The sequence below is a fragment of the Parvularculales bacterium genome, assembly GCA_036881865.1.
Classification (GTDB): Bacteria; Pseudomonadota; Alphaproteobacteria; order JAPOUT01; family JBAJNM01; genus JBAJNM01.
Map to the genome: position 1 here is coordinate 1 of JBAJNM010000012.1, position 46,146 is coordinate 46,146.

41 protein-coding genes are annotated in these 46,146 nt (G+C 52.4%); 24 read left to right on the plus strand and 17 right to left on the minus strand.

All coding sequences use genetic code 11. The annotated features are described in order from the left end of the window. The coding region (locus tag V6Z81_04370; protein ID MEG9861722.1) for a S8 family serine peptidase at positions 1-2,293 on the minus strand (2,293 nt) is incomplete at its 3' end. A 162-nt stretch (positions 2,294-2,455) separates the two neighbouring features. Further along, positions 2,456-3,499, minus strand: a complete 1,044-nt coding sequence (locus V6Z81_04375) for a YCF48-related protein (protein ID MEG9861723.1) — start codon at positions 3,497-3,499, stop codon at positions 2,456-2,458. Between the two features lie 417 nt (positions 3,500-3,916). On the opposite strand from V6Z81_04375, the gene V6Z81_04380 reads away from it, so the two are divergent. The 11 genes from V6Z81_04380 (at position 3,917) to V6Z81_04430 (ending at position 13,036) form a co-directional block, all read left to right on the plus strand. Then, positions 3,917-4,510, plus strand: a complete 594-nt coding sequence (locus V6Z81_04380) for a hypothetical protein (GenBank protein MEG9861724.1) — start codon at positions 3,917-3,919, stop codon at positions 4,508-4,510. Positions 4,511-4,695: 185 nt separating this feature from the next. After that, entirely contained in the window at positions 4,696-5,916 is a 1,221-nt protein-coding gene (locus V6Z81_04385; protein ID MEG9861725.1) for an acyl-CoA dehydrogenase family protein, read from the plus strand. 334 nt (positions 5,917-6,250) lie between these two features. Further along, a complete protein-coding gene (locus tag V6Z81_04390; GenBank protein ID MEG9861726.1) occupies positions 6,251-6,520 on the plus strand; it encodes a hypothetical protein in 270 nt (89 codons plus the stop codon). A gap of 321 nt (positions 6,521-6,841) precedes the next feature. Then, a complete protein-coding gene (locus V6Z81_04395) occupies positions 6,842-7,234 on the plus strand; it encodes a hypothetical protein (protein MEG9861727.1) in 393 nt (130 codons plus the stop codon). 215 nt (positions 7,235-7,449) lie between these two features. Then, entirely contained in the window at positions 7,450-7,713 is a 264-nt protein-coding gene (locus tag V6Z81_04400; protein ID MEG9861728.1) for a hypothetical protein, read from the plus strand. A 183-nt stretch (positions 7,714-7,896) separates the two neighbouring features. Next, positions 7,897-9,573, plus strand: a complete 1,677-nt coding sequence (lnt, locus tag V6Z81_04405; protein ID MEG9861729.1) for an apolipoprotein N-acyltransferase — start codon at positions 7,897-7,899, stop codon at positions 9,571-9,573. A 519-nt stretch (positions 9,574-10,092) separates the two neighbouring features. Next, positions 10,093-10,353 (plus strand): hypothetical protein, encoded by a 261-nt coding sequence (locus V6Z81_04410; protein MEG9861730.1) that lies wholly within the window; start codon positions 10,093-10,095, stop codon positions 10,351-10,353. Further along, positions 10,334-10,888 (plus strand): GNAT family N-acetyltransferase, encoded by a 555-nt coding sequence (locus V6Z81_04415; GenBank protein MEG9861731.1) that lies wholly within the window; start codon positions 10,334-10,336, stop codon positions 10,886-10,888. The genes V6Z81_04410 and V6Z81_04415 overlap by 20 nt, the downstream gene beginning before the upstream one ends. Before the next feature lie 117 nt (positions 10,889-11,005). Further along, complete coding sequence (locus V6Z81_04420; protein ID MEG9861732.1) at positions 11,006-12,130, plus strand: acyl-CoA dehydrogenase family protein; 1,125 nt, start codon at positions 11,006-11,008, stop codon at positions 12,128-12,130. 217 nt (positions 12,131-12,347) lie between these two features. Next, the gene (locus V6Z81_04425; protein MEG9861733.1) at positions 12,348-12,614 is read left to right on the plus strand and encodes a hypothetical protein; all 267 of its coding nucleotides are present in this window, start codon (positions 12,348-12,350) and stop codon (positions 12,612-12,614) included. Then, the gene (locus V6Z81_04430) at positions 12,590-13,036 is read left to right on the plus strand and encodes a hypothetical protein (GenBank protein MEG9861734.1); all 447 of its coding nucleotides are present in this window, start codon (positions 12,590-12,592) and stop codon (positions 13,034-13,036) included. The genes V6Z81_04425 and V6Z81_04430 overlap by 25 nt, the downstream gene beginning before the upstream one ends. A 42-nt stretch (positions 13,037-13,078) precedes the next feature. Here the strand turns inward: V6Z81_04430 and V6Z81_04435 are convergent, their stop codons facing one another. Beyond that, positions 13,079-14,041 carry an alpha/beta hydrolase gene (locus tag V6Z81_04435; protein MEG9861735.1) on the minus strand — a complete coding sequence of 321 codons (963 nt, stop codon included), beginning with the start codon at positions 14,039-14,041 and terminating at the stop codon, positions 13,079-13,081. Positions 14,042-14,134: 93 nt separating this feature from the next. Between V6Z81_04435 and V6Z81_04440 the strand changes: the two genes are divergently transcribed. Beyond that, on the plus strand, positions 14,135-15,220 hold the full coding sequence (locus V6Z81_04440) for an SMP-30/gluconolactonase/LRE family protein (protein ID MEG9861736.1): 1,086 nt from the start codon (positions 14,135-14,137) through the stop codon (positions 15,218-15,220). Positions 15,221-15,265: 45 nt separating this feature from the next. Here V6Z81_04440 and V6Z81_04445 read toward each other — a convergent pair whose 3' ends face one another. From V6Z81_04445 to V6Z81_04470, 6 genes are all read right to left on the minus strand, one after another. After that, positions 15,266-16,747 carry an NAD(P)/FAD-dependent oxidoreductase gene (locus tag V6Z81_04445; protein ID MEG9861737.1) on the minus strand — a complete coding sequence of 494 codons (1,482 nt, stop codon included), beginning with the start codon at positions 16,745-16,747 and terminating at the stop codon, positions 15,266-15,268. 474 nt (positions 16,748-17,221) lie between these two features. Continuing rightward, positions 17,222-17,563: a hypothetical protein gene (locus tag V6Z81_04450; GenBank protein MEG9861738.1), complete on the minus strand. Its 342-nt coding sequence runs from the start codon at positions 17,561-17,563 to the stop codon at positions 17,222-17,224. A 488-nt stretch (positions 17,564-18,051) separates the two neighbouring features. Next, on the minus strand, positions 18,052-20,037 hold the full coding sequence (locus V6Z81_04455) for a glycoside hydrolase family 3 N-terminal domain-containing protein (GenBank protein MEG9861739.1): 1,986 nt from the start codon (positions 20,035-20,037) through the stop codon (positions 18,052-18,054). 105 nt (positions 20,038-20,142) lie between these two features. After that, positions 20,143-21,225, minus strand: coding sequence for a serine hydrolase (locus tag V6Z81_04460; protein MEG9861740.1), 1,083 nt, complete (start codon positions 21,223-21,225; stop codon positions 20,143-20,145). Between the two features lie 59 nt (positions 21,226-21,284). Next, the gene (locus tag V6Z81_04465) at positions 21,285-21,683 is read right to left on the minus strand and encodes an ester cyclase (protein MEG9861741.1); all 399 of its coding nucleotides are present in this window, start codon (positions 21,681-21,683) and stop codon (positions 21,285-21,287) included. Between the two features lie 68 nt (positions 21,684-21,751). Beyond that, positions 21,752-25,093 (minus strand): TM0106 family RecB-like putative nuclease, encoded by a 3,342-nt coding sequence (locus V6Z81_04470; protein ID MEG9861742.1) that lies wholly within the window; start codon positions 25,091-25,093, stop codon positions 21,752-21,754. A 162-nt stretch (positions 25,094-25,255) separates the two neighbouring features. On the opposite strand from V6Z81_04470, the gene trxA reads away from it, so the two are divergent. From trxA to V6Z81_04485, 3 genes are read left to right on the plus strand one after another with little or no spacing between them, the layout of a single operon-like run. Next, complete coding sequence (gene trxA / locus V6Z81_04475; GenBank protein ID MEG9861743.1) at positions 25,256-26,191, plus strand: thioredoxin; 936 nt, start codon at positions 25,256-25,258, stop codon at positions 26,189-26,191. 16 nt (positions 26,192-26,207) lie between these two features. Continuing rightward, complete coding sequence (locus tag V6Z81_04480) at positions 26,208-26,900, plus strand: LON peptidase substrate-binding domain-containing protein (GenBank protein ID MEG9861744.1); 693 nt, start codon at positions 26,208-26,210, stop codon at positions 26,898-26,900. Between the two features lie 33 nt (positions 26,901-26,933). After that, a complete protein-coding gene (locus V6Z81_04485) occupies positions 26,934-27,173 on the plus strand; it encodes a Trm112 family protein (protein ID MEG9861745.1) in 240 nt (79 codons plus the stop codon). On the opposite strand, the gene V6Z81_04490 is transcribed toward V6Z81_04485, so the two are convergent. Continuing rightward, entirely contained in the window at positions 27,150-28,367 is a 1,218-nt protein-coding gene (locus V6Z81_04490; protein MEG9861746.1) for an FAD-dependent monooxygenase, read from the minus strand. The two genes, V6Z81_04485 and V6Z81_04490, sit on opposite strands and share 24 nt — an antisense overlap. 19 nt (positions 28,368-28,386) lie before the next feature. Beyond that, positions 28,387-30,576, minus strand: a complete 2,190-nt coding sequence (locus V6Z81_04495) for a PQQ-dependent dehydrogenase, methanol/ethanol family (protein ID MEG9861747.1) — start codon at positions 30,574-30,576, stop codon at positions 28,387-28,389. Positions 30,577-30,786: 210 nt separating this feature from the next. Here V6Z81_04495 and V6Z81_04500 point away from each other — a divergent pair, with 210 nt between their 5' ends. The 6 genes from V6Z81_04500 (at position 30,787) to xth (ending at position 38,307) form a co-directional block, all read left to right on the plus strand. Next, positions 30,787-31,125 carry a P-II family nitrogen regulator gene (locus V6Z81_04500; protein MEG9861748.1) on the plus strand — a complete coding sequence of 113 codons (339 nt, stop codon included), beginning with the start codon at positions 30,787-30,789 and terminating at the stop codon, positions 31,123-31,125. A 146-nt stretch (positions 31,126-31,271) separates the two neighbouring features. Then, positions 31,272-32,504, plus strand: a complete 1,233-nt coding sequence (locus V6Z81_04505) for an ammonium transporter (GenBank protein MEG9861749.1) — start codon at positions 31,272-31,274, stop codon at positions 32,502-32,504. Further along, positions 32,504-33,706, plus strand: a complete 1,203-nt coding sequence (locus V6Z81_04510) for an aminotransferase class I/II-fold pyridoxal phosphate-dependent enzyme (protein ID MEG9861750.1) — start codon at positions 32,504-32,506, stop codon at positions 33,704-33,706. Before V6Z81_04505 ends, V6Z81_04510 begins: the two co-directional genes overlap by 1 nt. A gap of 101 nt (positions 33,707-33,807) precedes the next feature. Next, a complete protein-coding gene (locus tag V6Z81_04515; GenBank protein ID MEG9861751.1) occupies positions 33,808-36,246 on the plus strand; it encodes a DNA translocase FtsK 4TM domain-containing protein in 2,439 nt (812 codons plus the stop codon). A 124-nt stretch (positions 36,247-36,370) separates the two neighbouring features. Then, positions 36,371-36,988 (plus strand): outer membrane lipoprotein carrier protein LolA, encoded by a 618-nt coding sequence (locus V6Z81_04520; GenBank protein ID MEG9861752.1) that lies wholly within the window; start codon positions 36,371-36,373, stop codon positions 36,986-36,988. A 251-nt stretch (positions 36,989-37,239) separates the two neighbouring features. Beyond that, positions 37,240-38,307: an exodeoxyribonuclease III gene (gene xth / locus V6Z81_04525; GenBank protein ID MEG9861753.1), complete on the plus strand. Its 1,068-nt coding sequence runs from the start codon at positions 37,240-37,242 to the stop codon at positions 38,305-38,307. A gap of 11 nt (positions 38,308-38,318) precedes the next feature. On the opposite strand, the gene V6Z81_04530 is transcribed toward xth, so the two are convergent. Together V6Z81_04530 and V6Z81_04535 are read right to left on the minus strand one after the other, a co-directional pair. Beyond that, positions 38,319-39,014: a response regulator transcription factor gene (locus tag V6Z81_04530; GenBank protein ID MEG9861754.1), complete on the minus strand. Its 696-nt coding sequence runs from the start codon at positions 39,012-39,014 to the stop codon at positions 38,319-38,321. A gap of 84 nt (positions 39,015-39,098) precedes the next feature. Next, positions 39,099-40,865, minus strand: a complete 1,767-nt coding sequence (locus V6Z81_04535) for a sulfotransferase (protein ID MEG9861755.1) — start codon at positions 40,863-40,865, stop codon at positions 39,099-39,101. A gap of 69 nt (positions 40,866-40,934) precedes the next feature. On the opposite strand from V6Z81_04535, the gene V6Z81_04540 reads away from it, so the two are divergent. Next, a complete protein-coding gene (locus tag V6Z81_04540; protein MEG9861756.1) occupies positions 40,935-41,483 on the plus strand; it encodes a L,D-transpeptidase family protein in 549 nt (182 codons plus the stop codon). Here V6Z81_04540 and V6Z81_04545 read toward each other — a convergent pair. Further along, on the minus strand, positions 41,452-42,138 hold the full coding sequence (locus tag V6Z81_04545) for a YggS family pyridoxal phosphate-dependent enzyme (GenBank protein MEG9861757.1): 687 nt from the start codon (positions 42,136-42,138) through the stop codon (positions 41,452-41,454). The two genes, V6Z81_04540 and V6Z81_04545, sit on opposite strands and share 32 nt — an antisense overlap. Before the next feature lie 73 nt (positions 42,139-42,211). Between V6Z81_04545 and V6Z81_04550 the strand changes: the two genes are divergently transcribed. Beyond that, on the plus strand, positions 42,212-42,853 hold the full coding sequence (locus V6Z81_04550) for a thiamine phosphate synthase (GenBank protein ID MEG9861758.1): 642 nt from the start codon (positions 42,212-42,214) through the stop codon (positions 42,851-42,853). On the opposite strand, the gene V6Z81_04555 is transcribed toward V6Z81_04550, so the two are convergent. Both V6Z81_04555 and V6Z81_04560 read right to left on the minus strand, forming a co-directional pair. Beyond that, a complete protein-coding gene (locus V6Z81_04555) occupies positions 42,780-43,634 on the minus strand; it encodes a sulfotransferase domain-containing protein (protein MEG9861759.1) in 855 nt (284 codons plus the stop codon). The two genes, V6Z81_04550 and V6Z81_04555, sit on opposite strands and share 74 nt — an antisense overlap. A 75-nt stretch (positions 43,635-43,709) precedes the next feature. Then, the gene (locus V6Z81_04560) at positions 43,710-45,029 is read right to left on the minus strand and encodes a transcription antitermination factor NusB (GenBank protein ID MEG9861760.1); all 1,320 of its coding nucleotides are present in this window, start codon (positions 45,027-45,029) and stop codon (positions 43,710-43,712) included. A 70-nt stretch (positions 45,030-45,099) separates the two neighbouring features. Here V6Z81_04560 and V6Z81_04565 point away from each other — a divergent pair, with 70 nt between their 5' ends. After that, positions 45,100-45,285: a succinate dehydrogenase assembly factor 4 gene (locus V6Z81_04565; GenBank protein ID MEG9861761.1), complete on the plus strand. Its 186-nt coding sequence runs from the start codon at positions 45,100-45,102 to the stop codon at positions 45,283-45,285. Between the two features lie 9 nt (positions 45,286-45,294). On the opposite strand, the gene V6Z81_04570 is transcribed toward V6Z81_04565, so the two are convergent. Further along, positions 45,295-46,146 (minus strand): AMP-binding protein (locus V6Z81_04570; GenBank protein MEG9861762.1); only part of this gene is annotated, 852 nt, incomplete at its 5' end.

Here is a 46,146-nt window from a genome sequence, read left to right on the forward strand (position 1 = left end):
CTCCCGTCATACTCTCCCCCTCGTCAAGAGGCAGGATGGCGGCCATGCCGTGTTGGCCGATATGATGCACGGTGCCATCTTCCGAGTGCGCCGTCTCGAGGCTGAATGCCGCAAGACGGTCGTGCCGTCCTTCAAGGCTCAGAGCGCGCGGGGTTGTAACAAGACCCGGCAAAGATAACAGGAAGGGCGTATGATAGTCGTCAAAGCCCGTCATGGAGCGTCCCACAAGAGCCAGCGAGAGCGCATCACCATAGGCGGCGCCGGCGGTAAGATGACTTCCTGCCAGAGGCAGCGAAACGCCCCTCACGCTGTTGCCGAGGGCGGCCTGCATTTGCCCCAGAGGCCGCAAGGCGGCTTGCATATTCAGCAATCCCGCCCCGTAGATTGCGGCGTCGCTGAAGTCGGTGCCTCCGTTTCCTGAGTAGTCGGTGTTGTCGGCGCTGTCCACCAGTCGTATGAGCACTTCCTCAAGACTGAGTGTCGGAAAGTGTTCAATCAGAACCGCAAGGGCACCGGAGACATGAGCCGCCGCAAAATCTACACCTGCTAAATCTAGTGAAAATCTCTCAGTGTCCAACCCCGCCACAACAATTTTTATACCGATTCCAGCTCGTTTAGAACTACCCGGTGCTGCGAGGCAATAGTGCCGTCCGGCATAGCCGGGGTCGTCTCTGTTTTCGATCCAGCCGTTAGGCAGAGTGCCGCAACGGTTGGCGGAATCCATAATTTCCGCCGTTGAAGGATCTATGGGAGCATGACGCCTGTAGCGGGAGATGGTAAGATCGGACCCCGCCGTTACGGCGGTGGCCGCCAGCCAGCGTCCCCGTAATTCATCAATGTGATAGGGCAGGCCGGCCAGAACGGCGGGGTGTGAGGAGTCATCTACGGTGCCCGGGGTCGCGTGGGCCGGGTTGCCCTGATCGTCTCTCTCTTCTCCCGCCGACCATACATAGAGCGCTTTCTCCCCGGCGCGCAGTTCACCGTCAGCAATAGGTGTATCCGCTGCGGTTATAACGTCAGCGAATGCGGTACGCACCTCATCCTCAGTGTAGAGATCAATCGCGCCCACGACATACGTGAAAGTATGTTGTATCACCTGAGAGTTATGGGCCAGAAACTCGATATCCTTTACCAATGGCGAATCCGCATCAAGATCAAGAGTAGTCAGGTCGGTTGGAGCGTAATCTGCATTTTGAGGAGTTGATGTGTAAGGTCTGGGGCTGTTTGTATAATCTACGGCTAACCCGAGTATCTGCGCATCCGGCGCGATACCGACTACGGTATTGGATGTTCGTGTAGCGCCCATATTCCCCTTGGTCTGGTATTGTGCCGCTATTACGCCGGCAATGGCGGTGCCATAAAACGTATTGCCCAAGAGACTGAGGAAATAAAGTTCCGGAATTCTCCAGACTTTCAGATACTCCCCCGGATTATCCGGATCAGCCTGCCGGATGTGTGTTTTGTCACTTTGGCAGTTTTGCATAAAATTGGCAATCCGGGCCGTATTCGATGTTCCCCAATTCGTACGACACAAATATTTTTCTATAAGATCTTTATGCGATTGACCGGCGGTCATTTCAATGTAGGCATCGGGGTCTGTGGGGAGCGATGTGTCAGCCGGATCGACGGGATAAGCCAGTATGCTGCGGTCGTGGAATCTGGCTTTGGTCAGATCAAAATGGGTATGATCAAAGCCCCCGGCGGCAATACCGACAGTCACGCCGGCTCCCGTTGCGTCCAGAGCCAGCGCATGTTCGGCTCTGATGGTGCGCAGGCCGAGTTGCTGTCCATACTCCCAGTATTGGTCATTATCAATATCATAATCTGGGGGAGTCGAAGTGGAACCCGGGGGCGGTATGCGATACGAGACACCGGTTGAAATGTTCTCTGCCTCCGTGGTTGTTTCCGGCTCATGTGTTCCGAAGTCATTGGCCTCGACACCGGGTGCAGATTTGTTTCTGATATGCGTAGCGTCCACGGGTACCGGGGCGTTGGCAGGGACATAATAGCTGTCGCCATCGGCCTCAGTGACCTCACAGCCATTCGGGGATGTACAGGTTTGGGGTGGTGGTATTGAAACGTTGAAGACCGAGCCGCCACCGCCGCCGCAGGCCGCAAGAGAAGTCAGAGCAACAAAAAGCGCAAGCGGCGAGACCGCCGGACGCAGCTTCCTGAAATTTACGGCCCTGCCCCTGACAAGAGGCCACCCCCCCCCGCTTTTTGGCAGAAAACTGCCTTTATTTTCATAATCCTCATGCCGTATTTCCTTCTCAAAAACAACAGACCGCAGCAACAGACCGGAAAATCCGGCGTGCAGTTATAGTGTTATCCCCGAAGATCGGGACGTATTTATTATATGCATGTACCCCCGGCGACACACTGCGCGACAGGTGTGGATAATATCAGTCTACGCTAACCTGTCAATTCGGGTACCGGAAGTCGGAGCCCGGCTCGCCTAAGGTGCTCCTGCGGCTCTACCTCCGGTTGCGCCATCAGGAAAAGACGCCGATTCGGGGACAACGCCCGGCTCTCCGAACAGGACAATATTGCCGTCAGCTCCTTCCAGCACGGCGGAATAGCCCAGACGGTCCGGTCGGATATAGGTCCGGAAACTATGGCCCCCGTCCTCGGAATAGGCGACGGCGCCACTCAGACCCGTCATGACGATCGTGCCGTTTGAAAGTTGTGTGGCACTCGCAAAAGACAGGGGAGCGCCGGTCGGGATATGTTTCCAGCTTCTGCCGTTATCATCGGTGCGGTAGGCATTGCCTCTCATGCCATGAACCAGAACCCCGCCGTCGGGCAAACCCATCCCGCCCCAGAATGACCCCTCGTAGGGTGTCTGGATCGTCTGAAACGTAGCACCGCCGTCGGAAGACTTGTATACCGTGCCAAATTCGGCGGCCACATAAATAGACCCGTCGCGGGCGCCAAACGCACCATTGAGATGAAGATCGTCATAAGGGTCTCCCGTCAGCGAACGTTCGGTCCACGTCCGGCCGCCGTCTTTCGTCTCCAGCACCAGACTAAACGCCCCCATGGCGAGCCCGTTGTTTTCATCCTCAAAATAAAGGGTCAGAACAGGCGCGTCCGATGACGGACTGTTATGGAGCAATGTCCACGTATCACCGCCGTCAACGGTCTTGAGGATCGTCGTGTCATGGCCCGCCGCATAGCCTGTCTGCCCGCCCGGAAACGTCACACTGGTCAACGTCACCTGTGTCGGAACACTGGAAGCCTGTGTCCATGTTTTGCCGTTGTCATCGGAATAAACCACATGGCCATGCTCGCCGACCGCCACAAGCCGGTCACCGGAACGGGCCGCATCAAGAAGCAACGTTCTGGTGGCCAGATCCGATTGCAGCGCATGGCCCGTCGGCTGCGGTTGTGCCAGCGCTTGCGAAATCAGGACGGACGGGCCCGTCATCACAAGGCCCGTTGCCACAAGACCCACCACCACAAGACTCAACGTCAAATACAGGTTCTTCACACTCACCATGACACCACTCTCCACTCTCTTTTAGATTAAGGGTTCAGCATACGCCTCTTTATTATCCGCGCCAAGGCTGTTTTTTATCCGCACCGGAGCTGTTATAGTAAAATCAGATGCCTATATATAATAGTGAGCATGGCATAAGCTTCTTTTGTAGAATTCCGGCGGAGATATCATCCTCAAGCCGGACCAATCTGTGATGTTGGGAGGGTTAGGCACTCTGAGAGGGGAAAGCCCGCAACCAAACCATATCCATCAGCTCTCATGAAACCTAAATGTGGGGGTGAAAATCAGAAATATCACAAAATATAAAAATGCAGAATTTCCTGGTTTTAGGGGGTATTATCGCCTTCTCAGGCTTCGCCAAATCATGTTATGATTCGCTTTGGTTTAAAAGCCTGCCCAACCTGAAAAGAGTATAAATTGTCTAATTCAAGTTCAAACACAACAATCGATTCAAATTCAAATGCAACAATAGATTTTCTAATTGGAGCAGGATTAGAAGGTTTAGTAGAAGCAATTGTAATTATTGGTATTGGTTTGTTAGCGTTGGTGTTTTTCAAATGGCCTGTGGTGTGGTCTGATTTAAAGAAAATTATAAAAGAATGGGATCAGGTCTCTAAAGATGTCCATACCATTAAGGTTTTTTTACAAACCAAATATCCAGAGGTAGCACTTTTTCAATCAAAAAGTCCGTTAGCCTTAACGGAAAGCGGACAAAATATAGCTAGTACTATAGGTGCTGACACTATTGCTGATGCTTATATGGAACAAGTGGCTATTTCAAGAGAAATGAACCCCTATGAAATACAAGTAACTTGCTTTGATTTTGCTGAAAAATCCTTAATATCAAAATTAGATGCAAAAACAAAAACAAAAATAGAAACAGAAGCATTTGAGCGTGGACTGGAAGTTGAAAACATTCTTAAGATAATTGCTATTGTTATAAGAGATAAGTTTCTTTCCCAACGTGGCTATGTCCCTACACAGATAGACGAACACGACCCCCATAAATAAGGGCTTTTTTATGTTAGGGCCAACTGGTGGCTTATCAATATTGAGCCTCTTTTCTTTCTTTTTAGTGGCTGGTTTCATGATGATGGTAGTTTTTATCAGATAACAGAGGTTTTTTTGGGCCATTTTGGGCGCTTTTATATGTAAGCCCCTAAAATTCAGGCGGAACACCAGATGGGAGACATCCGATGGATATGTCAGACAGCCCCGCCATACGCTCTTTCAGGGAACAGGTGCGGGACTTCCTTGCCACCAACCGCAGCAAAGCCCCCTCCGGCATGAGCGGGAGCAATCACGGGCAGGCCATGGACTGGCAACGGCTCCTGATTGAAAACGGCTATGCCGCCCGCACCATTCCCGAAGAATATGGCGGCTTCGGCGCAGAGCCCGATCCGCTGGCCTCTCTGGTGATTGCCGAAGAGTTCACCGCCGCCGGTGTGCCCATGGGGTTTTCCAATCAGGGGATCTCCATGCTGGTGCCGACATTGCTGGAGATGGGAACGGAAGAGCAGAAGAAAAAATATATACCGCCGACCCTGCGCGGAGAAATGGTGTGGTGTCAGGGCTATTCGGAGCCCGGGGCGGGGTCGGACCTTGCCAGTCTGCGCACCAGGGCGACCGATGACGGTGATGATTTTCTCGTCAACGGACAAAAAATATGGACCAGTACCGCTCATGCCGCCCACATGATGTTCTGCCTTGTGCGGTCGGAGCCCGATGCGCCCAAACATGAAGGCATCAGCTATGTGCTCATCCCCATGGACACCCCCGGCCTTGAGGTGAGGCCGTTGAAAACCATGACGGGGCACGCCGAATTTAACGAGGTCTTTTTCACCGATGTGCGCGTTCCCAAAACGCAGACTGTCGGGAAGCGGGGCGAGGGCTGGCGGGTCGCCAACGCTACCCTGAAGCATGAGCGCGGCATGCTGGGAGACCCCGATGCGACCGGTGCGCGCTTCAGGGCTCTGGTGGACCTCATGAATAATGAACAGGTTAACGGTGTCCGGCTGATGGACAGCCCCGTTCTCCGCGACAGGCTGCTGGCCCTTCAGGGACGCGTCATGGCGATGCGCTATAACGGCCTGCGGCTCCTCTCGGCGCGCACCAAAGGCGGTGGCGGTCAGGGAGGAGCGGGCGCACGCATGGCGGGGCTTATTGTAAAGTTGCAGGGCTGCGAACTTAACCATCAGATTTCGGCGCTGGCACTGGACGCCCTGGGCGAATTCGGCCTTCTGTACGGCGCACCCGATGAGCGAATGCGCAACAAGGGGCAATGGCAATGGGCCTATATGTTCCAGCTGGGGCTGATTATCGGCGGCGGGACGGCGCAGATTCAAAAGAACATCATAGCCGAGCGCGGTCTTGGCATGCCCCGCGAGCCCAAAGTCCGGAAGCCGGACCAGAAGTAAAGTCCCGCGACACAAAATCCGCCCCCGAACGCAGAAAGGCAGGACATTAGGGAACACTAAAATTGGGGAAACTATAGCCCTGTGTACGCAAACAGCATCATTTAGGGACTGATATACTTAGGGAACTATATACCTGATTACCCAAAACCCCGTTTTTTGAGGGTTTACCTTGAGTTTTTCGGAGATTTTTGTCAGGTTATTTTTTCAATATTTTGGTTAATTTTTGCCATTATTGCGCAGTTTTCCGCGGTTTTTTGCGATTGTAATAATGTCAAATATTTTTTATAAATTGACATAGATTGACCCTAGACGCTAGCGACACGGAGCCCGGTACATGGCCAGCATAAAACCAAAGAATAGTCATGCTTCTATATTCGGAAAGTTTTCCGGTCTGCGCAGAGTTGCAGCCGCCGCACGGCGCTATATTCTTGACTCCGGTGAGCAATATTCCGGGCTTGAAGAACAGAGCGAGGTAACGGAAATTGTCCTGACCGAAGAGGACGCCCGTGCGTTTGACGCGTCCTTTGACGAACCTCCTTCTCTGACGCCGGGTGCGATTAAAGCCGCCGAGGCCTACCGGCGGCTCGTCAAAAGAGCTGAATAAAATCAGCGTTGTTGAGATTGAAAAATGGGATCCGGCGCGACATGATCGCTCCGGGTTTGATTGCGGCGTGGGCGGGCTGAACAATTTTCTACAAATAATGTGCCGACATCACACAACAACGTGAACCGCATTTGATGAGGCCACCATGAGATTATTGCTATATTGACAACCATCGGAGTAACGAATCTTTGGCGCAAAGTTCTGATTACCCGGCACTAATAACTTAGGGCCTCCCGAAAAAAATGCTCAACCGCAGGTTGCGGTTGAGCGCAGCGAAACTACTCCGCAAGGGGTATAAAAACTAAATAAGGAGACAGCATAATGAAAACGCTAACAACTTTTGCCGCCACTCTTGTGATGGCGTTTGCCCTTAGCGGACCCGCTCAGGCAATGGATGAAATTTTTGAGAATGTAAATACGGATTGGCTGGGTGACGGTTCTTTTGAACTCATCGAGGATTTGAGTTTTAATCTTGTCACTCCCGCTCATGCCGGCCAGATCGGAGAAGGATTCAAAAATGAGTTCGACAGCTGGGGCAATGCCATAGAGGATTGGTGGGCCGGACCCAACGCCCTGCTGGGTGAACTTGAGGAGATTAACGCAGTTTCTCCTGCTCATGCAATCGGTGACCTGGGCTCCTGCGTCTTTGCAGAGTGCGCGGGCCGTGAGGACGAATATATCGGAGACTTTCTTGTGCCTGCCGACGAGCGGTAGACGCAACGATTGCAAACACCGGACAGATAAAAAAACGGCAAGCCGGATATCCGGTTTGCCGTTTTTTTGTGGTCCCGCATCAAATCCGGGCATCTAAACTACACAACAACGTGAACCGCATTTGATGGACCATTGTATAGATGATGCGATAAGGTAATAATCAATGGTGTGCCGAAACCCTAACATCCGGCATTAAAAAACGAAGGAGATAAACTATGAAAACGTTAACAACTTTTGCTTCTGCTCTTGTCATGGCATTTGTCCTTAGCGGACCTGCTCATGCAATGGATGAAATTTTTGAGAATATAAATACGGACTGGCTGGGTGACGGTTCCTTTGAACTCATCGAGGATTTGAGTTTTAATCCTGTCACTCCCGCTCATGCAATCGGTGATCTGGGCTCCTGCGTTTTTGCAGAGTGCGAAGGTCGTGAAGACGAATATATCGGAGACTTTCTTCTGCCCGCCGACGCGCGGTAGGGACACCGCAGGGGCTGTGCAAGGGTGCCGGCTCCGGTAGCGGTTCCATCTTCCGGGAATTCTTTAGGAGTGTTGGCTGCACTTGCGGCCGGCACTCCTGTTTTTTAGGCAGCCTGTTCTCCGGAGAGAGGTTTGGGTCCCCCCGGATAGGGAATGACCCTCACATAATATAATATTGTTGTCATGATCTTGACTTCACTCGCAAGCCGCACCGGCAACTTACGGGGCTATTGGGCCTGGCTGTCGGCCTTTGTCATGGGAGCGGGGTGTATTCTTGCCTTCGCCCCTTTTCATTTTCTGCCCGTACTCCCCGTCTGCCTGTGTGTGACGGTCTGGCTGCTGGACGGATGCGCATCCCCCACACCACGGCAAACGGCCCGGCGCACCCTTGCCGTTTCCTGGGCTTTCGGCGCAGGCTTCTTTATTGCCGGATGTCACTGGACTCTCAATGCTTTCGTCATCGTTTTTGACGAGTACCGGTGGCTCTTCATTTTTCCCCTGTTTTTCATGCTGGTTGCCCTGCCCGCTTTCTTCGTTGCCGCCTGTCTCACCGCCCGACTGTTCTTCTGGCAGAGCGGGCCCGGACGCATTCTCGCTCTGGCGTCGCTGTTCACTCTTGCCGACTGGGTACGCGGACATGTCGTCTTTAACGGATTTCCCTGGAACCTTCTGGGCAACAGTCTGACCGCCGTGCCGCCGTGGGCGCAGCTGGCTTCCCTTGTCGGAGTTTACGGACTCACTTTTCTTTGCGTCCTGTTCGCCCTCACGCCTGCCCTGTTTGCCGACGGAAGGGGTGTCCCGTACCGTACAGGACGTCTCACACGATGGATTGCCACACCCCTTTTGATAATGATGGCCGCCGGTGCGTGGGTGTGGGGGGCGCATCATATAAAAGCCGTAACACCACCCACGGAAGACTCTCTTGCCGTCCGTATGGTGCAGCCCAACTTTTCACAGGAGTACAAGAAGAACCGCGACAACATCGTCGAGATGGCAAACTCGCTCCTGCGCCAGAGTTTCTTTCCCGGCACGCATCCCGATCTCGATTCCGGTGGCGGTCCCGATGACGGTTCCAATGGTGATTCCAATGGCGATGCAAAACAGCCGACGCCGCCGGTTGTCATCTGGCCCGAAACCGCCCTGCCCGTCTATATGGAACGCGAACCCACGCTACTCAAGCGCCTTGCAACCTATCTGCCCGAAGGCGGCCGGCTGCTGACAGGGTCTGCGCGGCTTAATGCCGGTGACCCTCTGGGACGCTCCTCCAACTCTCTGCTGGTCATTAATGATCGTGGTGACATTGAAACCTTCTACGACAAGCGGTTTCTCGTGCCTCTGGGTGAATATCTCCCTCTCAGGGGACTGATGCGCCGGCTTGGTGTTGACGCTTTGGCATGGCGCGGGGGCTACGCCGAGGGAACCGGCCCGCCCGTCCTTCCGCTGGGCGGCCTTCCCGATGTGGGCGTTCTGATCTGCTACGAATCCATCTTTACCGGTGACATCCTTCAGGCCGGCGGGCGTCCCGAATGGCTCCTGAATATATCCAATGACGCATGGTTCGGTGATTTCATGGGTCCCTGGCAGCATTTCGACCATGCCGTCCTGCGCACCATTGAAGAAGGACTCCCCATGGTCCGTGTCGCCAACACCGGCATCTCAGCATTGATCGACCCCTATGGGCGTGTCCGCGCCATGCTGGGAGTCAACCGGCGCGGCAATCTTGATGTTCGCCTGCCCGCACCCCTGCCGCCGACACTCTTCTCGCGCTGGGGAGATATTCCCGCACTCACCATAAGCCTGCTGGTGTTGCTTCTTCTGGCGGGAACCGCGAAATTCACCCGCCCAAAAACACGGCCGTAATGCCGGCGAGATAGAGACCTAATACATGGAACTAATGCCCTGTGTACGCAAACAGCTTAAAGCCCTGGCATAATGCAGGGACAGCCCTCCTCGCGGGTCACTGTTCCGGATGCCCCGCCGGAAGAGGTGGCAAAGGCATTTTTTTCCAACGTGAAAAAACCTGATCCGGAATTACGTCGGGTTAAATAGTCCGGTGGACTATTTAACGGGAGAATTGAAGGGTTTTGGTAGCTTGGCTGGTCTAGCGTATAAGCTCCTTCAATTTTATGTCAATATTGCCATTTTAGCGCAGCTTCCTGCGGATTTTCGAGATTAGCACGTTTGACAGAGGGGTTGACACTCCGGTCGGCCGATGTCAATTATATTTTACAAATTGACCATGGTCGATTCTTGACAACTCTAAACACCCCTAAACCCCTAAAATTTACCGTAGAAGGCTATCAGCTACTAAAAAGTAAAGAAAAACTAAAACTAAAAACATTGAATAGCCCCGTGGGCTAACGACACGGAGCCAGACACATGACTAACATAAAACCAAAAACTGCAAATGATTATACATTTGGAATATTTTCCAAAATAGCTGAAGCTGTTGCTATCAGACTACGCTTTGTGAATGCTCGCGATCCTGAGCCCGCAGAACAGAGTGAGGTAACGGAAATTGTACTGAGCGAAGAGGATGCTCGCCTGTTTGAAGCGTCCCTTGAAAATCCTTCTCCTCCAACACGTCGTGCGGTTAAGGCTGCAGAAGCCTATCGGCGGCGTGTCAAAAGTGCCGCCTAAAGACAGCCCTCTCACTATTGAAGATTGGGATCCGGCGCGACATGATCGCTCCGGGTTTGATTGTGGCGTAGCCTCATTGAATAATTTTCTGGCTCAAACTGCCAAGAAACAACAACAACACGATATGACGAAGGTTTATGTCGCTGTTACGGGGGGAGAGGTCAAAATCCTTGGCTATCATGCTATCAATGTTGGCATAATGAATGCAGTAAACTTGGCAAATAAACCCAGAGGAACACCAACGCATGGCGAAATCCCCGTTCTTTTTCTTAGTCGAGTCGCGGTTGACCAACAAGTGCAAGGGCAGGGCATTGGTGAGATTCTGATGCACCACGTATTTGAAAAAGCCTGTCTAATAGCGGATGAGGCCGGTTGCTATGCAGTGGTGTTAGATGTCATGTCCGACGGTGGTGACACTGCCTTTGCAAAACGCAAGAAGTGGTATGAAGAATTCGGCTTCCACAGTTTTTCAAAAAAACCTGCACGGATGTTTATGAACATGAAAGAAATCCGCCAACTGGTTACTCAGGCCTAACCTGTCATAATAAGGATGCGCCGTTATCCTTTAATAAGAAAATATATAATTAAAGGATATTTTAGGGTATAAAAACTCTATAATTCTCCCGATTATTATATCTTTTGGACAAATTTCATGTATTTCGGACTCAGTGAAGACCAGACACTTTTTCAGGATAGCCTAACCCGCTATCTGGCGGAAGCCTCTCCCCCTGAGGTGGTGCGCGGTGCCGCAGAGGCGGAAACATCCGGTGATGCGTGGGCGGCCACCGAAGTCTTACGCCGCGGTCTTGCCGATATGGGCGCGTTCGGCATTCTCATACCGGAGCACTATGGCGGTGCGGGCCTTGGTGTGCTGGATGCCGCCCTGGTTGCCGAAACACTGGGCGGGGCGGCGGCGCCGGTTCCCTTTACGGCAATGGCAGTGATGGCGCCTCTGGCGTTGATGTTGACGGGCAGTGATGAACAAAAAGAACGCTGGCTTCCCCGCTGTGCTGCGGGTGAAGCTTATATCGGTGTCGGGGTAACGGAAACTTTCGGACGCCGTGACGGAGGGGGACTGACGGCGGCCTCCGATGAAACTCTTACGGGGTCGGCCTATTTTGTACTGGACGGCGTCAACGCCGATGCTTTTATCGTGGCGGATACCGGCGGGCAGTTTTATCTGATTGAAGCGGGAGCGGCTGGGCTTGAGATTACCCCCCAGATTACCATTGACCGAACACGGGGGTTTTGTTCCCTGTCGTGTACGGCAACACCGGCCTCCCGCCTGCCCGGCAATGCGCCGCTCCATAACATGATCGCTGCCGGACGCGTTGTGCTCGCTGCCGATACGCTGGGGGCCGCTCAAACCATGCTCGACAAAGCCGTTGACTATGCCGGTGAGCGGGAGCAGTTCGGACGTATTATTTCTTCTTTCCAGTCGGTCAAACATTTATGTGCGGAGATGGCCGCCGAGATTGAGCCGTTACGCTCTCTTGTCTGGTATGCCGCTCACGCCCGGGACGCCGTGACCCGTGATGACGGTGATGACGGCAACCATGACGCACAAATCGCCGCCGCTCATGCAAAGGCGTTAAGCGGTGAAGCCGGGCGGTTTGTTGCCCGCACCGCAACGGAAGTCCATGGCGGCATCGGCTTTACCGACCTTCTGGGTTTGCATTTCTGGTTTAAGCGTATCGGGGCCAACCGCCAGTTGCTCGGAGGACCGGAACAGGTTCGCGAAGAAGCCGCCCGTCTGCAAGGCTGGCTCGCCGCCTGAAGATACATTTTATTTTTACAATTAAGTAAAAAATTCCCGATAAAGTTTTCAATATTTCAGGAGACAACATTGGTTACAAGATTTTTTTTAGAGCGCTGAAAAATCCCTGAAAACAAGCGGCTTTTAGCCGTATACTCCAACCTCCGATGGTTAAATAAATTTGACAGATTCCTGATACTATTGACATATTACGGTAAGAGCCTTGGAGGATAGTAATATGAGCAATCTGGAAAAAGAGTATGAAGCCTACAAGAAACTGCTTCCGGCATTGCTTGGTAGCGATGGCTCAGGAGAGGGAAAGTACGCCCTAATTATAGGCGATCAACATATCGGTACATACGTTGCCTATGAAGACGCTCTTCAGGAAGGTTACGAAAAAGCTAAACTTGGCCCGTTTATGGTGAAAAAAATATCTGGTAATGATAACATTTCCTACTTTTCCAGAGATATAGACGGGTCATGTCACACTTCTCCGTCCAAATAACTGAAAAAGGTCCAATTTTATGGGCGTATGTTGGTGTAAGTGCACACCGACATAAAGCGCTACGAGATGCCGGCCAGCCCGTTCCAAACCATAGAGTGGCAAACATTCTTGTTGATACAGGCGCGACTTCGACGTGCATAGATCAAAGCGTCATTAATCAATTATCAATTCAGCCAACCGGTGTTGGTTTTATAAATACACCATCCTCCGGCGATACTCCTCATATGGTGAACGTATATGATATTTCTATGACTATCACAGGAGCCGATGGTACAAGTCCCCATAAAATTTCTACTTTGCGTGTTAATGAATCTAATTTACACGCTTCGGGTATCGATGGTCTGTTAGGACGAGATGTTTTATCAAGATGCCATATGACATATGAAGGATATGGTTCTCAAATGTACCTGACTTTCTTTTGATTTTTTTAGGGGTTGTATGTACCGGCCGCCTTCTAAATCTGTCTACTTCCCGGATAAATTCTGCTCCAGCAAAAACGTCTGCACGGCGGCAGCGCTTTCGTCCGGTATTTCTTCCATGGCAACATGGCCGATGTCGTTGTAAATGACGAGTTCCGCATCCGGTAACGCCTGCTTCATGGCATGGGCCGAGGCAACCGGAATGAGATTGTCCTTCTCGCCCCACAAAATAAGAGCGGGAATGCGGAGTTCACCAAGACGGCTATCCAACGGCTCGCGGTCGGCGTAAGACGCAAACCGTGCCATGGTTGCCCGCCGGTTGCCGGGATATAAAGAGAGGTCATAATAACGGTCAATCATCTCGCCGGTTACAAGAGCATCATCTTCGATAGAATGTTTTAATCCGTCCTCCACCAGTGAGCGCGGCAATATATAAGACAGAATATCCCTGATGACAGGAATGGAGGCCAGACGAAACACAAGAGGGGTATCTTCTTCTCCCGTACGCGGCATACCACCCGATGACACCAGAACCAGCGCCGTGACCGCGCCCGGATTTTCCAACGCGTACAAAAGTGAAATTCCCCCGCCCATGGAATTACCACCCAGCGCAAAATGTTCAAGATTGAGCCCTTCGGTGAACTCTTCCAGAAACGCGACCATGCCCTCCTGAGAATAATCGTCCGCCGGCGTTGTCCCCGTTAAGCCATGACCCGGCATGTCCACCGTAATCAACCGGAACCTTTCCCCAAGACGCTCCACCCACGGCTCCCACGCATGAAGTGATGAATTGGAACCGTGAATAAGCACCAGAGGCGGACCTTCGCGGTTGCCCTGATCCCGGTAATGGGCCACCGCGCCGCTCGGCAGAAAGAGATAGCTGGAAGCATCCCCTCCATAACGCGCCCGCAACTCATCGGGTGATTTGTCAAACCGCACCAAAGCCACACCGGCAAAAATGATAATTGCCAGCAGGATGATGCCGGAAATGATAACAAGGCGTTTCATAAGTGATCTCTCCTCATCCACTATACCTCACGCTGGACGCCGAAGGCTACAGCGGCTAACATATTGAATAAAACAGGGAGACAGGTAAAGCCTATGACACAAGACAACAACCGGCCCAAAAGGCCGCGTAAGATTTTGGCGGGTATTGCCGGTCTGCTGGGGATTGTGCTGGTCTGGCTGTTTTTCTGGCCCGTTCCCTTTGACCCTGCGCCGGATGATGCCTTGCCGCCCAATCCGGCCGGGAGCGGTGTTTTCGTGAAAAACGGCAAACTTGCCGAAGCCGGCATTATCACGACGGGTAACGGGCCGGAAGGCATCGCCTTTGACGGGGCGGGGCGGATTTACAGCGGTCTGGGTGATGGCAGCATTATCCGCGTTGACGGGTCTGACATCACTACACTCGCCAATACGGGCGGGCGTCCGCTCGGCGTCGAGTTTGATGCGGACGGACAGCTCATTATCGCGGACAGTGAAAAGGGGCTTTTATCCATGGCCCCTGACGGTTCGCTCGCCACGCTGGTTGACACCTATGAAGGCGAGAAAATGATTTTCGTCGACGATCTGGCCATTGCCGGTGACGGTAAGATTTATTTTTCCGATGCAACAACCCGCTATCACTACGGCGAGGAAATTCTGGAAGCCTTCGAGCGCCGTCCCACCGGCCGCCTGTTTGTTTATGACCCCAAAGACGGCAGCACGCGCCTGCTGCTTGACGGGTTGCATTTTGCCAATGGAGTCGCGCTCGGGCCTGATGATATTTTCGTGCTGGTCAATGAAACCTTCGGCCACCGCATTATGCGCTTCTGGCTGAACGGGCCGCGGGCCGGCAAAAGCGACGTCTTTGCCGAAAATCTGCCGGGATTTCTTGACAATATTACCGAAGCGCCGGGCGGCGGCTACTGGCTGGCCGTTGTGGCCCCGCGCACGGCGCTGCTTGATGCGCTGGCACCCAGCCCGTTTTTACGCAAAATTGTCTGGCGGATTTTAAACCTGACCGGCATCAACCCGGCCGTTCATCATAGTTGGGCCGTCAAGCTGGATGAAAACGGCGCACCGATCATATCGCTGGAAGATGACAGCGGCCACATTTTCAATATGACCAGCGTCATCGAGTTTCAGAACAGGCTTTATCTCGGGAACCTGACGGAACCCAAAATCGGTGTTCTTGAGGCACCGTAAGATAATTCAGGCTCCATATTTTTTGGAGCCCGGCCGCAAGGCCCGCTACTCGGCCGCGATGGCGACAGGCGTTGGTCCTGAAAATTCCAGCGCCCCGTCATCAACCGGATCTTCAAGCAGAATCGACTGATCCCGTTTGTAGTCCTGCAGGTTCAGCCAGGGGTGTTTGTCGCCCTGACTCGGGAGTTGGTCCATCACGCGCTGCAAATATCCCGCCTGAAAATCAATCCAGGGATTGCGCGGCATCCCTTCCGGCGCAACGGGAACGGCGCGTGTAAGGCCCCGTTTTTTCATATGGCCGATGAGACGCACGGCATACCGGGAAACAAGATCGGCCCGCAACGTCCATGACGCATTGGTGTACCCGAAGACCGTGATCATGTTGGGTATGTCGGAAAACATCACGCCTTTGTAGCCGAAACTGTCTGATGCCCTGATCGGGCGTCCGTCAATAATAAAATCCAGACCGCCGCTAAATACAACGTTAAGGCCGGTTGCCGTAATGATGACATCGGCCGGAAGTTCTTCGCCGGATTTGAGCCTGATACCGTGTTCCGTAAATGTGTCGATATGGTCCGTAACGACACTGGCACGGCCTTTGCGAATGGCAGCGAACAGGTCGCCATCGGGAATGGCACAAACGCGCTGGTCCCACGGATTATAGTCAGGCGTGAAATGTTTATCGACAGGATAGTCGGGGCCCAAAGCTTTCTGGGCTCTTTTAAGAAACCATTCGCGCACTTTTTTCGGATTAGTCCGGGTGCGCTTATACATGTACCGTTGCAACCAGATGTTTTTTGCACGGGCGAGCCTGAAGGCGAGTCCGGCGGGCAGAACGGACCTCAGGAAATTTCCGATATGGTCCTTCGCAGGAACGGAGGCAATATATGTCGGCGAGCGTTGCAGCATCGTGACATGCTCTGCCGTTTCGGACATTTCCGGAACGAGGGTTACGGCCGTTGCGCCTGACCCGATGACAACAATTTTTTTGCCTGAATAGTCATAATTTTCAGGCCAGTGTTGAGGGTGGATAATGTCGCCTTTGAAATTTTCGCGCCCTTCAAAGTGGGGCGTATAGCCTTCATCATATTTGTAGTAACCGGCAGCGGCAATCACGAAACGGGATTGTATCTCGCGGGTCTCTCCGGTTTTCATATCCGAAATTTTAAGCGTCCACAAATCACTATCGCTTGAAAAATGCAGCGACGTGACTTTCGAGTTGAATTGTATGTAGGGTGTAATGCCGTGCTCATCGGCAACGTTCCGGACATAATTTTTAATACTCGGGCCATCCGCTAAAACCTTGTCTCCAACCCACGGACGAAAATCATATCCCAAAGTCAGCATATCGGAATCCGAACGGATTCCCGGATAGCGAAACAGATCCCAGGTTCCGCCTATCGCCGAACGGGATTCAATCACCGCCAGACTATCCTCCGGAAACTGTGACCGGAACCTGCAGGCGGCTCCGATACCGGATATGCCTGCGCCAACAATTGCTATGTCATGGTGAGGGGTATTGGTCATCTTACCTTTTACCTTTTCGCTTCTATTAAGACTCGGCACGTCGTGTGATTATTCCACCGGATGCTTTTTCAGTCAATTATTTGAAGCCCCGGCAATTTTTAGCGTAGTGCGGGGGTTTTCCGGTTATTTGGGGGGTTACTTTCTCAAAAGTATAAGAAAAAACGATGGAATTTCAAATGACAGATGACAATGAAAGAGACGAATTGCCGACACTGGAGGACATGGTAAAGGTCGTCATGATCAGAGGCTTTCCAATTTAGAATTTATGGTTAATTTTGGCACCTTTCATAACGTTATTAGCAGTATGACGCTTCTTCAGATTATATGGAACCGCAACCAGAATTTCACTCTCTGCGTTGAACCATCTCTCATGAGAACCCTTGAAGTTCCCAATGCGTTTAAAACCGTTTTTTGTCAATATCTTGACTACAGGCCTGTAAAAGGTCTTCGCCATAGTCAGATCTGTACCTGTGTCTAGGTGCGGACGGCCTGTCTGGCCTTGTCGAAATCCATGCGGATAATGGGCAGGTAAAGATCAGACTGAGGGTCGGTACATGAATCGTCTGAAATTGTACTTAGGCGTTTAAGTATTTTTCCCGCAATAGCTTTGCCTGACCAATTCTTACGGTCAACATTCTCTTTTTCTCTTTTTGAGATATGGTTCACGTAAACAAGCTCCGACGCCGAAGCGAGCACAACTTCTTCAAACTCTTCGAGGGTGTCGGTTTCAATGTTAAGACCTTGAATGTTGCTGATTGAATAGAACAGCTTGTTCTCATCATCCCAATGAGCCTCAACATAAAATGATTCAATCAAAACAATTCCTCCTTTTGTTTTGCCTTAACGCGCTCTTCCCGGACCGGGCAAGCTTAAGCCCGAGCAAATCATAGCATGACATGGGAAGTCCTGAATATAGGGAAAAGAGTCAAGTTTTTTCGATATTTTGTGGTATTTTTTTGCTTACACCCCCATATCTTAGGCTTAAAGAGAGCCGATGGATATGGCGGCGACCTTTCCCTCCCCCGGAGCTCCTAGCCCTCCCAACATCACAACTGTAGGGTGTCCGTCCCGTCTGCATCACTATTGGGTTCCGGCCGTGAAATCCGGTACATACTCCAGACCAAATCCGTAAGGGTTCAAGCAACTCAAACCTGCTTTCAACAGATTTGATAGTCTTCTGCGTTTGCATATAAAGCAACGCAGCGCCGAAGGCCAATACCGGATTCTACCGGTTTTGACCTGCGCCGAACAAACGGCCTCCACTGCCAGACAAGACGCTCCGTTTACCTCTCCGGCACTCTCAATCAGGAGGGATCAGGCGCGTACTCCAGACCAAATCCAAACGGATAAAGAGGCGCCTCCGAGTCGTAAGGCACATCTTCTTTCTGGGCGCGGACCGCCGCCATTGACGAGGGTAACTCGACAGGCAAACGCCCTGTCGGACGGGCCGTACCAAATATAACGTCCATCACAACCTTGTCAGTCGCGCCAAAATCTGCAATCAGCGCGGCACTCCCTTCCGCGATTTCGGGAATAACCGCCGCCCGTTCCAGAAAAAGCACAACGATGGTCGGAACCGTCGACATCAGGGTATCAAGACGTTCCTTTTCCGGTGACTTAAAGTCCAGATCACCGGCGTGCATGAAAGCCTCTAAAAGCCCGTCTCTCGGTTCATAGGGCGTATCCAGACGCACAAGCGCAATATCCGCAAGAGCCGGATCATCAACCACTTCCGCATAGCGTCCGGCCGTTTCAGCGTCAACATTCTCCAGATAAAGCCGGAGCTTCCCGCTCAGCGGCAACACCGGTTCCGCATTGGTACCGTTCTTCAACAGGACCATAGACCGCCGTTGCGCCTCGACACCGGCATCCATGAAGGCCGCATTGCCAACCAACTCTCCTGCGCGCCTCACATCCACAAAGGGATCATCAAAAAGTCCAAGCCGGAATTTGTCACGAAGGATGCGGCGGACGGACCGGTCAAGCCGTTCTTCCGGAAGCCGGCCGCTTGAAACCAGATCGACCAGCACTTCCGGTATATGTTCGCCGCCGAATTGATCAACGCCGGCATCCAGAAGTTTCAGAACCCGCGCTTCAACATCCAGCTCCTCGACGCCCCAGGCACGGGCGGGAAGGACCGTAAACAGCCCCAGAAGTTTGGCGTCGGTAACCAGACCCCAATCGGTGCAGATAACGCCGTCAAAGCCGTAGGTTCCGCGAAGAAGCGTCGTAATCATATATTTGTCGTAGGCAAATCCGACAGTCTCCTCCGACTGACCCACCGGGATGCCGTAATAGGGCATGATCTGGGCCGTTCCGGCCGGCAGGGCGCCCTCCACGAATGGAATCAGATGGTAGTCGAAATTGTTGCCCGGATAGGCCTGCTCTTTGCCATAGACGAAATGGGCGTCTTCGCCGTCTTTCTGCGGCCCGCCACCCGCCCAGTGCTTCACCATGGTTGCAACGCTGTATGCGCCCAGCCGGTCTCCCTGAAGCCCGTTTACGTAAGCGGCCGTCATTTGCGCGGAGAGATGGGCATCCTCGCCGAAAGTCCCGCCAATCCGCGCCCAGCGGGGTTCGGTGGCAAGGTCGGCTGTCGGATGCAAGGCGAGATGAATTCCCACCGCGCGGTATTCCTGACGCGCAATGTCTGCGAACCTGTTGACCAGCGCGGGATCACGCGTCGCTGCCAGACCGAGCGGGTCAGGCCACAGCGAAAACGCCCCGGCCGGCTGTGCCACGGAGGAACCCACGCGAAGCCCGTGACGCGGGTCGGTGGCAAAGGTAACCGGGATACCCAGACGGGTGCGCTCCGCGAGACGTTGCATCGCATTCGTCCAGCCTGCGAACGCCTCCGGATCATCGACCGTATTGGCGAGGCTAAAATGGTTCATCCCCTTTCCCGCAACAAGCGGGACGTTCCCCTCAAAGATAAGGGTCCGGACATCAAAAAATGAAGGATAATTCGAAAGAGATGATCCGGCACCGGCGGGAGTGAACGTAATAAACATAAGGCCGGCCTTTTCCGCGACCGTCATCTGCGAGATCAGATCGGCAATGCGTGCGTCAAGGGGTTCCGCCGGGTTTTCATAAATATCAAGCCGCCCGTTTTTATTGAGATCGCGAAGCCCTTCTGCTGCACCGGTAAACCGGGGCGCCTGAGGCCCCAAAGTGCCAAGGTCGCTCTGCAGCCGGATGAACAGGGTGGCGTATAAGGTACATATTGCGAGCGTGATCAGTAATAATATTGCCGCCACGCCGTAGCCGGTCAGCCGAAGGATCCGTTTCATTGTTCACTCCCAAAAAGAGGCCGTGCCCCATTAGCGGAAAGTCCGGTTTGCCCCCGTTCAAACGTTAAGGCACTTCGGCGGGGTATCATTATCCGGTTCCTTTAATTATGACGTCCGGAGACAATTGTTGACGGCGCGCAACCAGGCGATGGTTTCTTCTTCTCTATTTGTACTTTCCTCGGTAGACGTACCGTAAGCCCTGTTCGCCGAGAGTTTCACGATGACACTGTGTCTGGCAGGATTCACATAGACGAATTGATTGTAGATGCCGATTGCGGAAAATTCCCCCTCATCTCCCGAAGGAACCCACCATTGGTAAGCGTAGCCCGAGGGGAAGACATGACCGCCCACTATGACCCGGCCGGCCTGTAAATGCGCTTTATCCGAACGGACGCTCTTACTTACCCAGGACTCCGGAACAATCTGCCTGTCTTGCCACCGCCCCTTGTTACGGTACAACTCGCCAATCTTCGCATAATCTCTGGCGGTCAGGTTTAATCCGCCAAGGGCCAGTTCGACACCTTCGCCGTCCAGTAACCAGAAGCCGGGATATTCGAAACCGAGCGGGTCGCAGAGTTTGGTCTGCATAGTGTCAGACAGGGTCTGGCCGGTCACGGCAGCGATGAGCATTCCCAGTACCTGAGTCTCGGCAGAGTTGTATCGGCAAACGGTGTCCGGGGCCACCTCGGGCTTAATACCCTGTACGAGGTTTTGCAGACTGCCCTCGCCGGTCATGACGGCACCCAGCCGGTTTACATCTGATTCCGGGTCGCTGTAATCTTCATTCCACGCCGCCCCCGAAGACATCTGTAATACGGAGCGGATGCTGACCGTTTCATAAGCGGAACCTTTCAGCAGAGGCAAATATTTGCCGACAGGATCATCCGGAGAACCAATTAATTTTTCTTCCAGAGCGATTCCGGTCATCGCCGAAACAAAACTCTTGGCTACCGACCAGGACGTCCAGGGCACATCCGGACCTCCGGTGAGAAAATAATTTTCATAACGGATCTTGCCGTCAACCAGAACCAGTAGTGCGGCGGTGTCGGTGCCCGCCAAAAAATTATCGGTGCGGTGTTCTTTGTTGTTAAAAACATAAGTTTCCGGAAGTGTCAGGTCATCTCCCGCAGGAAAAGAGAAAACTTGCGGTGCGGGCCGCATTGCCCGGGTCGGATAATACTGATCCATGCAACAAAAGTTTTCGTGCTGGGGCTCCCCGCTAAAAAGGGGTGTCATTGTTTCTTGCGTCACGAAGGAACCTCGATAAGGCCAAGTTGCCGGTAGAGAGACAGATAATCGGTTAAACCTCTCTGACGGACGATCTTGCCATTTTTCACCGTCAGGATGGTGACGTCTTTAAAGCTGATATCGGCGTTTGTTTCCGGATGGTTTCCGGTGATGGTAAGACGCACCACGACTTCATCACCGGCCTCAATAAGTTCATCGATGTGCTCGGTATAGCCGGGAAGATCTTTGCGTACTTGGGTCGCAAGAGCGGATACGCCGGCCAAACCGGTACCCCAGTCGGTTACGGGATAATCCGCCTGAAAATTTTCGGCATAGAACTCGTTGACCCGGGAGACATCGCCATCGCTCCAGATAATTTTCATCGCCTCCCTTACAACCTCAGCCGGCCTGCCCATCATTGCTCCTCACAATCAAAATATACAGGGGAATTATAGACTCGTCCGGTTAAATATATAAACCTCTTTTTTTAATTGTTCATGCCGGATTTGGCATACTCATCGAGCCGGCAGAACGTGTTGACCAGTTTCATCTGCTCAATGTTGCCACACGGGATTTCCAACAGTTTGGGATTGACCACCATGACGGCCAGACATTGTGCACGGGAGAGGGCAACATTCAGACGGTTCCTGCTGTAGAAAAACTCAACGTGGCGGGGCAGGTCTTCGGCACCGGATGTGACCATTGAAATCAGCACAATGGGCGCTTCCTGCCCCTGAAACTTATCAATGGTGCCAACTCTGGCATTGCCCGGAAGGATGAAGCGCAGGTAATTCACCTGTACGTTATATGGAGAGATCACCAGCATATCATTCTCGGTAATCGGGCGTGTACTGCCATCACCATCGGTGAATTCCTGCCCGAGTAAGGCTTGATATGTGGTTTGGATAATCTTGCCTTCTTCAACGCTCTTTTGCGAGCAGCCTTCATGGTCGGCCGGGACGACCACAATACCCTCATTGGGCAGGTCAACGTTTTGTAAATTCAGGCTGCGCCCGGCGGTGCTTTCACGGGCCGTCAAACGGCCATCGTAAAAGGCATCGGAAACAAACCGGCAGATGCTGGGTCTCATGCGCCGGGTCTGATCCAGAAAGACGCCACGCTCGGCCGGAATGGTGGAACGTCCCTCCAGCAGGAACTCCAGCACCGACAATCCGGCTTCACCCGGATGCACGCCTTGAATGGGTTGTCCTAATTGCATCTGGTCTCCCACCAGAATGATGTTTCTGGTAGCGGTCGCCATTGCCACGACGTTAGCGGTAGAAACCTGCCCGGCCTCATCAATGAACAAATAATCCAGATGCCCGTTAAAATGTGGATTGGCGAAGGTCCATGCCGTTCCGGCAAACAGGTCTGCATCAGGATCCATATCTTCGGTTTTGGTTTCTGAGTGAATGAATTGCCTGTTAAAGAACGTCTCATCATTGCCATCAGTGGCTTTTTTGACGCCACAAAACTGTACGCCTTTTTCGGCGGCAATATCTTCCACTCTTTCCAGCAAATTATGAATGGCCTTGTGAGAATTGGAGGTAACTCCGATTTTTTTGCCACGTTTCATTAGATCCACAATGATATGGCTACTGGTGTAGGTCTTGCCCGCCCCCGGAGGACCCTGGATAAACAGGCAACTGTTATCTAATGCAACAATGGCTTCCAGTGCGCCGTCTTGCAGATTGCCGGTAGTGATGACAGCGTCATCAGGCTGTTTACCCCGGATACGCGGCGCATTGCGGGCCAGTAAATCCGTGGCAGCATGGGGGGCATCCGGGGCTTGCAGAACATGATCTGCATAGCGGTAAATGGCCGAACGGATGTCTCTGGTGCTAATTGGGCCCGGTGGGCCAATGGAAAGATTATTCGGCAGCGAGTCTCTGTAGGCTCCGCGCCTGATCTTGACGATGCACGCATCGTCATCAAGATCAACAATGGTGCCGGCACTTTCCATCGTTTCAACGACAATGGGTTGCGATCCGACCGTCAACTTGTAGTCCTGTGGTGGAAAACGGTAGGTGTAAATAAGGGAGCGCTGTTCAGGTACCGGAGCACACATCTGCTGCAATCCACCAAGACATTCGGTGTCATCAATTAGCTCGTCTTCAAATTTATTCCGGCGTTCAAAACTGCTCCACCATTGCGGCTTGGCTTCACGGTTATGAAATTCCAGCAAATGGGACAGCCGTTCATTAAGAGGTGGTGGATTATCCTTGGTGACTCCCAAGCGGGCCTTATATTTTTCGTATTCTATTTCCCAATCTTTTCGTTGCCGGTTTTCTTCCCCGGACTTTTCCGGTTGCCCCTTGAACCATGGCGTATCTTCGGGTCTGAGAGTGAGTAGCCATTCGCGTAGCAAATGGGTGGAAACACAATCCACCCTGTTATAATCGGCAATCTCCTGCAATAATTCGCCTGCACCGGTTTCGCGCCATTTGTTATAGACGATGATGCTGTCAGTTGCCGTTGTTACCTCACCGTCGCGCTCACCCATGTAAAAAACCTCTAAATTTTTGAGTGAATAGCCCGGCTCGGAAGTGCAAATGCTCTCACGCACAACCTGATACAGATCAATAAATTTCCGGTTGCGGAGCAGATTGTCCAGTTGTTCTTCACACACCGCGTAACGGCAGGCCAGACGCTTGAGCGCTGTCGTTTCATAGTGGTTGTAGTGATAAATATGGGCAGACGGATACCCGGCCAGATGATTGGCTAAAAAACCCATAAAGCGCTCAAAAGATTTTTTCTCTTCTTTATGATCATGCGCCCAAAATGGATTGAATAGATTTTCTCCGTCTTTGACGTAATAAACCCCGATAAGATATTCCAGACCATCAGGATAAAGTGGGTCGCCTTCCATATCGAAGAACAGATCGCCATCATTCGGCATAGGTATGCGGGCAAAGCCTTTGTCCGGCGGAGATGAAATAATTTCGCACTTGTTCTCGCCTGTCTTCGCTTTGTGGCACTGCAAGACCGCCTGGGAACGCAGGCGTAGGAATACATCGCCGTTGAGGTCGGGAATCACGGCATCGGGGGTTGTGCCGGCCAGAGCGGCAACCGTTTGAACACCGGCCTCCCGCAGTTTGTTCATCTGTGAGCGCCGGATATTTGCCACAAGGCTTAAGTGATCATCTTCCTCCCACCGCATTTTACAACCGTCACGCCACTTGCAAAAAGTACAATGGCTACATGGCTCAGGATATGAATCGGCAGTAAGGTTCCGGACATAATTTTCAAAACGCCCCCTGGTGCGGGTGTAGTAATAGAAGAAGTCGGCCACCCGGAAGCTGCGCTTTTCCTGATTACCTAAAACCAGATGCATATTGGCCGGGCGTAAGCCCTGCAATTTCGCCAGCAACTCCGAATAGACACACAGTTGCATGATGTGTTTGGGGGCAACCGTCCGCGCCAGTTTAGTATCAAGCACCTCATAGCTGAAATCGCCCAGGCGGGAAGGCCTGTCGCATCTAATCAGAAAATCGGCATCCCCCCGCCACGGTGTGTCAAAGAAAACGGCCTGATAAATCACATCTGCGCCGGATTGTAAGGCATCCAGCGTCAGTTTAGCCCTATCCTTCAAATTTAGGTCTTTGGGGATGTCAACAACGGTATTGCCCTTATCCTTCAGACACCGGAGACAGGCAACCTCATGCTCCAGCCCTTTGCTCTGTAGCAACTGGTTTATCGGGCTGTCATCGGTAGTCTCCATGTCCTCATCCAGCGCCTTCATATCAAGCAGGCTGGCATGGTGGCATCCTAAGAAGGTGGCCATGTCCGAAGGTGAGTAGAGAATCTGATCGTTATCGTACCGCTGCATGACCCTGCCCCAAATCCTGATTTCCCCGACAACTTACCCGTCATGTATGGAAATTATGGAACTTACTATACAATAGCTCCCAAATGGGGGGATGACGTCACGCCCGTAAGATACTACATTAAAGAGTAAGCAAAACAACGGAACGGCGGAAGTATCAATTTTATGACAGACTCTCTCCATAATCAGGGCAATGGCGTTGACGGCACCCAGGGCAGCACCCCGAACGGCAGTTTCATTATTGAGACAACGGCGGAAAAATTCGCCGCCGATGTTATGGAGGCCTCAATGCAGCTTCCCGTTATTGTGGATTTCTGGGCTCCGTGGTGCGAGCCATGCCGCCAGTTGACGCCTGTTCTGGAAAAAATCGTATCCGCCGCAAATGGCGCCGTCCGGTTGGTCAAACTCAACATCGAAGACCATCCCGCTATTGCCCGGCAGTTGCAGGTTCAATCTATTCCGGCGGTATTTGCCTTTCGTAACGGACGCCCCGTAGACGGATTTATGGGAGCCCTGCCGGAAAGTCAGGTGCGGCAATTTATCTCTAAGCTTGCGGGCGGTGATGTTGGGCCAACCCCTGCCGAAGCTCTTATTGAGGCAGCCGGTGCCGCCCTTCAGCAAGAGGATCTGGCTGCCGCCGCTCAGGCCTATGGACAGGCACTCCAGCAGGAGCCGGAAAACCCCGCCGCCATCGGCGGACTGGCTCAGTGTTATCTGGCCATGGGAGACAATGAGGGTGCCCGCAAGACACTGGATATGGCACCGGAGGCTTTAGCAAGTCATCCTGATATTGCCGCCGCCCGGGCAGCCGCGGCTCTGGCGGAGAAATCCGGTGACCTGGGGGAGTCCTCCGCTCTTGAGGCGCGGATAGCGGATAATCCTGACGACTTTGGGGCGCGTCACGATATAGCGCTTATTCTTGGCGGTGCGGGACGGAAAGAAGAGGCGGCACAGCATCTTTTGCATATCATAGAACGCAACCGGAACTGGAATGATGAGGCCGCCCGCAAGCAGCTTCTTGAGTTTTTTGATGCATGGGGGCCAACAGACCCGGCCACCGTTGATGGGCGGCGCAAACTGTCTTCCATTTTATTTAGCTAAATCATGACTCAAAATTATGTCTCAAAACGCCCGCAAAACCACTTTTGATGATTTACCTGACACGCTGGCGGTCTTTCCATTAGGCCGGGCGTTGTTGTTGCCGCGCACTCAACTGCCGCTCAATATATTTGAGCCGCGTTATCTTGCCATGATTGATGATGCCCTTGCCGGAAACCGCCTGATTGGCATGATACAGCCCAAAGAGGCCGACACCCCCGGGCAGAAAGATGATTCTTCCTATGAAGCCGATAGTCCCGAGCTTTATAGTGTTGGTTGTGTGGGCCGCATAACGGCATTTTCAGAAACTGACGACGGACGGGTTTTAGCGTCTTTGACCGGTATATGCCGTTTTGAGATCGTAGAAGAAATAAAAACAGACACTCCCTACCGGCAATGCCGCATGTCTTTCGAGCAATTTGCCCATGACTTAAAAGAAGACCATGGTGCCGATGTAGTAGACCGCGACAGTTTGCTCGCCGTTCTTAAAAAATGGTTGACGCGCCATGAAATGCAGGCCGACTGGCAAGCCATCAACCAGTCATCCAATGAGCAGCTCGTAAATTCTTTATCGGCCATCTGCCCCTATGGGGCGCGTGAAAAACAGGCCCTTCTGGAAACGGAGTCACTGGAGAAGCGTAATCAGGTTTTAATCGCCTTGACGGAAATGGCGTTGGCACAAAATGACGATCAGGAAACACGCCTTCAATAGAAGCACATTCAGGAAAAACACACGGAAACACCCATGCCCCCCACAGAAGACAAAAAAGACGTAAAAGACAAAAAAGACACCCCCGCCACAGGAGAGGTTTCCCCCAAATTGCTGGAGATCCTCGTCTGTCCGGTAACACGCGGTCCTTTGCGCTATGACCGGCACGCTCAGGAACTCATTTCCGATCAGGCGCGGTTGGCCTATCCCATTCGTGACGGCATACCGATTATGTTGCCGGAGGAAGCCCGCTCACTGGACGATACGCCGGCCTGATTGTTCTGCCACTCTTTCAAGAGACTGCCGCAGAGGGGTCAGTTCATCCAGAACCGACAGTCCCAGCCGGCGCACAAAACGGGGCAAGGAACCGGGGCACCCAAAAACTTTATGCAGGCCGTCCAGCCCCATGGCCAGCGCCGTATTGTCAAACCGCCGGCGGCGCTGATAGCCCTCAAGAACGTTAAGGCTGCCGATATCAAGCCCTATACGGCGGGCATCCTCCAGCACATTCACCAGGGTCGCTACGTCTTTTAGTCCCATATTGAACCCCTGACCGGCAAGAGGATGCACGCCGTGGGCGGCATCTCCTACCAACGCCAGACGCGGCTTTACATACTCAAGAGCCAGCCTGAAAGAAAGCGGCCACAGGCCGGGAGGTCCCTCACCCTGCATTTCTCCGAGGTTGTCATTGATACGTTGTTGCACCTCGTGACCCAGTTCATGGGAGTCAAATTGCGCCAAAGCATGCGCCACATCCGGCTTTTCCACCCATACCAGCCCGCTACGATGGAGTGCCGTCGCGTCTGGCGGTAAAGGCAACAGGGCCAACGGTCCTGCCGGGAAAAAATACTGATACGCCACCCCCTCATGAGGTTTTTCATGCGTTAAAACACCCCCGAGCCCGGTGCGGTTGTATGGATGCTCAACCGTTGCGATGCCGGCCTCCCGGCGGCGCGCCGACCGCGCCCCGTCGGCCGCACAACACAACGCCCCCTCAAAAGACACATCCCCCGTAAGTGCCGCCCTTATGCCACTATCCCCACTCTCAAACGTCTCAATGTGAGAGTTGGCATAAAGGCTAATCCCGCTTTGACGGTTCACACAATTTTCCAGTATTACCCGTAAATCCCCGTACTTTACGGTGAACGCCAGAGCCTCACCCTCTCCGCCCTCTCTCTGCCCGAAGCGTATATCAAACTCATCATCACACCCCTCACCATGACAATCTGCAATCGCCATTTGCAAAACCGGCTGAGAGCAATCCCCAAGCTCAAGACCAAGCTTTTGTAAAAAGTCCCGGGAGGCCGGCGTTAATGCAAAAACACGCGAGTCAGGTGCAGTTTCATCAGATATTGAGGGATCAATAAGAGCAACCTCAAAGTCCCGCTGCGCCAGCGCCAATGCCAACGCCAGCCCTACCGGACCCGCACCCGCTACCAGAACGCTGTCTTGCATCACACTGCCTGCCACACTCTTTAGTTCTCTGCCGCTAGTTCTCTGTCTCCAGTGCCGCCGCCCTGTCTTGTGTGGCACGGGTTACAATATAACCGTAGATCTTTTCCGCATCCTCACGGCTTAACAAATCACCAAACGAGGCCATACCGTTATCTTTAAGGAGACCGTCTAATACGATGTCGTAAAACTGATCGTGAACCCCCGGAGACATGCGCCGCAAATCCGGCAATACACCACCACTCACCACCAATGCTCCATGACACAGGCCGCAATAGTTCATGTATAAAACTCCGCCTTCCGCCAGCGCGTCGGCGCTTATATTGACGTCCGGTTGTTCAGGAATGGTGGTATCCAGCGCCGTTAGCACAGGCAAGCGCCCCTTCGCCCCCAACTTGAATGTCAGCAAGCGGCCATCATTGCCATAACGCGCCGCCGCAGACGTACGCGCATCACCGGATGGAACCCCGACACCGCCCCATCCGGCCATAATCGCAATATATTGCTCACCGTCCACCATATAGGTCACCGGCGGTGCAATAATGCCCGTCAGCACCGGAGCCTCCCACAGTATCTGGCCGCTATCCGCCGCATAGGCCACAAAGCGGCCGTCGCCCGTACCCTGAAACACCAGATTTCCTGATGTCGTCAAAACACCGCCGTTCCAGAAGTCAGTATGCTCAACAACCCAGCGCTCCTGACCCGCCACCGGGTCCCACGCTTTCAGATAACCGCTATTAACGGGTAGCTCCGGCAGAGCATTAATGGTCTCTACATACTTGCCCCAGTCCAGACCCAAATTCCACCAGCCGGGGGATTCAGTGAAAGTGCCGCGTTCTTTCCATTCCTCACTGAGGTTATAAATGCCTGCTACCTCCTGAGCCGGGATATACACCAGCCCCGTTTCAGGATTATACGCCATGGGTTGCCAATTATGACCACCGTTAGCAGACGGCAAAATAAATTGCGTTGTCTTGTCATAATTCAACTCTTCATTTTCAACCGGTCTGCCGGTTTGCATATCCACATGAGAAGCCCAGGTTACCGTTACATACTTATCGGCACGCAACAGTTCACCCGTCTCACGGTCAAGGACATAGAAAAAACCATTCTTGGGCGCCTGCATCAAAACCTTGCGGGGCTCCCCGTCAATCTCCATATCCGCCAGAATAATATGCTGCGTCGCCGTGTAATCCCAATTATCCCCCGGTGTTGTCTGATAATGCCAGATCAGGCGGCCCGTATCAGGGTTAAGGGCAATAATGGAAGATAAAAACAGATTATCCCCGCCACCGGGAGAACGGATATGACGCGTCCACGGCGACCCGTTGCCCACACCCACATACAACATGTTCAGGTCAGCATCATAGGCCATGGAGTCCCACGCCGTGCCGCCACCGCCAATCTCCCACCATTTGCCGCCCTTCCATGTTTCAGCGGCCATGACAAGCTCCGGATGCTCAAACGGTTTGTCAGGATTACCCGGCACCGTATAAAACCGCCATACCAACTCGCCGCTATCGACATCGTATGCAGAGACATATCCCCGCACGCCCAGCTCTGCACCACCGTTACCGATGATAATTTTATCCTTAATAATGCGTGGAGCGCCGGTGATGGTATAAGGCTTGCTGCGGTCAATCGTATTGACCTGCCATATCTCATTGCCTGTTCCGGCGTCCAGAGCGATCAACCGGCCATCAAAACTGGCGACATAAACACGGCCCTTCCAGACAGCCACGCCGCGGTTCACCACATCGCAACACCCGTAGCGCGCCCACTCGCCGGGGACTTCCGGATCATATTCCCATAACTCTTCACCCGTTGCCGCGTTCAGCGCCTGAACAATGCCCCACGTACCGGTGGTATAAAGCGTACCATCGACAACAATGGGAGACGCCTCCAGCCCGCGTGTCGTGCCCGTCTCATAAGACCATGCCAGGCCTAAGTCCTGCACATTGTCGTCGGTAATCTGGTCAAGGGGCGAAAACCGTTGCTCATCATACGTGCGCCCATGGGCCAGCCAGTTCTCCGGCTCACTGTCGGCTGCTATAATCCGTGCACCATCAATAGCCCCTGCCCCCTCCGATACCTGCGCCAGACCTCTGTCTATACCCCCGGCAACCCATACCCCCGCCATCAATGCCAGAAGCACCACTCCGGTCATCGGAGTCTTTGACGGAGGTTTTAATGTCGTCTGGTTGTTTGCTGTTGCACTCTCAGGCATTGCTCTTACCTCTCTGTCTACCCCTCCCTGTACGTTCATTATCCACCCCGTAATTCCCTTCAGCCTACGGCAAACCATCCCCCTCTTTCAAGACAACCCTGTACACCATAAAAACATCCTATTTTTCAAGAAAATATCTAGTGTATCACCGCCTTATGGTATAATCTGGACAGACTCCCACACAAAAGAATCTGCACAAGGAGATTCCTCATGAAATTAGTAATCGCCATCATCAAGCCGTTCAAACTGGATGAGGTCCGCGATGCACTGGCCGATATTGACGTGCACGGCATGACTGTAAGTGAGGTGCGCGGCTATGGTCGCCAGAAGGGTCATACGGAAACCTACAGGGGCGCTGAATATACAGTTACATTTCTCCCCAAGCTCAAGCTTGAGATTGCCGTTGATGATAGCCGGCTAAACGATGTGTTAGACACTATTCAGGGTACGGTTCAGACAGGTCAGATAGGGGATGGCAAGATTTTCATATTGCCTATAGACGAAGCGGTGCGGGTGCGCACCGGAGAAAAGGGAGCCGCCGTTTTGTAACCCACCTTATCTGTAAACCACCTTACCCCCTCCCCCGCCTACTTTATGCCTAAAATAGGCGCAATACGCATATCATGAAACAGCGATCCAATCGTGAGATAACGATCAAAAAAATAACTGAAAATCAAAAAGGATAAAGACAGATCATGAATGACATCCAAATAGGCGCCGACGTATTTTTTGTGTTAACGGGGGCCATTTTGGTTTTCGCCATGCATGCGGGCTTTGCTTTTCTTGAGGTGGGAACTGTTCGCCACAAAAATCAGGTGAACGCTTTGGTGAAAATCCTCGCGGATTTCGCCGTATCAACGGTGACGTACTTTATTATTGGCTATTTCGTTGCTTATGGGGCTCATTTCTTCTATGCGGCTGCCATTCTGGATGGCAGTTCTACAGCCCCGGGTGTTGAGTTCGCCCCTCAGGGATTAGATCTGGTCAAATTCTTTTTTCTGGCTACTTTTGCAGCCGCCATACCGGCGATTATCTCCGGCGGTATTGCAGAGCGGGCCCGCTTCTGGCCACAGGTCACAGCGGTTGTGGTGCTGGTGGGGCTCGTCTATCCGCTCTTTGAGGGCATCGTGTGGAACGGCAATCATGGAATACAGGACTGGCTTGAGGCCACCTTTGGTTTCCCCTTCCGTGACTTTGCAGGTTCAGTGGTCGTTCATGGTATTGGTGGCTGGCTGGCTCTTAGCGCTGTCCTTCTTTTGGGTCCGCGCCTTGGGCGCTACCAAAGAGATGGATCTATTGTCGGTATTCCACCGTCAAGCATACCGTGGTTGTCGCTGGGGTCATGGCTGTTGTGTATCGGATGGTTTGGCTTCAATGTCATGACGGCGAACTCTCTTGAGGGTATCTCCGGACTGGTCGCCTTAAACTCTTTGTTGGCCATGGCAGGCGGCATAATTTGCTCTCTTATTGTAGGACGCAACGATGCGGGCTTTATTCATAACGGTGCCCTTGCGGGTCTGGTCGCCGTGTGCGCCGGTTCAGACATTATGCATCCCCTCGGAGCCCTCGTGACCGGCGGCATAGCGGGTGCTTTGTTCGTATTCTTTTTTGAGCGGTGTCAAAACCGCTGGCGCATTGACGATGTGCTCGGCGTATGGCCTCTTCATGGCCTGTGCGGCGTATGGGGTGGCGTGGCAGCCGGTATATTCGGGCAGGAACTTTTAGGCGGACTGGGTGAGGTCTCACTGCGCTCACAAATTGTGGGCAGTGCGATGGGAGCCGCTTACGCCTTTATTACCGGCTATGTGCTGTATGGCACTTTGCGCTTCTTTATTGGTATTCGCCTGAACCCCGGACAAGAATATGCCGGTGCGGATCAATCTATTCACCGTGTTGATGCTAATCCGGAGGCCGGTATACGACCATAATGACGAAACAACCCCGGAGCACAGATGATGTTCTTTGGCCGGGGTCGGCCTTTGCCCGTCTTCGTGACCTGCTAAAAGACCTGAAGCCGGGCACCGACCCCCTTGACCTTGCCATAGGAGAGCCGCAATTTGCCCCGCCCTCTTTTGTGGCCGAGGTTATGGGAGCCGGGGATGCCGATTACCGCCCCTATCCTCCCGTTAACGGCACAGATGAGTTTCGCAAAGCCGTACACGCATGGCTTGCACGGCGCTATGAAGGCTCGGATGCGCTGATTGACCCTGACACACAAATCATGCCGGTATGCGGGACACGGGAGGCTTTGTTTTTAGTAGCTCAAGTCGCCATTCCCCCCACACCCTCTCCGGACCCTCGGCCGGTGGTACTCATTCCCAACCCTTTCTACCAACCCTATGGAGCGGCAGCTGTAGCGGTGCGGGCTGAGGTTATCTATGTTCCGGCTCCGGCAGAGAACAATTTTCTACCCGACTTTACAGGTCTGCCCGAAGAAACTTTATCCCGCACGAGGTTGGTTTATTTGTGTACGCCTGTTAATCCACAAGGCTCTGTGGCTTCCTTTGACTACCTCTCAAACCTTCTTCAAGCTGCACGGCAGTATGATTTCACTCTGGTGGTGGATGAATGCTACGCCGAGATATATGACACCGACCCGCCACCCGGCGCTTTGGACGCTGCAATCCAAAGCGGATCATTGGATAATCTTTTAATTTTTCACTCATTGTCCAAACGTTCCAATCTGGCAGGTCTGCGCTCAGGATTTTGCGCGGGCGACATCAAACTTATGCAACGTTTTCGTTCGTTGCGGCTACTGGGCAGCCCCCAGATGCCTCTACCGGCGCTGTCAGCCTCTGCCCGAGTCTGGGCCGATGAGACATGCCCTCAGGAAAACCGCGAACGCTACCGAGCCAATCTGGACTGCGCCGAACGCATTATCGGTAACCGATTCGGGTTTTACCGCCCTTCAGGTGGATTTTTTCTGTGGCTGGATGTAGGCGATGGTGAACACGCCGCCCGCACTCTTTGGACACAGGCGGGCGTACGTGTCTTACCGGGACGCTATCTTTCACAAGATGATCCTACCGTCTCCGGTGGTAATCCGGGAGCTTCCTATATTCGGGTAGCCCTTGTTCATGACGAGAAAACCACCGCCGAAGCCCTCACCCGACTTGCGCAAACCCTGTAAAGGGGGCAAAAACAAGTCATCCGGCACAACCGGCGAGGTGATTCGTGAAATCCGGGAGATCCAAACGCACATCCCCCCCCCTTATGCGCCCATCGGGAAAGGTGGCGCATTTTCTGCGCGCCCGCATGCAAGAAGGCGCAGGACTTATCCTCATCGGCACAGGGTTAGCAGGGCTGGCCGCCCTTATATCCTGGAACAGCACCGACCCCAGTTTTAACCGCGCCACTTCCCACGATGCCCTTAACTGGCTTGGAAACCATGGTGCGTGGATGGCTGATGCTTCGTTTCACATATTGGGTCTGGCGGCATTTTTGTTACCTCTTGTGTTGATGCGCTGGGGGTGGCTCATCCTGTGTCACCGCACACCCCCCGGTGCTTTGTGGCGTGTCCCCGTTATGTTGGTAGTCTTTGTTAGTACGGCCCTTGCTTTTGAGCAACTCCCCACTCCCGGCCTGTGGCCTCTTACCACGGGCCTTGGAGGCTTCGTCGGTTACTTCAGTACGAACATTCTTGTGGAAGATGTGATTTACCCGCCCCTATCTCTTCTGGATTTATCTTTTTTAACACCGGCAGGCCTTGACCGAACTCTTTCTATCTTTGTTGCCGTGATGGCCGCGAGCATCAGCCTATGGGGCAGCCCGTTTGTCCTGCACACCACGTGGGGCTCAGTTTCTGAGGGCATAGCCCGGCTTATTGATGTCGGCGCTGAAAAATGGCCCCGCTTCAGGAGAGGCCCGAAAAGTAATCCAATATCTTCCAGACGGCCCGACTTAGAACCCGGACGGTGGCGCATCTTTTGGTATCGCCTTAGTGACTCATTTGCCGGTATCCTAGACCGTCTGACCCGCAGGGGGGACCATCCGAAGGATGCGGATTTTTCAAATTCTCCAAATACTCTTCGCGAACCGCCGATAACCTCCCCCTCTTCTTATGTTGAACCGGAACGTGTAAAACGACCCCGTACGCCCGTTAAGCCGGGCCGCAGGGCCACCCGAGAAGCCCAGCCAAATTTTCTCTTTGATGGCAATTCATCTTATCAGTTGCCTTCCCTTAACCTTCTAACCGCCCCTAAAATCATCTCGCACACAGGGCTTATCTCAGAAGAAGCTTTAGAGCAAAATGCCCGGCTTCTGGAATCAGTACTCCATGATTTTGGCGTTAAGGGCGATATTATCGGCGTACGGCCCGGCCCAGTTGTCACGCTTTATGAACTGGAGCCCGCCGCCGGTATTAAAGCTTCCCGCGTGATAGGGCTGGCCGATGACATCGCCCGCTCCATGAGTGTTATCTCTGCGCGGGTAGCTGTGGTGCCGGGGCGCAATGTGATTGGCATTGAACTCCCCAACTCTCGCCGGGAGACAGTTTATCTTCGAGAACTTTTAGGATGCGCCGATTATGAAAAAACAAACTTACAACTAGCCTTAACTCTAGGCAAAACTATCGATGGTCATCCTGTCATTGCTGACCTTGCCCATATGCCTCATCTATTGATTGCCGGTACGACAGGTTCAGGCAAATCGGTGGGCATTAACACTATGATTTTATCGATTCTATACCGACTGACCCCTACCCAATGCCGGTTGATAATGATCGACCCCAAAATGCTGGAATTGTCCGTCTATGACAATATTCCTCATCTATTAACGCCGGTAGTCACCGAGCCCAAAAAGGCCGTTGTTGCTTTGAAGTGGGCGGTACGGGAGATGGAAGAGCGCTACCGCAAAATGTCGCGCATCGGGGTGCGCAATATGGAGAGCTACAATGCCCGGGTGGCTGAACTAGGTGAGGGTGAGGTCTTCCGCCGTTCTGTGCAAACCGGCTTTGACCGAGAGACGGGACAACCTATCTATGAAGAAGAGGAGATTGTTCTTACCTCCATGCCCTATATTGTCATTGTGGTAGATGAAATGGCTGACCTGATGATGGTCGCCGGACGGGACATAGAAGCTGCCGTTCAACGTCTGGCACAGATGGCCCGCGCAGCGGGTCTGCATATTATTACCGCAACCCAGCGTCCTTCAGTTGATGTTATCACGGGCACGATTAAGGCTAATTTTCCCACGCGTATCTCGTTTCAAGTGACCTCTAAAATTGACAGTCGCACCATTCTGGGTGAGCAAGGAGCCGAGCAATTGCTGGGGCAAGGCGATATGCTTTATATGGCAGGGGGTGGACGGCTGACCCGTGTTCACGGGCCTTTCGTTTCTGACAATGAAGTGGAGAAAGTGGTTAATTTCTTGAAAAAGCAGGGCGCACCGGACTATTTAGAAAGTGTTACTTCAGCATCTGAAGACAGCGATGAGGTCATGATAAATGAGGGAGGAAATACACCCAGTACCGATGAGAGCCTTTATGACCAAGCCGTTGCCGTTGTTATCCGTGATCGTCGGGTTTCCACAAGTTATCTCCAGCGCCGCCTTCAGATTGGATATAATCGTGCCGCCCGGCTCGTAGAAAGCATGGAAGAGCAAGGGGTCGTCAGCGGGCCTAACCATGCGGGCAAGCGAGAGGTTCTAGCGCCAGAGCAAGGTGAATCCTAAACACACGTAGCCTGCGCAATGCGTTAATGCATATACCCTATACAATGTGCTATACGTCATTTTTATGAATAGTCCCTTTTTTCATTTTTTCACTTTTTTGTTCCGCCTAACACTAACCGTAACCATGGCGGGATTATTCCTATCGGTTCCGGCTTTCGCTCAAAGTAATACCTTCTCTCTCACCCCACAAGACAAAGCACTTGTCGGACGTATCAGCCAATACTTCAACAGTTTCACACATCTTGAGGGCAATTTCACGCAGATTGACCCCCAAGGGCGCACTACTAAGGGGAAAATTTATCTGAGACGTCCTGCGCGCTTCCGCTTTGAATACACTACCCCTGAAACGCTTTTAGTAGTATCCGATGGCACATGGCTAATTATTCAAGAGGACGGTTATGGCCCTGCCCAGCGTTATCCTTTAGGTCTAACGCCGTTAAGACCTATTCTGTCTTCCGGCACGATTGACCTTGAGCGCGTTGCATCCATTGTGGCGCTCATGCAAGAGAACGGCTTTGTTTCCATAACCCTTGCCGATCCCAACAACCAGATCCCGGGCACCATCACCCTTATTTTTGACAACCAGATAACAGAACTCCGACAATGGATTGTGACAGACGCCCGTAATCAACGCACACACATTACTCTGTCTGATCTTGTATTTGACATCCCCGCCCCACCTGTTCTGTTTACTGTAGATGAAAGTGGCGGGCGACTAGAGCGCTTTCGCCGCCCTCGATAACGAAGATTACGTCTCTGGAATTGAGCCTATAAGGCTATTCAGTACACACACTCCATGCCCCCTGCAGAGGGGGTAGAGGGAGAATATTTCCCTGAAAACTAACACTATTTTCATGACCCTTCACGGTTTGTTGATAACGCGAATCTTGCAATGCCCCATGGGGTGACCTATATCTAGGCCAACAGCGATACACGCGCTGGGAAAAACCATTACCCTCCCCTGACGTTTCCCGGACCGTGTGTGTGTCGCGTATGACACCGGTCCTCCCCTCCCGGTGCAGTGCGGAAAAACGCACAAACCAGACCCCGCCGACACCACACCCGGCGGGGTCTATGGTTCCCGGAGCAGAGTTTTTGGGCGGGTTTGAAGGTTCTTTTGAGGTCAATCTTTCACAATCACCCCGAACCATAAAAAACCAGACTCCAAAAAAGCCAAGGTTAATGACACGCACCCCCACAGATCACAAAATCACAACCTCCGGGTCGCTCTCTCTTTTGACATGGAATATCAATTCCGTCCGCCTGCGGATGCCTTTGATGCAACGACTCATCAAGGCTCACACCCCCGATGTTATTTGCCTTCAGGAAATCAAATGCACCAGCGAGCAGTTTCCCCTTGAGGTATTTAAGGCTCTGGGCTATCCCCACATCGCTCTAAATGGCCAAAAAGCTTATCACGGGGTGGCCATCATAAGCCGACTTCCTTTTGTGCGAAGTTTCAGTGAATGTTTCGGAGGCACCATAGAAGCACGTCATATTGCTGTTCTTTTTGCGGGTATGCACGGTCCTTGCACTGTTCATAATTTTTACGTACCCGCAGGGGGTGATACTCCTGACTCGACAATCAACGATAAATTTGCCACTAAACTTGCCTATTTAGATGATATGACAACATGGTTTGCAGCGCGTAGCAGGCAGAGTAACAAACATATGATTTTAACGGGTGATCTGAACATAGCCCCTTTGGAGCATGACGTCTGGAATCATAAAGCCCTATTACGTGTTGTTAGTCACACGCCGGAAGAAACCACACGGTTAGAAACATTGCGCCAAACCCGCTCATGGGTTGATGTTATGCGCCATTTTACGCCTGAAGATAAAAAACTCTATACGTGGTGGAGTTATCGGGCACAAGACTGGAAAACCTCTGACAGAGGCCGCCGATTAGACCATATATGGGTGACGCCCCCATTAAAAACCTGTGTGAGTTCCGTCAAGGTTCTAAAAAACGCCAGAGGATGGGTCAAAGCTTCGGACCATGCCCCCGTTCTTACCCATTTTGCCCACGCCGGTTTGCTCAGCAATCCGGCAACTTCATAGATAAAGGCCGTTTAGGGAACCAGTTTGTATCCACCACCTGATTCTGTCACCAGAAGTTGGGCGTTAGAAGGGTCCACCTCTATCTTCTGCCGCAAGCGATAAATATGGGTTTCCAGCGTGTGGGTTGTCACGCCTGAATTGTAGCCCCAGACTTCATGAAGCAAGACCTCACGAGCCACCGGTTTCTCTCCGGCCCGATACAGAAATTTGAGGATGGAGGTTTCTTTCTCGGTTAACCGAATACGAGCGCTCTGGTCTTCTTCTTTGACCAGCACCTTGGCGCTGGGTTGAAACGTATAGGGGCCAATCCGAAAAACGGCATCTTCGCTTTGCTCGTGTTGGCGCAAATGGGCACGAACACGCGCCAGTAATACGCCAAAACGAAACGGCTTGGTGACGTAATCATTGGCTCCGGCCTGTAGTCCCAAAATAGTATCAGAATCAGAGTCAGCACCAGTCAGCATAATAATCGGTGCCGAAACACCCACCTTGCGCATCAAACGACACGTCTCGCGTCCATCCATATCGGGCAATCCTACATCCAGCAGGACAAGGCCCGGAACTTCACTTTGTACGACTTCCAGCGCTTCTGATGCACTAATGGCCGTTACAATCTCAAACTCATCATGCAGACCGAATTGGTCCAATAGAGACTCACGCAAAGCCTCATCATCATCAACAAGAAGTATTTTCGTAATTGTACTCATTCTTCACCATCTATCCAAGTCACTCAGCTGTTATCATAATAAGACCGTTATTCTGTTTTTGGAACAACTCATAAATGATACACCTCACCCATCATAGCCAAAATGGTTAATATAAGGGTTAAGGGTCTCCATATAGGGGTCTATTTTCCCCTGATACCGTTTCCACCTGAAAACAGCACGACCATAAAGATCTTCAGATACCTGTTGATAAGACGGGGTGCGGATTGTGCGTTGCCGCGCATGACCCGCAAAATCTCTTACGGCGCTATCAAACTCAACACCTAAAAAATCAAGAGTAGCCGTTACTTCAGTATCAAAATCAGAAACCAACGCCTCATATTTCACCTCATGAACTGCAAGGGGAAAATGGACCCTATAAGATTTCCACAAGCTCATAACCTCATCATATAAGTGCACACTGTCAGCCAAATCAAGGAAATTGACCATAGCATTATTGACTGCGAAGTCCTGCATAAAACAACTCAAAACCGTATCACACGGGTGACGCAACGCCAGAATAAAGCGGGCCTCCGGAAACACCCGATGCACAAGGCCAGCATGGATAATGTTCAAGGGTAGTTTGTTAATGACCGGTTGAGCAGCTACATGTTCTTCTGATACGTCCAGTTCTTTGGCAAGGCCGCTGCGGTATTGTTGGCGAAGTTCATCACGCATCTCTGCCGTTAGTGTTACCAAAGATCCGGGATATCCGCCGGGAAGAGATTCAAGAGCATCACGCACCGGAATTAAAACCGGCCTCTCCTCCAGCACTCGAATGTCTCTATGACTATCCAAAACCTGATCCAGCAATGTGGTGCCGGAACGCGGAAATCCTACAAGAAATACCGGCGGATAGGCTCCCCATGGTTCAGGGTCAGAAAGAGCAGGCCAGTCCAGTGGAGCGTCAGTATTAAACATAGCTCGTAGTGCGGTTACGCGATCCAGATAAACCGCCTTGTTGACAGGCATACCCGCCAAAGATTGGCGCACTGTGCTGTTTTGAGCGGTGAAATGTTTAAATGCCTGTTCCGGTTGCTCCAGCCGATCATATAATCTTCCTAGCTCAGCGTGAACCATACGTGCCTGAGGGGGAATGAGTCCCTCGGTTTTGACAGTGGTAAGTCTCTCCAGAGCAGATTCCGGCTCCCCCTGGCGACGGCGAATGATAGCCCAAAGACACACAAGACGCGGATGATCCGGCGCTAACGCCAAAGCCCGCTCAACATGGCCCATAGCAGCCTCTAACCGGGACAGGCGTTCCAGACTTTCAGCAAGGCCAATGCGGGCAGCCAGATGCTCCGGTGCGTTTGCCAAAACCGTTTCATAAACGGCTATAGCCTCATCCCCACGGCCCAGACTTATCAGCACCTCCGCTTTGGCAACACCAACATCACCATGAGAGGAATCAAGGCCAGCGGCAGTTTCAAGGTCCGCCAGCGCTTCTTCCATACGCCCCATATCCTGTAGCAAAGTCGCGCGATTAAAAAAACCACCAGGATTCTCCGGTGCTAATCGGCAAGATTGCTCATAATAAGATAAAGCCGCAACGCCCTCTCCCTGATGCCGCAACACATTACCAAGGTTCATATAAAACAACGCCTCTTTGGGCTTAATGATGATGGCACGGCGAATCAAGTCTGCCGCCGCCCCCAACTGACCCGCTTTGAGAGCTACCAGCCCATCCAGATGGAGAGCATCAGCATGGTTTGGATTAGCTGCCAAAACCTGCCGATAAATCTTATGCGCACCGGAAAAATCACCCTCATTCTGGCGCGCTAGGCCAGAACGAAGCAGATTTTCAAACGGGTCTGGCGGATGATCCGGGCATTTTTTCGCCTGTTTGCGGGCCATATTAGAACCTCCACCCTCTTGCCTACCCCTCTATGCACCGTAAAGCAAGAGTTCAGAGCGGCAAAAGACATGATAAAACGCCCCATGGACCTCATTGTCACCCCCCATGCCACCATTCCACATCAAGGCATATTGACCGCATCCGGCAGGGAGTGGCTCTGCGCTCTGGGACGCAACGGTGTTACCCAAGTAAAGCAAGAAGGGGACGGAGCAACCCCTACCGGCTGTTGGCCCTTGCGCCATGTGTGGGTGAGGCAAGACCGCATAGAAACAATTTCCACCGGCTTACCGTGCTCTTTTATTGACCCTCATCAGGGCTGGTGTGATGCCCCTCGAGATGAGCACTACAATAAACCAGTGCGCCTGCCTTATCCGGCATCTACAGAAACCATGTGGCGTGCTGATGAGCTTTATGATGTGGCAGTCATTATAGGCTACAACGATGACCCGATTGTGAGCGAGGCAGGGAGTGCTATTTTTCTTCACATAGCCGGAGAGGATTTAACGCCCACAGAAGGATGCGTCGCTCTCAGCCGTGAGGCGCTTCTGTTGTTACTGCCCCATCTTAGCGTACACAGCCGTATCATTATTCATAACCGGAACGGAAGCCGAAAATAGCACTGCCCACTCTTATGATAGTGGCTCCCATTTCAACGGCAGTTTCAAAATCATGGCTCATTCCCATGCTTAATTCGGTTATACCATTGCGGTTAGCAATTTTTTTCAGAAGCGCAAAATGAAGGGCCGGTTCTTCATTAACGGGAGGTACGCACATCAACCCTGCAATAGTAAGCCCGTAACGCCTGCGGCACGTCTCAATAAACTCATCAGCCTTACGAGGCTCAACGCCAGATTTTTGTGGTTCTTCACCCGTGTTCACCTGAACAAACAAGCGCGGTAGAATCGCGCCCTCTTCTTGTATGTCCGCCAGAACGCGGGCCAGTTTTTCTCTATCCAATGTTTGTATCCCATCAAACATGTCCACCGCCTGACGTGCCTTATTGGTTTGCAAGGGCCCTATAAGATGAACTTCACATGCTTGATATTTCTCTTTCAGCGCCGGCCATTTGCTTATCGCTTCTTGCACTCTGTTTTCTCCGAACAAAGAGTGGCCGGCAGCAAGGACCTCACTTATGACCGCTCTCTCAAAACTCTTGGTGACAGCCATCAACGTGCACTTCTGGGGGTCGTACCCACCTCTGAGAGCAGCTGCTTCCATGCGGTGGTATATTTCCCCCAATTTCTCATCTATTTCGTAGTTATTATCGTTCATTGGGTTATCATTTCCGTTTAATACCTCATGGCCCGTTTGACCTCTCATAGTTAAGAGATGAATAAAAAGCATAATGCATAAACCAAGATTACCAGATTTTTTTCTCCTCACAGATGAAGCCAGAGGCGGCGACCCACGAGAAAGCATACGCGCCCTTGAAACAAAATACCCAAGGGGGAGATCAAGAGGCGGTGTCATTTTGCGTCACTATAATGACCCCCACCGTGCCGAGCTAGCACAGGAATTATCCGCGCTGTGTCACAAGCAAGGCCTTGTGTTTATTGTAGCCGCTGACCCCTCTTTAGCTTTATCGGTACAGGCGGCAGGCCTTCACTGGCCGCAATGGAAACTATCCTGCATGCCTTTAAAGATGTTTCATCCCCCCCGTTGGCTCATAACGGCGTCCGTTCATGATGCTGCCGCCGTTCGTGCTATCCGGGGTTTGAGGATTGATGCAACTTTGCTCTCCCCTGCTTTTGCTACTGATAGTCACCCCGATGCTCATCCTTTAGGGCCAGTGCGTTTTGCAGCTCTTGCACGTACACTCTCCATACCTGTTTATGCGCTGGGAGGCATGACTCCCAGTACAATGAAAAGATTAAAGCCTTCCGGAGCTACAGGCTTTGCTGCCATCAGCGCTCTCACGCCGAAGAGACATTCTCATACCCACGCGGAATATAACCAAACCGCTTCATCTGCTCATAATGCTCGCTAACAATACGCTGCACCTGAGCCTTTGAAAGATGCTTCCGCCACTGGCTATGGGTTCCACTACGAAAAAATGCCTCTGCATATTCGGAGCGCTCCTTAAAAGAGTGCTCTTTCTCTTGTTTTTGAAGAGACTTAAATGATGAATGATGAATGGCCCGCTCAAGGCGAGCTTTTGGTGGATTAATCCCTAGAAAACTTACCAACCGCCGAAAGTGTTTGCGGGGCTTTTCCAGCATATCCTCGTAGCGCATCACCAAGAGTCCGGCATGGGTATGAGCTGTCCAGCTTTTGACATGGGTAGACCATGACGCATGCATTTCCGGAATATGTTCCAACGTAGCCTCCGTACTTGAACCTTCATTACCAAGACGGTCAATGGCACCGTCAATATCCAAATTAAAATGATGAGTCATAGACAACACCACATCCAGCGGATTACGCACTACATAAATGGCTCCCGTTGTTACATCCATATTGTGGAGTGGAACTCCGTGCCATTCGCCCAAATAATTGTGAGTTTTGACAAAAACGGAATCCGGAAAGGCCTGAGTGAAATCTGCCTGCCCCAAAGGCCTAATACGTGCGATATCTTCCTCACTGGCCTCTATCAGAGGGCGGTCCAAATGGCGTTGGTACCAAGCGGCATGCGACTCCCCTAAGCAAAACTTGTCTAGTTCATTGATATCTGCAGGCCTACCTGTATCCCGCAAAAAATTGTGCAAAAAGGCCCGTACCCACGTATTGCCGGATTTAGGATAAGACGCCAGCCAAATCAAAGCGCCCATCAGCAACCTCTCTTTTTCATTATCTCTTTTTGAATATAAACGCTACGGCTACTAAGGTCACCACAAAATGAGTTATCACAAAACCAAGTCGCGCCTAAACCGTGCCACAAAAAAACCATCCATACCGCCCTGGTCTGTCAGATGACAAGGCAAGCTCCGTACATCGCCCTGCGGTGAAATTAGCACCTCCCCAAGACCCGTGATATTAATGTCGGTAATTTTGACAGGGTGACGCTGAAACTGAGGCTGGCGAGATAAAAAGTCTGCCGCCTGATACTCTCCCTCCTCCGGTTGCAAAGAACACACGCAATACAACAACACACCTCCGGGAGCGGTTAGAGTCGCCGCATGGTCTAGTAGACGTCGTTGCAGAGCTGCCATAGTTGTTACATCGTCAGGCTGTTTGAGCCACGCAATATCCGGATGCCGCCGCATAGTTCCGGTGGCGCTACAAGGAGCGTCCAACAACACGGCACTAGCTTGTTTGGGCGGTGTGTCCGGTTGCCATTGTTCCGCATCTGCCATTACCAGCTGCGCCTCAAGGCAGAGACGAGAAAGATTAGTTGCCAACAGCTCAAGACGCCGGGCCGAAACATCAACGGCTGTCACATGGGCACCTAAAGCGGCCAGTTGCGCCGTCTTGCCACCGGGGGCGGCGCACAAATCGAAGATTTGCTGCCCTGCAACCGACCCCATAAGAGAGATTGCTATGGCGGCGGCGGCATCTTGCACCCACCACGCCCCTTCATTATAACCCGGCAACGCCTCTACCACTCCCCTGCGGGAAAGACGCAAAGTTGAACCCAACTGCACACCTTCCGGTAAAGATGCGACCGGGAACGATGAAGATGGTTTTACGGTAAGATCTAAAGGCGGCTCTTCAAGATGGGCTTGTGCTATAGCACGGGAGGCAGTTTCACCATACGCACGGGCCCAACTGGCCATAAGCCAGTCCGGGGTATTGAGAGTAGCTTCATCTTGCTCAATTATAAGTTCCGGCCCTTCACGAACGGCAGCCCGAAGCACAGCGTTGACCAACCCCTTCCACGGTCGTGTGCGGGGATGAGCAGCAGCATGGACTACTGCTAAATTAACAGCGGCATGGGGAGCAGTGTTCAAAAATAAAATCTGGGCAAGCGCTACCCGCAAAATGCTAATCACTAAAGCCTGCCGCTGACCCAGAGGTTTTTTTATAAAAACATCAAGAAGCGCATCTAACTGCCCTTTGCGCCGTAAGACGGTAAGCGCTATAGCGCGGGCATGACCTCTATCGCGCCTTTCCAGAGAGCGGGTTATGAGACCAAACGCCTCACCATCCAGAGGTTTGCGCTGCGCCAAAACATGATGCACCAATTTGACGGCAGCAAGGCGGGTGGCTTGTCCAGCTTCTGTCATATTATCTTCAGGCTCCCCTCAGGATGTAGTATAAAGACGGCCTGAGACCGCCAACGATAAGATAACCGCCATGGATAATACACCAAACTACAAGCGCCATCTGTCCGCAGTAGCCCAGCGAGCGCTGCAAGAAGCACAAGAGCGAGCCCGTTCCAAGACCACAACCCTCACAGACAAAGAAACCGGCGGCCCTACAGGACCGGAACCTACCCACTATGGGGATTGGGAGCGCAAAGGCATTGCCAGTGATTTTTAATCACTCTCTCTAGTCGCTACGATTTTGTCTGTTCACAATTAAATCATCCACTACTGCCGGCTCAGCAAGAGTAGATATGTCGCCTAAATTAGAGAAATCATCCTCGGCGATTTTACGCAAAATACGCCGCATGATTTTTCCGGAACGGGTTTTAGGTAATCCGGGTGCCCATTGAAGCTTATCAGGGGCGGCAATAGGCCCAATTTTCTCTCGCACCCACAACACCAGCGCCTTGTGTAATTCATCATCAGGCACACAGCCTGCATTCAGGGTGACATAAGCATAAATGCCCTGACCTTTTATGTCGTGGGGATAACCCACAACAGCCGCTTCTGCTACTTTTTCATGGGCCACAAGAGCACTTTCAACTTCCGCCGTGCCCATGCGATGACCGGAAACATTCAACACATCATCTACCCGGCCAGTAATCCAGTAATACCCATCATCATCCCGCCTGCACCCATCACCTGTAAAATAACGCCCGGGATAAGCGCTAAAATACGTATCCGCAAACCTCTGATGATCACCATAAACCGTGCGCATCTGCCCAGGCCAACTCTCAGCAATACATAAATTGCCGGACCCCGCACCAGTAATCTCCTTACCTTCCGCATCTACCAATAAAGGTCTCACACCAAAAAAAGGACGGGTCGCCGACCCAGGTTTAAGCGCTGTTGCCCCCGGAAGCGGTGTTATTAAAATGCCACCGGTTTCCGTCTGCCACCATGTATCCACAATAGGGCACCGGCCTCCCCCTACCTCCCGGTGATACCACAACCATGCTTCCGGATTAATTGGCTCCCCTACCGTACCAAGCAATCTTAACGTGTCCCGCTTGGTGGCCTTAACAGGTTCCACCCC

Excerpts from the sequence above, each read along its gene's own strand:
- V6Z81_04375 (MEG9861723.1), bottom strand. The coding sequence starts at position 3,499 with ATGGTGAGTGTGAAGAACCTGTATTTGACGTTGAGTCTTGTGGTGGTG.
- V6Z81_04385 (MEG9861725.1), top strand. The coding sequence starts at position 4,696 with ATGGATATGTCAGACAGCCCCGCCATACGCTCTTTCAGGGAACAGGTG.
- V6Z81_04390 (MEG9861726.1), top strand. The coding sequence starts at position 6,251 with ATGGCCAGCATAAAACCAAAGAATAGTCATGCTTCTATATTCGGAAAG.
- V6Z81_04395 (MEG9861727.1), top strand. The coding sequence starts at position 6,842 with ATGAAAACGCTAACAACTTTTGCCGCCACTCTTGTGATGGCGTTTGCC.
- V6Z81_04400 (MEG9861728.1), top strand. The coding sequence starts at position 7,450 with ATGAAAACGTTAACAACTTTTGCTTCTGCTCTTGTCATGGCATTTGTC.
- lnt (MEG9861729.1), top strand. The coding sequence starts at position 7,897 with ATGATCTTGACTTCACTCGCAAGCCGCACCGGCAACTTACGGGGCTAT.
- V6Z81_04410 (MEG9861730.1), top strand. The coding sequence starts at position 10,093 with ATGACTAACATAAAACCAAAAACTGCAAATGATTATACATTTGGAATA.
- V6Z81_04420 (MEG9861732.1), top strand. The coding sequence starts at position 11,006 with ATGTATTTCGGACTCAGTGAAGACCAGACACTTTTTCAGGATAGCCTA.
- V6Z81_04425 (MEG9861733.1), top strand. The coding sequence starts at position 12,348 with ATGAGCAATCTGGAAAAAGAGTATGAAGCCTACAAGAAACTGCTTCCG.
- V6Z81_04430 (MEG9861734.1), top strand. The coding sequence starts at position 12,590 with ATGTCACACTTCTCCGTCCAAATAACTGAAAAAGGTCCAATTTTATGG.
- V6Z81_04435 (MEG9861735.1), bottom strand. The coding sequence starts at position 14,041 with ATGAAACGCCTTGTTATCATTTCCGGCATCATCCTGCTGGCAATTATC.
- V6Z81_04440 (MEG9861736.1), top strand. The coding sequence starts at position 14,135 with ATGACACAAGACAACAACCGGCCCAAAAGGCCGCGTAAGATTTTGGCG.
- V6Z81_04445 (MEG9861737.1), bottom strand. The coding sequence starts at position 16,747 with ATGACCAATACCCCTCACCATGACATAGCAATTGTTGGCGCAGGCATA.
- V6Z81_04455 (MEG9861739.1), bottom strand. The coding sequence starts at position 20,037 with ATGAAACGGATCCTTCGGCTGACCGGCTACGGCGTGGCGGCAATATTA.
- V6Z81_04460 (MEG9861740.1), bottom strand. The coding sequence starts at position 21,225 with ATGGATCAGTATTATCCGACCCGGGCAATGCGGCCCGCACCGCAAGTT.
- V6Z81_04465 (MEG9861741.1), bottom strand. The coding sequence starts at position 21,683 with ATGATGGGCAGGCCGGCTGAGGTTGTAAGGGAGGCGATGAAAATTATC.
- V6Z81_04470 (MEG9861742.1), bottom strand. The coding sequence starts at position 25,093 with ATGCAGCGGTACGATAACGATCAGATTCTCTACTCACCTTCGGACATG.
- trxA (MEG9861743.1), top strand. The coding sequence starts at position 25,256 with ATGACAGACTCTCTCCATAATCAGGGCAATGGCGTTGACGGCACCCAG.
- V6Z81_04480 (MEG9861744.1), top strand. The coding sequence starts at position 26,208 with ATGTCTCAAAACGCCCGCAAAACCACTTTTGATGATTTACCTGACACG.
- V6Z81_04485 (MEG9861745.1), top strand. The coding sequence starts at position 26,934 with ATGCCCCCCACAGAAGACAAAAAAGACGTAAAAGACAAAAAAGACACC.
- V6Z81_04495 (MEG9861747.1), bottom strand. The coding sequence starts at position 30,576 with ATGCCTGAGAGTGCAACAGCAAACAACCAGACGACATTAAAACCTCCG.
- V6Z81_04500 (MEG9861748.1), top strand. The coding sequence starts at position 30,787 with ATGAAATTAGTAATCGCCATCATCAAGCCGTTCAAACTGGATGAGGTC.
- V6Z81_04505 (MEG9861749.1), top strand. The coding sequence starts at position 31,272 with ATGAATGACATCCAAATAGGCGCCGACGTATTTTTTGTGTTAACGGGG.
- V6Z81_04510 (MEG9861750.1), top strand. The coding sequence starts at position 32,504 with ATGACGAAACAACCCCGGAGCACAGATGATGTTCTTTGGCCGGGGTCG.
- V6Z81_04520 (MEG9861752.1), top strand. The coding sequence starts at position 36,371 with ATGGCGGGATTATTCCTATCGGTTCCGGCTTTCGCTCAAAGTAATACC.
- xth (MEG9861753.1), top strand. The coding sequence starts at position 37,240 with ATGACACCGGTCCTCCCCTCCCGGTGCAGTGCGGAAAAACGCACAAAC.
- V6Z81_04530 (MEG9861754.1), bottom strand. The coding sequence starts at position 39,014 with ATGAGTACAATTACGAAAATACTTCTTGTTGATGATGATGAGGCTTTG.
- V6Z81_04535 (MEG9861755.1), bottom strand. The coding sequence starts at position 40,865 with ATGGCCCGCAAACAGGCGAAAAAATGCCCGGATCATCCGCCAGACCCG.
- V6Z81_04540 (MEG9861756.1), top strand. The coding sequence starts at position 40,935 with ATGATAAAACGCCCCATGGACCTCATTGTCACCCCCCATGCCACCATT.
- V6Z81_04545 (MEG9861757.1), bottom strand. The coding sequence starts at position 42,138 with ATGAACGATAATAACTACGAAATAGATGAGAAATTGGGGGAAATATAC.
- V6Z81_04550 (MEG9861758.1), top strand. The coding sequence starts at position 42,212 with ATGCATAAACCAAGATTACCAGATTTTTTTCTCCTCACAGATGAAGCC.
- V6Z81_04555 (MEG9861759.1), bottom strand. The coding sequence starts at position 43,634 with ATGGGCGCTTTGATTTGGCTGGCGTCTTATCCTAAATCCGGCAATACG.
- V6Z81_04560 (MEG9861760.1), bottom strand. The coding sequence starts at position 45,029 with ATGACAGAAGCTGGACAAGCCACCCGCCTTGCTGCCGTCAAATTGGTG.
- V6Z81_04565 (MEG9861761.1), top strand. The coding sequence starts at position 45,100 with ATGGATAATACACCAAACTACAAGCGCCATCTGTCCGCAGTAGCCCAG.